Below are 57041 nucleotides of genomic sequence, written 5' to 3'. Positions count from 1 at the left end.
TACTGATGCGCCTGCCCCCGGGGGAGAATTATCAAATCCCCTGATTTTATACGCCATGTACGCCCATTAACGGTCAGTTTACCGGCCCCCTCCAGACAATAAATAATCAGATTATCGTCATGTTCCTGCCGTTGCATCCGATGGCCGGCTGCCTCCTGATAATAACCGGCACCCAGCGGATACAGCTGGGAAGTGAGCGGATGGTCACTAAGCATGCGGATGATCTTGTGCGGCAGTACAAAGCGGATACTTGCCGTATCAAGTGGCCAGTTTGAAGGCGTACTCATGACTTACTCCGGCAGTTGGGATAAGGTTAGACTAAGATATAAGGGTAAATACCTATTTGTTAGCAATATAATCCATTAAGTCAGCAACTTTATCAATCCTTGCAACTGCTGAGCTGTGCTTTAATCGAATCAATACCTTGCCTGGCAGTGTGAGTGAAACAGGCAAAAACATGAATCAGTAACACGTATCAAAGGTGATCAGAATGACTCAGCAAGTTCCACTGCTTATTAATGGCGAGTTAGTTTCAAGCCGTGCCAGTGAATGGATTCCGGTAACCAATCCGGCGACTCAGGAAGTGCTGGCACAGGTGCCATGCGCGACCTCAGAAGAAGTTGAACAGGCAATTGCTGCAGCCCGTAATGCCTTTGCCATCTGGAAAGAAACTCCGGTCGGGGAACGTGCCCGGCTGATGCTGCGGTATCAGGCGTTACTGAAAGACAATCATGATGAAATTGCGACCCTGCTGGCACAGGAAACCGGTAAAACCTTTGAAGATGCCAAAGGGGATGTCTGGCGTGGCATTGAAGTGGTTGAACATGCCTGCAACATCGCGTCACTGAGCATGGGTGAAACCGTTGAGAACGTTGCCCGCAAAATTGATTGCTACAGCATTACCCAGCCGCTGGGCGTGTGCGTGGGGATTACCCCGTTTAACTTCCCGGCCATGATTCCTCTGTGGATGTTCCCGATGGCCATTGCCTGCGGTAACACCTTCGTACTGAAACCGTCCGAGCAGGATCCGCTGACGCCGATGCGTCTTGCTGAACTGTTTAAGGAAGCCGGCGCGCCGGACGGCCTGTTACAGGTTGTTCACGGTACCAAGGACGTGGTGAACCAGTTACTGACCCATAAAGATACCCCGGCGATTTCTTTTGTCGGCTCGGTGGCGGTGGGTGAACACATTTACCGTACCGGCACCGATCATATGAAACGTGTACAGGCGTTCGCCGGTGCTAAAAACCACATGGTGGTGATGCCGGATGCCCAGAAACAACAGGTGATTAACAACATTGCCGGTGCGTCAGTCGGGGCGGCGGGGCAGCGCTGTATGGCGATTTCTGTGGCCGTGTTTGTTGGCGAAGCCCGTGAATGGATTCCGGAAGTACGCGACGCGCTCGCGAAGGTGCGTCCCGGTGCCTGGAATGATCCGGAAGCCGGCTATGGTCCGCAGATCAATCCGCAGGCTAAAGCCCGTATTCTCGACTTTATCCGCCAGGGTAAAGAAGCCGGAGCAGACTGTATTCTTGACGGTTCCGAATGCGTGGTTGAAGGCTACCCGGACGGTAACTGGGTTGGCCCAACCATGTTCCGCAACGTCACCACGGATATGTCCATTTATACGGAAGAGATCTTTGGCCCGGTCCTGATTGCACTGGAAGTGGATACTCTGGATGAAGCCATTGAACTGATCAATAACAATCCTTACGGCAACGGTACGTCCATGTTTACAGCGTCCGGTGCGGCGGCCCGTAAATATCAGCATGAGATCAAGGTCGGTCAGGTTGGCATCAACGTGCCGGTACCGGTGCCACTGCCAATGTTCTCATTCACCGGCTGGCGTAAGTCGTTCTACGGCGACCAGCATGCTTACGGCAAGCAGGCGGTGCGTTTTTATACCGAAACCAAGACGGTGACTGCCCGTTGGTTCGAAGACGATATTGATACTGGCGTGAATACCAGTATTAACCTGCGCTGATGTATTCGGCCGGCGTTGCCTGACAGGTGAGCCGGCCGTTTTCAGTGATGCAGTTACAACGTGTTAGAGATTGAGGGGCAGGCAATGGATTTTGAATTAAACGAAGATCAGCTGGCATTCAGTGACATGGCCAGCACCTTTGCAGAGAATGAATTGCAACCCCATGCCGGCGAATGGGATCAGCAGCAGATCTTTCCCGTGGATGTATTACGGGCAGCCGGTGAGCTGGGGTTCTGTGGCCTTTACAGCCATGAAGATGTGGGCGGGCTGGGATTGTCCCGGCTGGATGCCAGTATTATCTTTGAGCAACTGGCCATGGGCTGCACCTCAACCACGGCTTACCTCACCATTCATAACATGGTGGCCTGGATGATTAGTGAGTTCGGCAATGAAGATACCCGCCAGCAATGGTGCCCGGACCTTACCTCCGGCCAGAAGCTGGGGTCTTATTGCCTGACCGAACCGAATGCCGGATCGGATGCCGCCCATCTGAAAACCACCGCCCGGCAGGAGGGCAGTGATTATATTCTTAACGGCAGTAAAATTTTTATCTCCGGTGCCGGCAGCAGCGATTGTCTGGTGGTGATGGCCCGGACCGGTGGCGAAGGTGCAGCCGGTATATCCGCCTTTGTGGTGGATGCCCGGGCAGAAGGCATTGAGTACGGCCGCAAAGAAGACAAGATGGGCTGGAACAGCCAGCCAACCCGTATGATCAGTTTCAGTGATGTGCGTGTTTCTGCCACGGCGATGCTGGGTAAACCCGGCGACGGCTTTAAGATTGCCATGCGCGGGCTGGACGGTGGCCGGGTGAACATTGCCACCTGCTCAGTCGGCACGGCTCAGCAGGCACTGAATCAGGCCCGGGATTACATGCACGAGCGCAAACAGTTCAGCCAGCCGCTGGCGAACTTTCAGGCACTGCAGTTCAAACTGGCGGAGGCCAGCACCGAACTGGTTGCGGCCCGGCAAATGGTGCGTATGGCCGCTGCCCGGCTGGATGCGGATCACCCGGACAAAACCACTTATTGTGCCATGGCAAAACGTTTTGCCACCGATGTCGGCTTTCGGGCGGCGGATGAAGCCCTGCAGATCTTCGGCGGTAACGGCTATATCAAAGAATACCCGCTGGAACGTTACGTCAGAGATAACCGGGTGCACCGGATTCTTGAAGGTACCAACGAAATTATGAATGTGATTATTGCCCGCCGGCTGTTACTTGAAGACGCCGCAGCAATTGTTTAACAGATATCCATAAGGCAGAAGGAAGATCATGATGACCGATGCTCTGATGCTGGAAAAGCGTGGCAACATTGCCGTGCTGACCATGAATAATCCACCGGCGAATACCTGGACGGCTGAGAGCCTGAAGGGGCTGAAAAAACTGGTGGAGGATCTCAATCAGGATAAGCAGATTTACAGCCTGGTGATTACCGGGCAGGGGGAAAAGTTCTTTTCTGCCGGCGCAGATCTGAAACTGTTTGCCGAAGGGGACCGCAGCGTTGCCCGTGATATGGCCCGCTATTTCGGTGAAGCCTTTGAAACCCTGAGCCGTTTCCGTGGTGTATCCATTGCGGCAATTAACGGTTTCGCCATGGGCGGTGGCTTAGAGGTTGCGCTGGCCTGCGATATTCGGATTGCAGAAGCGCAGGCACAAATGGCGCTGCCGGAAGCCAAGGTAGGCTTGCTGCCCTGCGCCGGCGGCACCCAGAACCTGACCATGCTGGTCGGTGAAGGCTGGACCAAACGGATGATTCTGTGCGGAGAACGGCTGAAGGCAGATAAAGCGCTGCAGATTGGTCTGGTAGAAGACGTGGTTGAACAGGGGCAGGCCCTGGAAGCGGCACTGGCAATGGCTGAAAAGGTTGCGGACCAGAGCCCCACTGCGATTGCAGCCTGTAAGCAACTGATTCAGAACAACCGGTCCCAGCACTGGGATCAGGGTTACATTCTTGAACGCGAACTCTTTGTCGACCTGTTCTTTACGGAAGATCAGAGCGAAGGGGTGAATGCCTTTCTGGATAAGCGTAAACCTGTGTGGCAGAACAAGTAGGAGTACCGGATGAGTTGTGTGCTGTTTAACGAACTGACCACGGCGTCTGGTCATAAAGTTGGCCGGATGACCCTGAATGCAGAACGTTCTCTGAATGCGCTGACCCTGGACATGATCGAACTGATGCTGGCGCAGTTACAGCGCTGGCAACAGGATGATGCTGTGGTCTGTGTGTTTCTGGACGGCGCCGGTGAAAAAGCCTTCTGTGCCGGCGGTGATGTGGTCAACCTGTACAAGGCGATGACCGGTGACGGCGATGAGTTTTTCCCGGAACGCTTCTTTACCCAGGAATACCGGCTGGATTATCTGTTACATACCTACAGCAAGCCGCTGATTTGCTGGGGCCATGGCATTGTGATGGGCGGTGGTATGGGGCTGATGAGCGGCTGCAGTCACCGGGTGGTTACCGAGCGCAGCCGGCTGGCGATGCCGGAAGTTACCATAGGTTTGTATCCGGATGTGGGCGGAAGTTGGTTTCTTAACCGTATGCCGGGCCGAACCGGTTTATTTCTTGGCCTGACCGGTAATTCAATGAATGCTGCAGATGCCCTGTTTCTGGGGCTGGCAGACCGCTTTATTGCAAGTGAATGCAGACAACAGGTTCTGAATGATCTGTGTGAGGCCGACTGGCAGGGGAATGCGCAGACGGTAGTAGCCTCTGTTCTGCGTCAGCTGGAGCAGAATTCCCTGAATGACTGGCAGGCAGACTCGCCGGTACGGGAGCATTTTGAAGTCATTAATCAGTTGATGGATCAGGACTCAGTGATCGATATGGTCACTGCGCTGCAAACGCTGGACACCGACGATAAATGGTTACAGCGTGCCCGGCAGGCTATCAGCCACGGCAGCCCTCTGGCAATTCATCTGATTGCCCGTCAGTTGCAGCGCTGCCGGCATTTATCCCTGAAAGAAGTATTTCAGCAGGAACTGGCGCTGTCGGTACAGTGCTGTCGTCACCGGGAATTCCCGGAAGGTGTCAGGGCATTGCTGGTGGATAAAGACGGTGCACCACAGTGGACATTCAATACCCTGGCAGACGTTGATCCAGCGATTGTGGACGAGTTTTTCACCAGCCCCTGGGAAGTGAATCCGTTAGCGCACCTGGGTACAGAATAATAATGACAGTTTTGCCTGTTCAGACAGGCTAAGAAGAGGACAGAAAGATGGCAACAATCGGATTTATTGGTTTAGGGAATATGGGCGGCCCGATGGCGGCTAACCTGGCGAAGGCCGGCCATCAGGTTAAAGTATTTGATCTTTCAGACGCCGCATTAAAGGCGGCTGCTGATCACGGTTGTAACATCATGGGCAGTGCTGCTGATGCCGCCCGTGACAGTGAGTTTGTTATTTCCATGCTGCCAGCAGGACAACATGTGGAAGCGGTGTATCTGAACGGTGACACGCCGTTGTTTGATGTAATTTCCGCTTCAGCGCTGATTATCGACTCGTCTACCATTGATGCGGCAACGGCCAAAAAAGTTGCGGCTGTCGCTGCCGAACGGGGCCTGAGTTTTATTGATGCGCCGGTTTCCGGCGGTGTGGGCGGTGCCGTGGCTGGCACACTGGCATTCATGGTCGGCGGAGACGATGCACAGTTTGCCCGGGCGAAACCTGTGCTGGAATGCATGGGTAAGAACATCTTCCATGCCGGTGATCATGGCGCAGGGCAAATCGCCAAAGCCTGTAACAACATGTTACTGGCGGTGCTGATGACCGGTACCTGTGAAGCCCTGAATATGGGCATGAAGAACGGCCTTGATCCGGCGGTGCTGTCGGAAATCATGAAGCAGAGTTCTGGCGGTAACTGGGCACTGAACGTGTATAACCCGGTGCCGGGGGTGATGGAAAACGTGCCCTCATCCAACGACTATCAGGGCGGTTTCCAGGTGGATCTGATGTACAAGGATCTGGGGCTGGCCATGGGACTGAGCCAGCAGAGTGAATCGCCGATTCCGATGGGCTCGCAGGCCCGGGCATTATTCAGCCTGCATAAGTCCAAGGGCAATGGCGGGCTGGACTTCTCCAGCGTGCTTAAGCTTTATCAGGACCAGTAATTCCTGAGTGCTACAACCTGTTTTGTTCGCCGGCACTGCCGGTGGACTGGCTACCAATAAAAATAACAAAGCCCTTTATTCCGGTCTGACCTGACCGATGGTGTGCTATGGGCTTCATGGAGTGAGAAATGGCGAATCAGCAAAGCGATTATGCGGTGCAGTATCAGGCAGCTCAGCAAAACCCGGAAGCTTACTGGGCGGAGCAGGCGGGCAACATCAACTGGTTCAGCCCGCCCCAGACAACCCTTGAAGCCCTGCCTAACGGCAGCCACCGCTGGTATCCGGACGGTGAACTGAATTCCTGCTATCTGGCGCTGGATCAGCATCTGGCGACACGGGGCGATCAGGTCGCCCTGTATTATGATTCTCCCGCCAGTGGCGTAAAACAGGCCATCAGCTTCCGGGAATTACACGAACAGGTGGCCCGTTTTGCCGGTACTCTGAAAGGTCTGGGAGTGACCAAAGGCGATACCGTGGTTATCTATATGCCAATGATCCCGGAAGCGGCAGTTGCCATGCTGGCCTGTGCCAGAATTGGCGCGGTGCATTCAGTGGTCTTCGGCGGTTTTGCCCCGAATGAGCTGGCCATCCGCATTGATGATGCCCGGCCGAAACTGATCCTCACCGCGTCCTGCGGTATCGAGTTTGAAAAGCTGATTGCCTATAAACCGCTGGTGGATAAGGCGGTTGATCTGGCGACCCACAAACCCCTGCATACGCTGGTATGTCAGCGACCGATGCTGCAGGCGGACATGGACCCGGCACGGGATCTGGATTGGTATGACTGCCAGCAGGGTGCTGAACCGGCTGACTGTGTGCCGGTGCAGGGCAAAGATCCGCTGTATATTCTTTACACCTCCGGCACCACCGGCGCACCGAAAGGTATCGTGCGGGATAACGGTGGCCATGCGGTTGCGCTGAACTATGCACTGCATAATGTTTACGGCATGCAGGCCGGTGATGTCTGGTGGGGTGCTTCAGACATTGGCTGGGTAGTCGGCCACTCCTTCATTGTTTACGGCCCGCTGATGGGCGGTTGCAGTGCCATTTTCTATGAAGGCAAACCGATCCGTACCCCGGATGCCGGCGCATTCTGGCGGGTAATCAGCGAGTACGGTGTGAATGCCATGTTCTGCGCACCGACAGCCTTCCGGGCGATCCGTAAAGAAGACTCTGACGGCACCCTGAGTAAACAGTATGACCTGAGTAGCCTGAAACGTTTATTCGTGGCCGGTGAAAAGCTGGACTCATCTACCTACCACTGGCTGGATGATTTACTTGGCGTGCCGGTCATCGACCACTGGTGGCAGACCGAAACCGGCTGGCCGATGACCTCGCCGATGATGGGCTGGGATAACCCTTCAGCTTCCCGCTTAGGCTCCACCAACAAACCGATTCCCGGTTATGACATTCAGGTGGTGGACGGTGCCGGCCAGCCGGTAGAAGCCAATGAAACCGGCAATATTGTGGTGAGCCTGCCAATGCCGCCGGGCGTTGCCTGGGATATCTGGAACCAGCCGCAGCGTTTCACTGATTCCTATCTCACTGCTTTCCCTGGCTTCTATCACACCGGTGACGGCGGCTTTAAAGATGATGAGGGCTACGTGTACATCACCGGCCGTACGGATGATGTGATCAACGTATCCGGTCACCGGCTATCCACCGGGGAGATGGAAGAAGTGGTATCGGCCCATCCGGCAGTGGCTGAATGTGCCGTGATCGGCATGCAAGATTCACTGAAAGGCCAGTTGCCGGTGGGGCTGGTGGTCCTGAAAGGGGATGTGGATATTGATCCTGACGTACTGGAAGCCGAACTGGTCCAAATGGTACGTGAGCAGGTGGGGGCACTGGCCTGCTTCCGCAAAGCGGTGGTGGTACAGCGGTTACCGAAGACCCGTTCCGGCAAAATCCTGCGGGCCATCTTGCGTAAGATCGCTGCCAATCAGGATTACAAAATGCCCTCTACCATTGATGATGAAAGCATCCTTGGGGAAATTACCGACATCATGCACCGCTCAGGCATGATCTGAACAAACCTGTTTTCAAATGACACTGACAAAGAAGAGACGAATGCCATGCAAATAAAAGACAAAGTGTTTGTGATTACCGGCGGGGGGCGCGGTCTGGGGCTGGCAATGGCTCGCCATCTGGCCGGGCAGGGCGGCATTCTTGCACTGATTGATCTGGACGCACAGGTACTGGATGCTGCGGTAACTGAGTGCCAGAGTCTGGGCGGAACTGCCCACGGTTTTGTCTGCAACATTACCGATGAAGCAGCGGTTGAAGCGACCTTTGCACAGATTAAAGAGAGCTGCGGTGGCGTACACGGGCTAGTGAATAATGCCGGCCTGATGCGCGACGGCATGCTGATCAAAGTGAAAGACGGCGAATTACAGGCCAAAATGGGGCTGGATCAGTTCCGCTCCGTCTTTGATGTGAATGTCACCGGCACCTTCCTCTGTACCCGTGAAGCGGCCGCCATTATGGCACTGCAGGGGGAGGGCGGTGTGATCGTCAATATTTCTTCTGTATCCCGTGCCGGTAACATGGGCCAGACCAACTACTCCGCCACCAAGGCCTCGGTGGCAACCATGGTGGTTACCTGGGCCGGTGAACTGGCCAGACACGGTATCCGGGTGGGCGGCATTGCCCCGGGTGTGATCGCCACGGATATGACCGCGCAAATGAAACCTGAAGCCGTAGAGCGAATGGTGAAAGCCGTTCCTCTGCGTCGCTTAGGGGAAGTGGAAGAAATGGCCCACACCCTGCAATACATCATCGAAAACGACTTCTTTACCGGCCGGATCATCGAAATGGATGGCGGGTTGAGGATTTAACCTCTGCTGTTTCATTCTCTCTGAGGGAGTTATCGTGCAAAACGATAGCTCCCGGACTATTCTTTCTTTGTCCTCAGTTACATTGCTAATCTGTGCGTACAGGCAGTGATCAAAACATGCGTGCTTTTTTGAAGACAATGGCGCTGATGTTAAAAAGTTATTTATATTCAATGTCTTACTTTTTCTGGTTTTTTCGCTTTGGCAGAAAAATGCGTACCCCCATTATTAAAATGCTAACTGGCGGGAGTGAAAAAATGAGCAAGCTAGCAATCACATTTTTCTGGTTACTCCTGTTTGCAAACTCGCCGGTAATAGCAGAATTACGATATCCGTACTATGCCAATGAAGAGCGGGCTTCATTAATTATTAACCAGTACACAAAAATTGAAATTGGCAGTACTGCAAAAGAAGTTCTCAGCGTATTACCTCAACCGGATGAAATTCGTGATTTGTATGAACCCAAAATGTATAAGCCTGATATTATTGGCTCAACATATTGGTACATCATACAAAGAAAGGCAGAGTCAGGTTCTGTTATCGAAAAAGACGAAAAGCTTGTAAGGGTTTCATTCGATCTCAAAGGCAGAGTTACAAAAGTAGATAAATGGGGCTTTTAAAAGCGGCTGACAAGACACAACATGTCGAACCTTCGGTGCCGGATCTTAAAACCCTTTCGCGGTTTTCCGGTTCATGTGCGCAGCGTTACAAACAGGGAAAGTATGAGTTTCGAGGACAGACCTTATTTAAAGGAAGTACAGCTTAAACGCGATGACGTCGGCGATTTTGATGTATATCCCTTTTGTATTCCCGCAGTAAAAGAACTCGATGTTTTAGAATTTCACCCGGATGTTACTTTTTTTGTGGGGGAAAATGGAACAGGCAAGTCCACTCTTATTGAGGCAATCGCTGTTTCGCAGGGTTTCAATGCTGAGGGGGGCACTAAACAATCGACATTCTCCACAAGCAGAACCCACTCGGAGTTATATCAATTCTTAAAAACCGTTAAAAGTTTTAAAAAGCCGGGAGATGGCTACTTTCTCAGGGCTGAGAGTTTTTATAATTTAGCCACTTTAATGGATGAGGTTGGTTATCTTAGTGGGTATGGCGGAAAGTCTTTGCATGAGCAGTCCCACGGAGAGTCTTTCATGGCGACATTAATCAATAAGCTCAGAGGAAATGGCCTGTACATAATGGATGAACCTGAGGCTGCTCTTTCACCGGCCCGGCAGATGGCAGCAATATCTGCCATTCACCAGTTGGTTCAGGAAAACTCACAATTCATTATCGCCACTCACTCTCCGATACTGCTTGCTTATCCCAGGGCTAAGATATACCAGTTCTCAGAGTCCGGAATATATGAAGTGTCTTATGAAGATACTGAACACTTTGAAATCACACGGGATTTCCTCAATCGCCATGAAGAAATGATGAAAATTCTGATGGAGGATTAGTAAGTGTGTAATAAAGCAAAGCAGCAGGGGTTTTCGGTCCGTGCCTCGCTAACGCCCGTCCCTGTTTGCGGTGTTAAAACACGGCAGAGGGGCGGATCTTTCCTTTTGCATATTTTGGTAAACTGGCAAAAAACAAGACTTGACCCCGTTAATTATTATTTTGATCCTAAGCCGTATTGATAGTGGGCCGCTGCTTTGGCTCATAGACGAGTTTAGACATGAATAAAATTGAGTTTGTAAGTTTCAGCCAGACGACCCCGGATGATCTGCTGCCCATTGTTAATGAGCCTGCCCTGAGAACGCATCTGGTTGACCATCCGTTATTTGATTCTGTCAGTATCAGAGAATGGATGAACGAAAAGATCAGTACAGATGCTTTACCGGGTTGCCAGGTTCGGGCAGTGCTTATAGATGGAGTACTTGCTGGCTGGTGTGGGATTCAGCCGGATGATGACGGTTTTGAAATTGCGATTGTTATTTCCAAAGCATTTTGGGGATCCGGTATAGCAATATTCACTTCTATGATGGGCTGGGCCAAAGCGTTAGGGCATCAGGAAGTGATGTTCCATCTTCTTGAAACCCGCCCTGAATACAGAGTGTTGAAAAGAAAAGCCAATAAAGTCCAAAAAACCGAGCTTTTGGGCCGAAGCTTCACGACTTATTTTCTATCGGTAGATAAGTGGTTTGCAGAGTGACTGAACGTAGCCATGGGGTCAGTTTTTTTGCTCATTAAATAAGCAAAAGGAAGGTCCTGTTCTGTTTTACTGCGTATTCGCAGGTTAACTACCTTCCCTTGAGTCGGTATTTGGTACTTCTTCAGATTCTGGGCTTGTTTGGCCTATTTCTGGGCATACAGTGCCTGTGGCTACCCACATCTGATATTGCGGAAACATTTTACACAGGAGCTCAACTTCCTCTGCTCTTGCACGGCCTCCTGTTTTACGAATAGTTGTCCAACGGCTGTATTTAGTCCCTGTTTTTTGTGCAAGGTCTTCCGTACTTAAATCTATGTAATTCAGTAGTTTACGTATTCTGTCGTCTATGTTCATGATTTTTCTAGAAATTATATCTAGATATAATTTGCATATAAGCTAGAATGCTTCTATCCAAACTTCACTTCTAGATGAATAGTTTGCTGATAGTTCTTCAAAATTCAAAGTACAACTCTATAGGCAACAGCATGGATGCACAAACGCCGAGACGGTTTATTCAACCTAAACAAGGTACTTACAGGGAGGTAGTTCAGTTATGGACCCGTTATTTTCATCGCAGCAACCTGCTTCAGAGCTGACTCATAAACAATTAATGGCGCTATCTGCCTTTATTGGTGGGTTGGCTATGCTCAGTTTTAGCCTGAACAGAAGGGGAGCGCATACTGTGTTTCACAGCACGGGGAATACTGTGTACTTACAGATTCTGAAACCGGTACAAGAAGATGAACCGCCGCTGGATATGGCGGGAGACCTTGCAAAGCAGGATGGAATCCGCCGAAGGGAAGGGGATAGTTATCAGAGTGCAGTGTATTTCGAAGGGGAGTTAAACATTACGGCAACTTACACACAGGCACAGGCGATGTTACATGGCTGGAATGAGTATTTGCTTGATGTTGAACGTAGCCTCAAAGCATATCGCTGCCGATAGATAAGAACCTCATGTCAGGGCAGAACAAGATAGTATTCTGCTCTGGCCGCTTGGTTTTTTATTCGTGCGCATCATGTGTAAAAGCACAGTTAAGGCCTGGCCTGACACTGATTGTACCCCGATTTCCCGAACAGCTGGTTAAACCAGAAGGCCCATACAATACGTTCTTCTCATGCGCGAACTCCCCCGGGTGAACATGTACATAGCTGATGATCAGTTCCTCACATGAATAGCGTTGTCCGGTTGCGGATATTTTAAACAACACCTTTCCCTGCAGTTAAATGTCGTTGTTGATCACCCGGCACTTTGCCAACTGTGGCTACAGCTACGCGCTGTTGTGTGACCGGTCGCCACTGGTGCAATTTGCAGCAACGGTTCAATCCAGCTCTGTAAGGCCGGTGAAGGGCATTTAAGTGTTTTTGCAGAGCATTTGCAGGCTGATCAATTTATGTACATATTTTTTAATTTCATACAATAGCCATTACTTTCCTTTAGCTATAGTCCCGGCACCGAAGATGAATATCTAAGTGACTGAGGGATTACGTTAGACATGTATCTATACAAAGAGGTTGAATCTGTTGTGAGAGGATATTGCCGTTCCTTTCCGATAGAGCTAAAAGAAGCGAAAGGTTCAATTGTTAAGGATTCAGGTGGCGTTGAATATCTGGATTTTCTAATGGGCTGCGGCAGCTTAAATTATGGCCATAACGATCCTGATTTAAAACAACAGCTTTTAGAATATATAGGTTCGGATGGTGTCGCCATGAGTCTGGACTTTTATTCAACCGCGAAGACGGACTTCTTGTTTGCATTCAATCAACTGATACTGAAACCGAGAAACCTGCAATATAAGGTTCAGTTCACCGGGCCGACAGGTGCAAATGCAATTGAAGCGGCGGTTAAACTGGCTAAAAAAGTCACTGGTCGCAGTGACGTAATTACTTTCACTAACGGATTTCATGGCTGTAGCCTCGGTGCGTTATCGCTAACCGGTAACAAATTTAACCGTGGTTCTCAGCATAACCAACTCCCCAGCGTGCTACGGCTCCCTTACGATAACTATAATGCGGCTGATGCAGCCATATTTCTGGACTATGTTCGCACGGCGGTGGGGGACCCCTCCAGCGGCATTGATGCTCCGGCGGCAATCGTCGTGGAATGTATACAGGGCGAAGGGGGACTAAACGTTGCTTCAGCTGACTGGCTTAAAAAAATACGCCATTTAGCAGATGCACTCGGATGCCTGCTGATTGTTGATGACATTCAGGCAGGATGTGGCCGTTCCGGCGACTTTTTCAGTTTTGAATTTGCCGACATCCGGCCTGATATCGTCACACTGGCAAAATCGATCTCAGGTTTTGGCCTGCCTATGTCACTGGTGCTGATCAATCCTGTTTACGACAGCTGGTCTCCTGCCGAACATAACGGCACATTCAGAGGCAATAATCACGCATTTGTAACCGCAACCGCAGCATTAAAAAAGTACTGGTCTGATGCGTCAGTTTTACAGCGGTTCCGTACCAATGCCCTCTATTTAGAAAATAAAGTACAAACGCTTTGCGATACCTACACCCTGGGCTTTAAAGGTAAAGGGATGATGCTGGGGATCGATTTGTATAACTCAGAAGATGCTCATCAGGTTCAGAAGTATTGTTTTGAAAATAAACTCATTGTTGAACGCTGCGGCCCTTTTGATGAAGTACTTAAATTTTTACCGGCACTTAACGTCAGCAGGGAAGAAATTGATCAGGCTATTAATACTGTTCAGCGCTCGGTTGAGCATATGCTGGCAAAAAAATATCAGCGTGTTGGTAATAACTCAGTTTTACAGGAAGTGGTTGCATAAATGAAAAATACATATGATTTAATCGGTATCGGTTTTGGACCGGCAAATATTTCTTTAGCCGCATTTTTGGAAGAAGAACAACCGGATGTGAAAGCGTTATTTCTTGAAAAGAGAAATAATTTTGTCTGGCAGGAAGAAATGTTGTTTGAAAACGCTCTGGATATTCATTCCAATATTCAGAATATTCCACACCGGGATTTGGCAACTCCGAGAAGCCCTCGCAGCAGATATACATTTATGAATTACCTGCATGAGCAGGGCAGGCTGTTTCAACACCTGAATATGGACCTGATGATGCCAATGCGGCCTGAATACGCAAAGTATATTAAGTGGTGCGCAGATGAATTATCTGCACAGACACAAACAGGGGTTAACATTGATAGCATTGAATATGTAGAAGGTGCTGATATCTTTAAAGTTTCCTCTTCAAACGGTGAAGAGTGGCACACCAGAAATGTTGTCCTTGGGCATGGCCGGGAACCAAGTATACCTGAGGTGTTTCGTCCCCACCTGGGGGAGAATGTTTTTCATTTCACCCGTTATAAAAGCTCTGTTAAAAGTCTTTATAACAAAGGTGCCAGAAAAATTGCGATTGTCGGCAGCAGTCAGACAGCTGCTGAGCTTCTTCTGCATACAACAAAAGAGTATGAAGATTTAGAGGTTCATATAATCATGCGCCGGTTTGCCTTTCCGCTGAAGGATACCAGCCCTTTTATGAGTGAAATTTATTTCCCAGAATTTACTGACCTGTATTACCGGGCTGACAGCGATCTGAAAAAACGTATTGATCAGGATGTTTACCGAACCAATTATGGCGCTGCAGATATGGATGTCATTGAGGAGGTTTACCGACAAATTTATCATGATCAGCTGCGTGGCTGTAACAGAATCAAAATGCACCGGTTAAGCGATATAACACAGGTGAGTGTGGACGGGGCAAATGTCATCATTGATATTGACAATAACATGGAAGGTTCATCTTACTCTGAAGTGTTTGACGGCGTAGTGATTGCGACCGGCTTTGTTAACTATGGCAGTGCTGCCGGAGAAATTAACATTCCGCCACTGCTTTCCAACGTAATTCAGTTGTTGGAGATAAAAGACAACAGTGTGTCCATTACCGGTGCCTACGAACTGGAAACAGTGAAAAGTTCAGCTTGTCGTATCTTCCTGAACGGCCTCAGTGAAAGCAGTCACGGAATGGGGGATGCCGGATCACTTAGTCTTGCGTCATTACGTTCAGCTACCATTGCAACAAAAATACTGGAAAAGACTGTGCCGGAAGAGGAACTAAGCTGTGCAGTATGAGCTGGTAGCACTGATCGCAATGCTAACGTCGGTGATCGGTACGCCGGGGCCAAATAACATCGTGTTGTTTGCTTCCGGCCTGGGCCGGGGATACCGCAGAACCCTTCCTTTATTGCTGGCGATTAATGCCGGGGTAACCGGCATTGTGTTCGCGGCATATCTGGGGGCGTCATACCTCAGTAAATGGATACCCGTCATCGAAGAATATCTGGTTTGGGTTGCCTTCACTTTTCTGATCTATATGGCTTACTCCATGTGGCCGAAGAATGAAACTGTCGCAACAGAAAAGCGGGATGAAGTGACTCTGCCGGCGTTGAATATGTTCTTCTTTCAGGTCTTTAATCCCAAAATATGGGTGATAGCACTGGGCGTAATTTCCACGTTTCATGCAACGGTTGATTTACTGACGATTTGTATTGTTACCCTGATTGTGGGCATCGTGCTGAATAGCCTGTGGGTGATTATGGGCGGGATCGCAAACAGTATCAGTGATACCTCTGAGCGCAATATATCGAAAACAGGTTCGTTGCTGATGTTGCTGACAGCGGTTTACTTTTTCGTTTACTGATTCAGTATTTAAGAGTAGCTAAGACCGTTTTTATAGATACCCGGGGACACACCGAATACTTTTTTAAAATTTCTGCTCATATGACTCAGGTCGAAAAAGCCGCATTTTAAAGACGCTTCGGTGATGTTCTCGTTCTGATCGAGCAGCTTCTTTACCTGATTTATCTTGGTAATAATCATGTACTGATGAGGTGTGATATTAAACTCTGATTTAAAGTTACGTATTATCTGATGTTTTTTCATCCCGGTCAGTTGGCATAGATCATCCAGTGAAATATTCTGCGCAAAATCATCATGTAAAAACTGCCGTACCTGCGCGTTCTTATAAGAATCAAAATTATATTTGCCCGACCTGTTTTTATTACTGCCGTATCTGGAATACAGGCTCTGTAATGTTTCCAGCAATAGTGTTTCTCTGGATAGGGTAAAGCAGGTGTTTTCAAATGACTGGTGTAGCTGTATCAGCGCTTTATATATGTATTTGTCTGAAATGATGGGGTGTTCAATAAAGGGCTGCCCTTTATAATGAATACTGTCGAGCGTGTCTGCCAGAAAATCCATGTCGAAATAGAACATCCGGTAGCTCCAGCCCTGTTCATCACAGGTGAATCCGGTATGAACCTCAGAGGGATTCAGTGCAATAACTTCTCCCTTGCCGGTGGTCAGTTTATTTCCACAATAATCTATACCTTCCGTCCCTTCGAGAATGATGCCGATCGCCAGTTCATCGTGCCAGTGTTTAGTGTACTGAAACTGTTTAAAAGAGGCTTTAAATAAAGAAATATCTTTGAAATCATGAGGCTTCCATGCTTTTGATATGCATTCCATCGCGTTTCACCTGATTAATTTTTATCGCTAATGTTAATTATATTATTGTGGCGGACAGTCCGTTTTCTCTTTATACAGCGAATTTATGACCATGGAGTACAGAACTATACTGATCCTGCATGAGAATGAAAATACTTTATCTTTTTGACGCCAATAGCCAGTGAAGAAAAGACTGGGTAATTCTTTGCTGACCGTGAATACGGTTCTGAGTGTCGCCAAACCCGAAAAAAAGACTGTTCCGGAAGGTATGGAGTCACTCATTTTATGGCATCACCGGAATCAGCGCTGGGCCTCATTCCCCTGGGCCTGATAACTGTTGTCATCCTTACCGCAAATAACGATGTTGCCTATCTGTTACGCAGCGCTGGTATAACCGCCCTTAACGGGTAGTCCAGAGAATCAGGGTAAACCCCAGATGTCTGCTTTTGGCTGCGGTTGGAGCGTACTGACAAAACAGTTGCAGGGTCTGATTCCAGCCAACTCTGTTACTGCCTACTTAGGCGCCAGCCCCAGATCATCCAGCCGCATCAGAATTTCTGTTTTACGGGTTTTGGCCACATCCAGCCAGTGCTGGTTTTCCCGTGCACCTATAATGGCGTAAATCGAATTCATGCCCATGCCTTTCATCGGTTTGATTCTGGCGTAGAGCTCGTAAGGGTCGGTGGCCATGAATTCTTCAACCGTATGAATATCCACCTCTGCCAGTATTTCTTCACTGCGGGGGCCGAAGCCATTCAGGTCGCGGAGCCGTTTGAGCGCTTTAGGGTAGGGGGAGTCCATGGGTGTTATCAGTGCCTTAAACGTTATTTTGTAGCGGCCATTATAGCGCTGCTGCTCAGATAGAAGCCGCCACTTAAGTAGTTTATTTTACGTTGTGCTTGTTTGTTAGCTAACAGGGCTTTTGCGCTGGTTGCAAGCAGTGCGTAGCCGGTTAATACCAGCGCGGCAGAGGCAAGTGCTGTCAGTATCAGTACGGAATATTGTAACAAGTGATTCCCGGAAGGATCGAAAAACTGACTGAGAAACGCCATGTAAAATACAATTGATTTCGGATTTAGCAATGCAGTGAAGAAACCGGATACAAAACTGTTTTTTACGGCTGTATCAGAAGCTGCTGCGGCCGTTACTTCAGTCTGTCTTGCCTGTTTTATCTGGCTAATACCAAGATATGCCAGGTAGATAACCCCAGCCCATTTCACCGCCATAAATAACATCGCTGAAGTTTCAAGAATAGCACTGACACCCAACAGGGATAAGATAATCAGAATCGCGCTGCCAACTGTGCCACCGGCAATGCACATGAACGCCGCGCTCAGGCTTCTGGTCAGGGCAACCCCTGTGGTGAGTAAAACACTGGGGCCAGGAATCAGTGAAAGAAGGGTGCAGGCAAGTGCATAGGCGAGCCATGTATCAGGTTGCATTATGAGGTCGTCCCTGGTTTGTCGGTGTGTTGTAAGCCCTGACGTTGAAGGATTCGGCAGAACTGTTTTCAAGATACCATTAAGCCGGATGGATGCAGAACAAAAGTTACCGGTGTTTGGGAGTGTTTATCAGGAAAGGCAGGCTTTGCCTGCAGGGTGCTATTGTAATGCGCATGTCTGTGCGCATAATGTTTACTTATAAGTAACTTTTAAGTCACTCTTAAAGTAGCCAAAGGGAAAGCCTATGCAGCCTTTATATGACGAGTTAGCGCGGAAGAAAGCGACTAATCTGAGCATTAACAGTGATTTGCTGGAAAAGTCCCGGGCGTTAAATATTAACTTATCAGCCACGCTGGAAAAGGCATTACGTGAGCAGTTGGCGCTGGCTGAGGCTGATTGCTGGCGGGATGAAAACCAAAAGGCGATTCAGGTATATAATGCTGTCGTTGACGAACACGGATGTTTCGGAGATGAATTCAGGGAGTTTTGATGGCGCAGTTCGATGTTTACCTTAATCCGTCTGAACAGAGCAGGAAGCGTTTTCCGTTTCTGGTGGATGTGCAAAGTAATGTCCTTAATGATCTGAATACCCGAATCGTGATTCCTATGGGGTATAGCGAGCATTTCAGCGAGAAGCCGCTTAACAGGTTAACCCCGGAAATCACTTACGAAGGTATTTCATATCTGTTGCTAACGCCTCAGTTATCATCAGTGTCAGAAAAAATTCTCCGGCAACCGTTGGGAACACTTGAGCATTTGCGGCTGGAGATACTGGCTGCGGTTGATTTTGCCATATCAGGGATTTAGCGGAGGTCAGGCTGTGAATTGTCTTTTTGAAACAGAGCGCCTGACGGTGAGCGAATTTGTTGCTGCTGACACTGAAGCAGGTGAAAGGGCTTTTTTAAATCAGGTCATCAGTGTACTTACCCCGGCGGTTGCAGAGAATCTGCCGGATTATTTTCACGGGATAAACACTTCGCAAACGGCAGGTGAATGGCTTGAAAGAATGCTGGCCGAAAGCCGGTTGTTTACCGTTGCGCATCAACAATCTCCTGATTTGGCAGGGTTTATATTTGTGTACGGTTCAGACGCCTCCAATGTGCATCTTGGCTATCTTCTTAAAGAGTCGGAATGGGGCAAAGGGCTGGCCAGTGAAATGCTCACCGGGTTTATCGACTATGCCGGGGAGGAAACTGCCTGGGAAGTACTCATTGCCGGAGTTGATCCGGCGAATGTGGCATCTGCAGGCTTGCTCAAAAAGCTAAATTTCATTCGTCAGCCAGTGGCGGACGAAGGTTCGCATTTTTATCACTATCTTTTTAACCGGTAACTGGCAGATGCAAAAACACCCCGTAGGTGCGGGGCGTTTGGTTCAGGTTTATTGATTGCTCAGATTGCCAGAGCCTGGAAGTAACCTATATCTGGCGGGGCCTTCAGGAAGGCCTGTAACTGAGCCAGTACACCGTTGTTCTTGATGAATTCAAGATAGGCCTGATGGCTTTCAACCGAGTGCCATTCTTCGTCCAGCAGTATTTCTGTATGTTCAGCGTTTATCAGCACTTTAACCTGAAGGTTACCCTGAAATTCCCGTACGCCCGGCAGGTTTGCTGCAAGAAACGTCTCCAGTTCCGGGTATTTTTCAGGTTTGATGGCGCAGTTAAGCGTGACTCTGACAGTCATGGTTTTCTCCTGTTGATTTAAGTTATAAGCACTTTAACCAGACAGATGAAAGGGAACTGCTTAAGATCTGCCAAAATTATCCTTTTTCGGTCAGGTGAGTATTTAATTTGTGGCTTTGTGTTGTTTAGGCGTCGTTCCGTACTGGCGCTTGAATGCCCGGATAAAGTTAGACACATTGTCATAGCCGACGTTCAGGGCGGTGTCTGTCACTGACATTTCCTGTTGTTCCAGTAAATCTTTTGCGCAGCTGAGACGTTTTTCCTGCAACCATTGTTTCGGTGGCATGTTATAGATTTGCTTAAAGTCACGGTTGAAGCTGGACAGGCTTCTGCCGGACAGGCTGGCAAGATCACTGACACTTAAGCGGATGATGTCCTGCTGGCTGAGCAGGCGCGTCAGATTACGCTTTGGAGGGGCGGTACTGACGGCTGACAGGCTGGTGAACAGAGTGGCCTTATCATGGTTGTCGGTCAGCAGATATAACAGTTCGTGGAGTTTGGCACTGAGGTAACCCGGTTCGCCGATATGGCTGTGAAGTGAGGTGAAAAAAGCTTCTAAATGGGGATTGTCGGCTAATACACACAGGGCCGGTTGGGTACTGCTTTCACTGTTACGGTACTGTGTCTGACTCAGGAAACTGTGGATGATACGGTCATCAAAGAACACCAGATAAGCTTTCAGGGATTCGGTCTGTCTGACGAAATCGGAATGCAGGTTCAAACCCTGAGGAATAAATACCGCATCGCCTGCCAGCAGTTCGGTGGTTTTGTTATCACTGCCGGTGATGACTTCGCGGCCATTTTCAATGTAGATAAGGCAGGGAGTGTTGGTATAAAACTCAATGTCGGTCAGATCCTGCTGCAGGGATTTATGCAGGATGGCTGAGTTCTGATGGTGGCTGATTACCCGGATATCCTGCATATCAAACAGGGCCTGAGGAATCACCAGAATATTCGTCTGAGTATGCTGAAAGATGGTTGCCATACGTCCTGTCCCTGCCGGTAAATACTATCTCAGCGATGTTATTCTCACGTAAAATAAAACGCCCCGGCAGACCGGGGCGTTCAGGGTTTGATCGCGGTTTACTCTATCAGCTTTCAGCGATGAACGTTAACTGCCGAGCAGCAGTTTGTCATCGTCCAGTGCTTCATCACCGCCACGGGCTTTGGCGAACAGTTCAAGCAGGTCGCTGACTTCATAATTGCCGCGGTCTTCACCGGAAAGGTCAAAGACAATTTTGCCTTCATGCAGCATCAGGGTACGGCTGCCGAAATCCAGTGCCTGTCGCATAGAGTGGGTGACCATCATAACCGTGAGCTGCTTTTCTGCGATGATCTGCGCGCTGATGTCCATAATCAGTGCTGCGGTCTTCGGATCAAGGGCAGCAGTGTGCTCGTCCAGTAACAGAATGCTGCTTGGCTGAAGCGCAGACATCAGCAGGCTGACAGACTGTCGCTGTCCGCCTGACAGCAGCCCCATTTCTGAATCGAGACGGTTCTCCAGCCCCAGGTTCAGGCGGCTTAACTGCTCGCGGAAGATCTGCCGCAGTTTGTCATTCAGGGCGAATGACAGCTTGCCCCGTGAGCCGCGGCCATAAGCCAGGGCCATGTTCTCTTCAACCGTCATGGTGGCGCAGGTGCCTGCCAGCGGGTCCTGAAATACCCGGGCAACTTCTTTGGTACGCCCGGTTGCCGGGATTTTAGTAACGTCTTTATCGCCGAACAGAATCTTGCCACCGCTGGCGGGAATGTCGCCGGCCACGGCGTTCAGCAGGGTGGATTTACCCGCCCCGTTGGAGCCGATAACCGTGACGAATTCTCCCTGAGGGATTTCAAGATTAACCCCCCGCAGGGCTTTCTTCTCGGTGGGCAGGCCAGCGTTAAAGGTTACCCGGAGTTGTTCACAGCGGATCATGCGTCACCTCCATTGGCTTTAATTGCGGCCTGTTTGGCTTTCCATTCTTTACGCAGCTGTGGCAGTACCAGCGCCAGACCCACCAACAGGGCGGTGATCAGGTTCAGGTCCGAGGCGTTAAAGCCCAGGAAGTCAGCATTCAGCGCGAAGCCAATGGCGAGCCGGTAGAGAATAGAGCCAACAATGCAGCTGCAGATGATAATCAGCATTTTACGGCTGCTGAGCAGGGTTTCACCGACGATTACCGCCGCCAGACCTACAACGATGGTGCCGATACCCATGGTTGAATCAGCAAAACCGTTGGTTTGGGCAAACAGGGCACCGGCCAGAGCCACCAGACCGTTCGACAGAGCGAGGCCTGCGTAGACCTTTTCCTTCACTACAATGCCGTTGGCCTGTGCCATCCGTTTGTTCGCCCCCACAGCCCGCATTGCGAGGCCGTACTGGGTTTTCAGGAACAGCGCCAGCAGAATGCCCACGGCAATGACACAGAAGCCCACGAAAAGCGGCTTCATGTACATATTTGGCAGGCCAAGGCCTTCAAACGGGGTCAGTACTGTCGGGTCGGTGATCAGCGCCAGATTAGGCTTACCCATCACCCGCAGGTTGATGGTGTACAGCGCCGTCATGGTCAGGATACTGGCCAGCAGGTGCAGAATGTTAAACCGCAGGTTAAGCCAGGCGGTCACAACACCGGCTGCCGCACCGGCCAGACAGCCGGCCAGCGTAGACAGGTAAGGGTTGATACCAGAAACGATCAGGGCAGCGGTGACCGCTGCGCCCAGGGTAAAACTGCCGTCTACCGTCAGGTCCGGGAAGTCCAGCACCCGGAACGTCAGATACACGCCCATGGCGACCAGCCCGAATATCAGGCCGATCTCCAGGGTACCCATGAATGAAAATAAAGACATTGTAGGGGCTGTTTCCTTACTCGATCACTTGGGTCGCACGTTCGGTAACGCTGGCAGGGATTTCGATACCCATGCGCGCTGCCATTTTCGGGTTGATTGCCAGGTTAGTCCCTTCAGCAAACTTAACCGGGATGTCGCCGGCTTTTTCGCCGTTCAGAACACGCAGAACCAGTTCACCGGTCTGTTTACCCAGATCGTAATAGTTGAAACCCAGCGCAGCGATTGCACCGCGGGCAACGGAGTCAGTATCGGCAGCGAATACCGGGATCTGGCCGTCGATACCGGTTTTAACAACCGCTTCCAGTGCCGAAATAATGGTGTTATCGATCGGGCAGTAAATTGCATCGGCTTTACCGATCAGCTTTTGGCTGGCCAGGGCCACATCTGATGATTTAGGGGCCGGGGCTTCAATGATTTTGATGCCTTTTTCTTTGGCAATAACCTTCAGTGCTTCAACGCTGGAAACGGCGTTTGGCTCACCCGGGTTGTATGGCACACCCAGAGTTTTCAGGCCCGGCATGATTTCCTGCAGCAGTTCCAGTTGCTGTGCCAGTGGCAGCATGTCAGACAGACCGGTGACGTTGCCGCCCGGCTGTTCAACATTGCTGACGAGCTTGGCGCCCAGTGGGTCAGTTACAACTGAAAAGATAACCGGGATATTTTCGCTGGCAGACACCGCTGCCTGAGCAGAAGGGGTGGCAATGGCAACGATCAGATCAGGTTCTGAACCGATCATTTTACGGGCGATCTGAGCGGCAGTTGCCGGGCTGCCCTGTGCGCTTTCAAAGGTAAACTTAAGGTTTTCTTCGTTATAGCCGTTTTCCATCAGGCTGTCTTTAATGCCTGCGCGAACTGAATCCAGTGCCGGGTGTTCAACAATAGCGGTGGTCGCAATGTAGGTCTGATCAGCTGCCTGTGCAGCAGTGCAGAATACGCCGGCTGCCAAAGCAGCAGCCTTGGCAAATGTGGTGAATTTCATGGTGTTAACTCCAAATTTAACGGGGTCGCGGCTTATATTAAAGCATTGTAAAGAAGTGTCTGGCGGGGCTGATAAAAGCCGTAGTCGCGCAGAAAGTGCCTACCTTAACCGGATTGCTATTCAAAGTAAAAATGCATGCCTTTGAGGGGGCTATATTAGTGTCTTCTTATCTGTTAGTGGCTTATCGCATTTGCTTCAAATGTGCCGCAAATACTTGATTTATCATACAGATCTGGTGCTTGTTCATTTTCAGTTAATGTTTGGTTGGTTAAACATTATATATAATATATCAATCACCCAGGAGGAGCCTTTCCCCGGTTGCTGCGAATGCTGACTGCAGATCTTTCGTGAGTGCGCCAATCTGAGAAATACCTGATCTATAACAATAAAAATGACCCCGCGCAGAGGATGTATTCATGAGGAATAATCAGCCAGTCCATGATCTCGAAGTATTGTGCAAAGAAGGTACCCCCCTGGTATCCACCACCGATAAGAAAGGCCGGATTGTGTTTGTTAACGACGCCTTTGTGGATATTTCAGGTTTCACCCGTGATGAATTAATTGGCCAGCCTCATAACATGGTGCGCCATCCGGATGTGCCTCCGGCAGTATTTGCGGATATGTGGAGCAAACTGAAACAGGATAAACCCTGGATCGGCATTGTTAAAAACCGCTGTAAAGATGGTGGTTACTACTGGGTAAATGCTTACGTTACCCCGATCAAGGAAGCCGGTGAAACGATCGGCTATCAGTCTGTCCGTACCAAACCTAATGATCAGCATAAAAGGATGGCAACGGCGACCTATGCCCGTGTGGCTAGGGGGGGCCGGCAGCTGAGCCTGCGGAATCTGTCACTCAGCGCCCGTCTTGGGACCTATGGCCTGATACTTCCCTGGCTGGGGCTGGGAGGGGCCTACCTGAGCGGTTTCAGCCTGCCGGGTGTGATTGTCGCAGGTGCGCTGACAAGTGCACTGGCTATTGGTCTGAACTGGTCTTCACTGGGCCGCCTGCGTGCGCTGGAGAGCCGTTCCAGAGCGATAATCGACAGCCCGGTGCTACAGGAAATGTATGTGGGATCGGTGAACGAAATCAGTCAGATCAGCCTTTCGGAAGCGGTTCAGGAAGCCAGAATCCGCTCCGCCAGTGAGCGGGTCGGGTATTCCGCTCAGCGGGTACATGCCCACAGTACCGATTCGCTGGAAATCGCCGAACAGGTCAGTGAAGCAATGGAACGGCAGGTTGGCGAAGTGGAACGCGTTGCGGTGCATATCGAGGAGCTTTCCCAGGCGATTGAAGAAGTGGCCGCCAATGCCACCCGGACATCCGATGAAACCAGCCTGACCAATCAGGTTGTGGAGCAGGGCAAAGACGTCGTTGATACCACGGTGAGTTCGATCATGGAATTGGCTACCCGGGTTGAGCAGGCGGTCGTTCAGGTTGAATCGTTACGTTCATCTGCACTGGACATCGCAGAAGCAACCAGTGTGATTACGGACATTGCCGATCAGACAAATCTGCTGGCACTGAATGCGGCAATTGAAGCTGCCCGGGCCGGTGATCAGGGCCGGGGCTTTGCGGTGGTTGCGGATGAGGTACGGACCCTTGCGCAGCGGACGCAGGATACCACGCGTACCATTGATGCCGTGATCGAGCGATTGGCAAAAGAGTCGCAGCAGGTGGCAAGTTCCATGGAAGTGGGTCAGACCCAGGCACAAAATTGTGTTGGCCATGCGAATCAGGCTGGAGAAGCGCTGGAGAGTATTCTGCAGTCCGTGCATAAGATCGCAGATATGAGCAGTATGATTGCCGCTGCATCGGTTGAACAAAGTGCTGCCGCCACTGAACTGAGTGAAAACCTCACAGGGATAAAAGATTCATCGCTGGGGGCGCAGGATGCCGCCGGCAGGGCTTATGAATCCAGTCAGGCGTTATCTGCAACCGCCAAGGAAGTTGTACAGAGCGTTAACGTCTGAGCGTTCGCATACCGTTGCAGAATACAGGCCCGCCATTGTGCGGGCCTGTTTGTATTGGGTATCGCCGGTATTTGATGATTCCGTTTTATTCAAATCAAAAAACTATAAATTTCAATAGTATATTAGCGCTGGCTAAATTTTGTACAAGCTGATCTGGGTCAGCTTTTCGCTCTTTTAGCTGTTTAATTTTTCGTCACTTCGGGGTTACATATTTGGCGCGCAAACATGTATTTAAAATATATGTTGGTGTGAAAAATAAGGTTCCGGAGCGAAAAGACATAGAGCAGTGCAGGGGAAGTACGCATGAGGAATAACCAGCCCATTATTGATCAGGAAGTGTTGTGTGAGGAAGGTACCCCGCTGGTATCAACAACGGATAAAAAAGGCCGCATCACCTTTGTGAATGATGCCTTTGTGGATATCTGCGGTTATGAACGGGAAGAGCTGATTGGCCAGCCACACAATTTAATCCGCCATCCGGATGTGCCGTCGGCGGTGTTTGCGGATATGTGGAGCAAACTGCAGGCCGGCAAGCCCTGGATGGGGATTGTGAAGAACCGCTGTAAAGATGGCAGCTATTACTGGGTGAACGCCTATGTAACGCCAATTGTTGAGGCGGGTGAATGTATCGGTTATCAGTCGGTTCGCAGTAAACCCACTGAACAGCACAAGCGCATGGCTGAAGAGACCTATAGCCGGGTTGCCAGAGGCCGGCGCCGGCTGTCAATGGCAGACCTTTCTATGACGGCCCGGCTGAACCTTATGGGCGTGCTGTTACCCTGGCTGGCGCTGCTGATTGCCTGGCAGGGAGGCTGGAGCAGTATTGCACTGATCGGTGGCGGTGCGCTGGCCAGCGGGCTTGCACTGTTGCTCAACTGGCAGGTGATGAAACGTATTAAAGACCTTAAGTGCCGGGCGGAAGGGGTCATAAACAGTCCGGTTCTGCAGGAAATGTATATAGGTTCGGTGAATGAAATCAGTCAGATTGAACTGGCGGATAAACTGCATCAGGCCCGGATCCGTTCCGCCGGTGAGCGGGTAGGCTATTCAGCCATGCGGGTGCATTCCCACAGTAATGACTCGCTGGAAATTGCTGAACACGTCAGTGAGGTGATGCTTCGGCAGGCGGAGGAAATCGACCGGGTTGCGGTACATATTGAAGAATTGTCCCAGGCGATTGAAGAGGTTGCGGCCAATGCAACCCGGACATCCGATGAAACCGCACAGACGAACCGGATTGTTGAGCAGGGTAAAACCGTGGTGGATGATACTGTGGCATCCATTATGGATCTGGCCGCCCGGGTTGAGCAGGCCGTGACACAGGTGGAGTCTTTGCGTGCCTCGGCGCTGGCGATCGCGGATGCAACCGGAGAGATCACCGCCATTGCTGATCAGACTAACCTGCTGGCACTGAATGCGGCGATTGAAGCAGCCCGCGCCGGTGATCAGGGACGGGGCTTTGCGGTGGTGGCGGATGAAGTCAGAACGCTTGCTCAGCGAACCCAGGAAACCACCCGCACAATTGACGGGGTCATTGACCGTCTGGCAGCTGAATCCCGTCAGGTGGCAGCTTCCATGGCTGAGGGGCAGAGCCAGGCACAAAACTGTGTTGAGCATGCTGCGGTGGCCGGTGAGTCGCTCGAGCAGATTCTGCAGTCAGTGAACAATATCGCGGACATGAGTGGAATGATTGCTGCAGCCGCGGTTGAGCAGAGCGCCGCGGCGACGGAGCTGACCGAAAATCTGAACGGTATCCGTGACTCTTCTCAGGGAGCGCAGGATGCCGCCGGGCGGGCGTTCTCATCCAGCCAGGCGCTGGCTGCAACTGCCCGGGAAGTGGTGCAGTGTGTCAACGTTTAACCTTACAGGTCCTGCAGGTTCTGTTGCTGGCTGAAGGCGAGCCAGCCGGCTTCAATAACCTGCAGCTCTTCTCTTAACCAGTGCTCAAAGCGGATGATTTTCTCGCGCTGAAAATGCGCTGGCGGGGCGACCAGAAAGAAGCTGTAGGCGGATTTTACCGCTATGGCGGCGGGGCATACCAACTGGCCCCGCTGCAGTAATTCATACACCAGGCTGAACCGCATCATCGCCAGGCCCTGTGCACTGAGCAGGGCTTCAACCAGCATGTTGGCATCTGAAACGTAGAGTTTGGATTTACTTCTTTCCATGGAAAACCCTAATGCCTCTTCGACTTCCGCACTGATGAATTGCACATCCGGTGCCTGATCAATCAGCATGGGCATGCTGCTCAGCTGAGGCCTGACAGGTTTGTTCGGGTCGAGCAGCGACGGGTGGCAGACCGGCAGTAAATAGTCTTCCAGTAATAAGCGTGATTCCAGACCGGGGTAGTCGCCGGTGCCAAAGCGGATGGCCAGATCCAGCGCCTTATCGTCAAAGCTCGCCAGCCCCAGGCTGGGCGTCAGGCGGATGTTGATATCCTCAGCGTGTTGCTGGAAAAAGCCCAGCCGCGGCACCAGCCAGCGGGCCGCAAAAGAGGGCAGTGCGCTAAGAGTAAGCTGATCCGGATAGGGGTCCTTACTGAGCTCCAGTATGCCTGTTTCGATATGCCGGAAGGCTTTGCTGATGTGGCTGAGCAACGCCTGGCCTTCAGCAGTCAGGCTGACTTCCCGGGTTTTACGCTGAAACAGGCGTACTTCAAGGTGTTCTTCCAGGCTGCGGATTTGCTGGCTGATGGCTGCCTGAGTGACATGCAGCTGCTCAGCGGCAGCCTTAAAACTGCTGCATTCTCCGGCGTGGCGAAATGCCTGCAGCGCTTTGAGGGGCGGTAATCGGTTCACCTGAGAAACATCCTGATTGTTATATGATTAAGTTTTTCTTAAGTATATGTAAAAACTAATCGTTTGTCGCTGCCGTCTGTGCAGGCAAGAATACTCCCATACAAAAACATAAATACAGGGCGAAATCACTGGTCATAACCTGTATGAGGAGTGCTGATAATGAGCGTATACAATCCATGCTATAAGACAGAAAAACTTAATTTGAATGCGGATTGCCTGAAGCAGGTTGTCAGCAACCGGGAAGCGCAGCAGGATTGCGTTCAGACATTCACAAAGCGGATTACCCTGCAGCTTAAGCACTGGTTACATAACTGGCGCAGCCGCCGGCAACTGGCCGGGCTGGATGCGGTAATGCTGAAAGATCTCGGTCTGAGCCGGGCGGATGCGCTGGCAGAAGCGGATAAGCCATTCTGGCGCTGAGAATGTCATCCGGGGCCGCTCCGGCTTCCTACAATTGCGCAATACCCTGGCGGATTTCCGGCAGGGTATTTTGTTATTCAGGGGGACGTTTTCCGATCGCTTTGCAGCCCATTAAAAAATATCTCTGAAATACGCCCCAGCAGACAGCTCGCGGGGCGGTGACGTTTCTGGTGCAGAGTCGTCCTGTATCTGGTCTATATGCGACCTGAGTCAGGTTTCTTATTGAAATTGGCTGTACTCTGTCTTATAAGAAGTTCTCGATTTTATGAGCTTTCTTTTATTAGCCTTATTTCGGGCGATTGCTTATTACCTTTTAAGGTGATTGCTTATTAAAAGGCGCTATGTAAAATAAGTAGATTCCCTAATGTGTCGATGGCTCAATCGGGGTAATTGTTTTTTTAGCGGTCACTAACCAAAATTTAAGATAGGGACGGTGTACGAATGAAAGTACTGGTAACTGTCAAGCGGGTTATCGATTACAACGTAAAGGTACGTGTAAAGTCTGATAACACTGATGTTGATCTAACCAATGTAAAAATGGCGATGAATCCTTTCTGTGAAATCGCTGTAGAAGAAGCGGTTCGCCTGAAAGAAGCGGGTGTTGCCAGTGAAGTTGTTGTTGTGTCTCTGGGCCCACAGGCTGCACAGGAGCAAATCCGTACCGCTCTGGCGCTGGGTGCTGACCGTGGCATTCTGGTTCAGACTGATGAAGTTCTGGAATCTTTGAACGTTGCTAAGCTGCTGACTAAGGTAATCGAACAGGAACAGCCTGGTCTGGTTATCATGGGTAAGCAGGCGATCGACAGCGATAACAACCAGACTGGTCAGATGCTGGGTGCACTGACAGGTATGGCACAGGGTACTTTCGCGTCTGAAGTTAAGATCGAAGGTGATAAAGCGCTGGTTACCCGTGAAGTTGATGGCGGTCTGCAGACCGTTGAGCTGGCAATGCCTGCTCTGGTTACAACCGACCTGCGTCTGAACGAACCACGTTACGCGTCTCTGCCGAACATCATGAAGGCGAAGAAGAAGCCGATGGATACAACTACGCCGGAAGAGCTGGGTGTAACTATCAAGGCGCACTCTGAAGTACTGCGTGTCGATACCCCTGAAGAACGTCAGGCTGGTATCAAGGTGGCGAGCGTTGACGAGCTGGTAGACAAACTGAAGAACGAAGCGAAGGTGATCTGATATGGCTACCTTAATCATTGCAGAACACGATAACTCCACGCTGAAAGCATCTACCCTGCACGCGGTAACTGCTGCTCAGCAAGTGGGTGGTGACATTGACGTACTGGTAGCCGGTAGCGGCTGTCAGGGTGCAGCTGATGAAGCTGCGAAAGTAGCAGGCGTTTCTAAAGTACTGGTTGCTGATAACGCTGCTTACGCGAATCAGCTGGCTGAAAACGTTGCTAAGCTGGTTGCTGAACTGGGTGCCGGTTACTCGCACATCGTGGCGACTTCTACTCCGGAAGCCAAGAACATTCTGCCACGCGCTGCTGCGCTGCTGGACGTAGGTCAGATCTCTGACATCCTGCGTGTCGACAGCGCCGATACTTTCGGCCGTCCGATCTATGCGGGTAACGCGATCGCGACTGTTAAGTCTCTGGATGCTATCAAGGTAATCACTGTTCGTGGTACTGCTTTCGAAGCAGCCGCTGCTGAAGGTGGTAGCGCAGCAGTTGAAGCGGTTTCTGCTGCTCACGATGCCGGTGTATCTTCTTTCGTCAGCGACGCAGTTGCTCAGAGCGACCGTCCTGAACTGACCTCTGCTAAAATCATCGTTTCCGGTGGTCGCGGTATGGGTAACGGCGAAAACTTTGCAATGCTGGATGCTGTTGCTGACAAGCTGGGTGCAGCGGTTGGTGCATCCCGTGCTGCGGTTGATGCCGGTTTCGTACCAAACGATATGCAGGTTGGTCAGACGGGTAAAATCGTTGCTCCGGACCTGTACGTTGCGGTTGGTATCTCCGGTGCGATCCAGCACCTGGCAGGTATGAAGGACTCCAAGATCATTGTTGCTATCAACAAAGATGACGAAGCGCCTATCTTCCAGGTTGCCGATTACGGCCTGGTAGCAGACCTGTTCGAAGCTGTTCCTGAACTGGACAGCAAGCTGTAATTACAGCTGAACTGAAAAAAAGCCGCCCGGGAGACCGCGCGGCTTTTTTGTTGCCTGCATTTCCGGCTGTTGTCAGCGGGCTGCTAACGGCCAGAAATGCGGTACTGAAAAACACCTTATTTCCCTGATATCAGTCACTTGTGTACATCCGAAAATGACGCAGTCAGGCAAGAAGCGGGTCTTGCTATTGCACGCTAGAGGTTCCTTAAAATGGCAAAATCAGGTATCTTTAGCCGCTGTTTTAAAGTTTCGTACGTTTTAGGGGCATCCCACGGGAAAGTGGGGCCCGCCCGGCGTGCACTTACCAAAGTGGATAGCTAATGATTATCAAACCAAAGATTCGCGGTTTTATTTGTACCACCACTCACCCAACCGGTTGTGAGCAAAACATCCAGGAGCAGATCGATCTGACCAAGGCTAAGGGTGCGATCGGGAACGGTCCTAAGCGAGTCCTGGTTGTTGGGTCCTCCAGTGGATACGGCATGTCTTCGCGGATTGCAGCAGCATTTGGCTGTGGTGCAGCTACCATAGGTGTATTCTTTGAAAAGCCGGCTACTGAGCGTAAAACCGGTACAGCGGGCTGGTATAACGCAGCTGCTTTCGATAAAAAAGCCCATGAAGCGGGTCTGTACGCGAAGAGCCTGAACGGCGATGCGTTCTCAAACGAAGCTAAGCAAAAAACCATTGATCTGATTAAAGAAGATCTGGGTCAGATTGATATGGTGGTTTACTCACTGGCTTCGCCGGTCCGTAAAATGCCGGAAACCGGTGAAGTTATCCGTTCCTGCCTGAAGCCGATCGGTGAGGTTTACCGTTCAACTGCAATCGATACCAACAAAGATGTGATTATCGATGCTGAAGTTGAGCCGGCCACGGATGAAGAAATCGCGAACACCGTGACGGTGATGGGCGGTGAAGACTGGGAACTGTGGATTAATCAGCTGAATGAAGCCGGTGTGCTGGCTGAAGGTTGTAAGACCGTTGCGTACAGCTACATCGGTACTGAAATTACCTGGCCGATCTACTGGGACGGCGCCCTGGGTCAGGCGAAGAAAGACGTTGACCGCGCCGCGGCTGCTCTGAATGAAACTCTGGGCAAGACCGGTGGCAGTGCCAACGTTGCGGTACTGAAGTCTGTAGTTACTCAGGCCAGCTCTGCAATTCCTGTGATGCCGCTGTACCTGTCTATGGTCTTCAAGATTATGCGTGAAGAAGGCGTGCATGAAGGCTGTATGGATCAGGTTTACCGTCTGTTTGAGACGGCGATTGCCGGTTCTGCCGGTCAGATGGATGATGAAAACCGCATGCGTATGGATGACTGGGAACTGCGTGATGACATTCAGCAGCAGTGTCAGGCGCTGTGGTCTCAGGTGACCAGCGATAACCTGTTCGACCTGACCGATTATCAGCTCTATAAAGACGAATTCCTGAAGCTGTTCGGCTTTGGCGTTGACGGTGTGGATTATGAAGCAGATGTCAGCCCGGAAGTTGAGTTTGATGTAATCGATATCTGATTGCATGAAAGCCTGTGAAAAACGCGCCCTGTGGCGCGTTTTTTTGTGTCTGTTTGCCGGCGTTTTTCAGGCTGATCCCCTCAACAGGAGGCGGTTCTTCAGTCAGGTCCGGCAGGGAGGGCAATAAAAAAACGCGCTGGTCAGCGCGTTTTTGTGTTTACCGGTTGGCGCTTTAGCCCTGACCGTTGCCGGATACCATCCAGATATCCAGTCCCTGAATGTCTTCAGGGTTCAGGGTACCGATGACCTGCTTGAAGCGGAACAGATTCAGCACGTAGTTGAAGCGTGCTTCAGCATAGTCGCGCTGGGCGCGGTACAGGTTCTGTTCTGCCTGCAGTACGTCTACAACGTTACGGGTACCGACATTGAAACCTTCTTCGGTAGCTTTCAGGGCGGTTTCACTGGAGCGGATGCTTTGCTGGCGGGCAGCAACGCTCAGGACGTCGGTAGACAGGTCGCGCAGCAGGCTGCGGGTATCCAGTCTGATGCCCTGATAGACGTCTTCGCGGTTCTGCAATGCTTCGTCCAGCCGGTATTCCGCTTCTCTGACACGGGAGCTGGTGCCACCGCCGGAGTAAAGTGGCAGGTTGAATGTCAGACCGATCTGGTTGGTTTCATTACGGTCATCGTTCAGGGTGTTACCCTTGTCCTGATCATGGCTGGCGGTGATAGATACCGTTGGCTTGTGGCCGCTACGGTTGACCCGGATCAGCTGACGGCTGGCTTCAACATTGCTGTCAGCAACCTGCAGGGACAGGTTGCCGTCCCGGGCCTTGCTCAGCCAGGCTTTGGCGTCGTTCGATTCAAGGTTTTCAATCGGGTATTTGGCGCTGAGTGTGTCGACGTCATTATAGCTCTGGCCAGACAGGCGTTCGATGGCTTCAAAGCTGTTATCCAGTTCACCTTCTGCCAGAATCCGGGCCACTTTAGCGTTGTCGTAAGACGCCTGTGCTTCATGGACATCCGTGACCGGAATCAGACCAACATCAAACTGGGCATTGACCTGATCAAGGCGGCGCTTAATGGCCCGTTCTTCTGCTTGGGTGGTTTCAAGGGTGTTTTTGGCCCGTAATACGTTCAGGTAGCTTTCCACGCTGCGGATGATCAGGTTCTGTTGAGCCTGATCGTATTGCAGCTGGGCTGAGTGGCTCAGGGCTTCACCACGTTTTACCCCGTGCCAGGCTGCCGAGTCGTAGATTGGCTGGCTCAGGCTGACAGTGTAACCGCTGTTATTGAAATTACGGGTCTCAGAGTCGTTACGGCTGGCATTGGCACTCAGGCTGATGGTCGGTCGCAGGCCTGCTTCCGCCTGCGGGATCGCTTCAGCACCGGCCAGCGCAGATGATGCAGATGCTTTGAGTTGCGGATCATGCTGTAAAGCTTGCTGGTAGATATCTGCCAGGCTGCCTGCCTGTACTGCAGCGGCCTGAATACAGCCTGCCAGCAGTGTCAGGCGGCAAAGATTAGTTACCATTTTCACGTTTGTTTTCCTTTCCTGTCAGCGTTTACTTGGTGGCGCTGTTAATTGTGCTATCGGTATCTTCGGCTGTTTCCTGGTAAGAAACCTGTTTGAACAGGCGCTTACCAAGATAACTGTATACCGTGGGTATTACAAATAGCGTAAGAATTGTGCCGAGGGTCATTCCTCCGACGATAACCCAGCCCAGTTGCTGGCGGCTTTCTGCACCGGCGCCGAAGGCGAAGGCCAGCGGGAATGCGCCCAGAACGGTTGCTGCAGTGGTCATCAGGATAGGGCGCAGACGCAGAGTTGCTGCTTCCAGAACCGCATCACTGACACTGGCCCCTTTTTCCTGCAGCTGATTGGCGAATTCAACAATCAGTATGCCGTGCTTGGTGACCAGGCCTATCAGGGTGATCAGGCCGATTTTACTGTAGATACTCAGTGACGCACCGGCAAAGTGCAGGGCCATCACCGCCCCGAAGATCGCCGGCGGCACAGACAGCATGATGATCAGCGGGTGCTTAAAGCTCTCGAACTGTGCCGCCAGTACCAGGAAGGTAAAGATAGCGGCCAGTGCAGCGGTGATCAGCAGGCTGTTGCTGGAGTTTTTAAACTCCCGGGACTGACCGCCGTAATCGTACAGGGTCTGGGGGCTGATTTCGGCCATCGCCTGTTCAATAAAGTCCAGTGCTTCGCCGACGCTGTAACCCGGGGCCAGAATTGCCTGGAAGGTAACCGACTTCATTTTATCGAAGTGGTTAAGCTCCTTCGGTGCAACGCTTTCCTGTACATCTACCAGGTTCGACAGCTGGATCATTTCGTCATTCTGGTTACGCAGGTACAGGTTGCTCAGGTCCGCAGGGTTGCTGCGTTCGTCAGGCTGTACCTGAACGATGACGTCGTACTGTTCGCCGCCTTTTTTGAAGCGGGTTACCTGGCGGCTGGCAATATAGGTTTCCAGCGTCCGGCCAATCAGGCTGATGTCTACACCCACTTCAGAAGCCTTGTTGCGGTCAACATCAATGGCCAGTTCAGGCTTGTTGAGCTTCAGGTCGACATCCGGCTGGATAAAGCCCGGATTCTGCAGTATCCGCCCCATCAGCTGATCAGAAATGCCCTGCAGCTCGGCATAGTCACTGTTGGACTTAATGATGAACTCAACCGGGCGTGAGATAAAACTCTGGCCAAGGGAGGGCAGGTTCATCGCGAATGACATGGTGCCGGTGACGCCGCCAAACAGCTGAGGTGTCAGCTCTGCCGCAATGGATTGCTGGCTGCGTTGCCGTTCTTCCCAGGGCTTCAGGGAGATGAAAGCCATGGAGTTTGTTTCGGTCGGGAAGCCGACGATGCTGAAGTTGTGGCGGCCTTCCGGGATCGCGCTCAGCATGCCCTCTACCTGACGGGCGTACCTGTCGACGAAGCCAACTGATGCGCCGTCCGGGGCGATGGACATGGCGAGAATGTCGCCGCGGTCTTCGGTGGGAGCCAGTTCCTGCGGCAGTTGGGTATAGAAATACCAGCTGCCAAAAACGCTGCCCGCCATGATGGCCAGTGCCAGCACACGGGAGCGCAGGACGAACTTCAGGGTGGTGGCATAGCCGTTATTCAGGGCAACAAGCCAGCCTTCTACCAGGTTGAACAGGGCGCTGTGGCGTTTTTCATGCTTTAACAGGCGTGAAGCCATCATAGGTGACAGGGTCAGGGCGATGAAGGTTGAAACCACCACGGCTCCCGCCAGTGTCAGCGAGAATTCAGTGAAGAGTTTGCCGGTTCTGCCGGGGGTGAAAGCAACCGGGGCAAATACAGCCACCAGTGTCAGGGTGGTGGCAATCACGGCAAAGCCGATCTCACGGCTGCCTTTGAAGGCTGCCTGGATAGGGGTCATACCGTTTTCTACATGCCGGTAAATGTTCTCCAGCATAACGATGGCATCATCCACCACCAGGCCGATTGCCAGTACCATCGCCAGCAGGGTCAGGGTGTTCACACTGAAGCCCATGAAATACATCATGGCAAACACACCGATCAGTGACAGTGGAATGGTGATGACCGGGATCAGGGTGGCACGCAGATTACGCAGGAAAAAGAATATTACCAGTACGACCAGGCCGCTGGCCTGCAGAATGGTGCTGAAGACTGAATCAATCGACTTGGCAATGAAGATCGATGAATCATAGGCGATCTTAACCTTGATGCCTTCCGGCAGGTTGGACTGGATCTGCGGCAGACGTTCTTTAATGCCGTTGGACACGTCCAGCGGGTTCGCCGTGGATTGCTTAACGACACCCAGTGCGATGGCGGTTTCGCCATTAAAACGTGACAGGTTACGGTCATCTTCAGGGGCAATGTTTACCGTGGCAACGTCGCGAATACGGACCGGGTAACCTTCATCGTTACGGATAATGATGTCGTTGAACTGTTCGACGGTATTCAGGTCCGTACGGGACAATACGCTGAATTCACGTTGTGAACTTTCGATCCGGCCGGCCGGAATTTCGACGTTCTGTTTGTTCAGGGCGTCTTCAATGTCCTGAGGAATGACTTTATAGGCCGCCATACGGGCCGGGTCCAGCCAGATCCGCATGGAATAGCGGCGGTCACCGAACAGCAACACGTTCGCCACGCCGGACACAGTTTGCAGCGGATCTTTCACCAGCCGGTCGGTCAGGTCGGACATGAGCATCGGATCGTGGCGGTCTGACGACAGCGCCAGCCAGATAATCGGCTGCGCATCCGCTTCAGATTTACTGGTAACCGGCTCATCAACGTCGTCGGGCAGATCGCCACGTACCCGGCCAACCCGGTCGCGGACATCGCTCGCCGCATCATCCGGGTCGCGGTCCAGTTTGAAGGTCACTGTGATCTGGCTGGTCTCGGAGCGGCTGATAGAGCTGATGAAATCAACCCCTTCGATGCCGGACAGTGAGTCCTCAATGATCTGGGTAACCTGACTTTCAATGATGGATGCGCTGGCGCCGGGGTATTTGGTTTCCACGGTCACCACCGGTACATCAATTTTGGGATATTCCCGTACGGTTAACCGGTCATAGGCAATGGCGCCGATCAGCAGGATCAGCAGACTCATTACACTGGCCAGTACCGGACGCTGGATACTGATATCAGAGAGGATCATTACTCAGACTCCCCGGCAGCAGGCTGGCTGCCATCCACGAAAATCGGGGTGACCGGCATGCCGGGGAACAGTTTTAACTGACCGGCGGTCACCACGACGTCATCGGCGTTCAGGCCGTTGGCAATGTGCACTTCAGCGCCGCGACGCTGGCCAATTTCAACCTTGACCATCTCGATGCTGTTATCGACCACTTTATAGACGAAGAACTTGTTATTCTTCGGGATGATGGCTTCTTCCGGCACCATGACGGCAGCATCCAGGCTGTCCAGCAGAATCTGTACTTTGGCAAACAGACCCGGCCGCAGTTTCAGTTCCGGATTGGGTACCCGGGCGCGAACCAGTACGTTATGGCTGCGGTCGTTGATGCTTGGGGAAATGGCATAGATTTCACCGCTGAAAGACTCGCCGCGCAGGGCATCGCTGTTCAGTTCGATAGTCTGGCCAGGTCTCAGCCGGGCAAAGAACTTTTCCGGTACCCGGAATTCAACTTTCATGGTGTGGTTATCCACCAGCTCTACCAGGTCATCGCCGGCATTAACATAATCCCCGGGGCTTACCTGACGCAGGCCAATGCTGCCAGGATATGGGGCAGTGATGGTCATTTTGGATAAGCGGGTTTCGGCCAGCGCCTGCTGAGCCTGATCAACCCGTAGCTGGGCCAGTGCGGAGTCGCGGTCCTGCTGAGAGCCGACCCGTTTTTTTGACAGGCTGTCCGCCCGTTTAAACGCGATCTGGCTCAGGGCGACCCGGGCTTTCGCCTGCTGCAGTTCAGCGGCATAGATGGCGGTGTCCAGTTTAATCAGTGGCTGCCCCTGTTTAACATTGCTGCCTTCTTCGAACAGCACCTCACGGATAACACCGCTCTGTTCAGGGCGCAGAATAACGGCTTCGTTGGCGGTCAGGTTGCCTACCACTTCGATGGTGTCATCCAGCTGGGTGGTGGTGGCATGCACGACTTCAGCCGGTAGCCCCTGAGGAGCCTCTTCGGCGGCCAGACTGATACCCGGTGTCAGTATCAGGCTGGTCGCGCAGGCCAGCAGGTAATGTTTTATCGGCTTCATGCGTTGTTCTCCTGGCTTTCGCCGTCGGGGGCTTTAAAAAGGGTAAAAAGTGTATCTACAGTTTCCTGCAGGGGTTGGGTTGAACCGCTGACCTTGGTTCTGAGCAGGGCGCCCTGCCAACTGTCCCAGAACAGTTTTGCCATCGCTTCAACCGGCATATCTGTTCGTACATCACCTTCCTGCTGTGCAACGATAAGGTCTTCCGTGATGTAGCCAATGACTTCATCAGATGAGGCCTCAATAACCTTGCGGAAGGACTCGCTGAGATTACCCACTTCGCCCATCAGGTTGGTGAGCAGGCAGCCGCACAGGTTGGGGTCCTGTCCGTAACCATCCACAAAGGTGTCTGTCATGACACGGATCTGCTGCAGTCGGCGGCCTTCGGTGGTGGCAAAGTGATGCTGCCATTTGGCATTTTCCAGCGCGTGATGGTAGTTCAGCACTTCAACGGCAAACTGTTCCTTACTTTCGAAGTAATTGTAAAAAGACCCTTTAGGCACCTGGCAGGCATCAAGGATCTCTTTTATACCGGTACCGTGATAACCGCGCCGGTTAAACAGTTCCATGCCTTTTTGCAGGATGGTTTCCCGGTTATGTTCATTGCGTTTTGGTCGGTTCATGATCTGCGTCTTAACTTTTTCTTAACCCGGACTGTGTTGTAATAATAAGTTTTTTATTATTAATTAGACCGGTCGTCTTAAAACTGTGCGTCGATTCTATATCAGGCGTTTCACCTTGCCAAGTTTAGCGGTGATTTGAATCTTTAATCATTCAGATAAAATATTTTAATCAAACGGCGATTTCACCGTGAGCTGAGTTTTGTAACGATTTGTTAAGCGCTCAGGCTGGAGTCGCAGATCTGTCGGTACATTGCTGACAGAATCCCCCGTGTTATGGCTGTCTGCGCCATCTCAGCAGGCTATGGGTCAGCAGGGTGAAAATCACCACCGAGCCGCCCTGTAGGGTGGATGTGGGCGGTACTTCATTCAGGATCAGCCAGACCCATAATGGCCCCAGTGCAGTTTCCAGTAACATCATCATGCTGACTTCTGCGGCGGGAATCCGCATAGGGCCAAGGGTAATAAGGATGAAGGCGGCGGGCAGGACAACCACGCAGAGGGCAATAATCCACAGCCAGTCCCGGGGTGCCAGGATAAACGGGTTGGCAAAACCGGCGGCAATCACGGCCATGATGATACCGGCGAGGATGAGGGCCGGGGTCATGTCCCGGGAGCGGGCATGCCGGTCGTTCACGAATTTAGCCGAAATGCCAAGGCAGCAGAGCACTGCAAATACATCGCCGAGCATTTTGCCGCTGTGCCAGCCGTCTCTCAGTACCCAGATAATGCCCCCCATACAGATGAAGATGGCAATCCAGGTAATGGGCGGGGATCTCTCTTTTAGGAAAATATGTGCCAGTACGGCAGAAACCATAGGGGTTGCGCTGATAATGACCAGTACATTCGCCACTGAAGTGATTTTAATGGCGGTGACAAATGAAAAACTGCTGATGGCAAAGAGGATGGCAGAGCGTAACATGGCCGCATCCAGCTGCAGTATTCTGTTTGCTGGCCGGTAAGTTTTACACCAGATGTATACCACCAGACTCAGCAGGCTGCCACGCCAGAAAATCAGCCCGAAGGAGTGGGCGTCAATCAGCCGGATCAGCAGGGCGTCAAAGCTGAGAATGGTTACCCCCAGTGCGGTCAGCAGTGCGCCTTTGAGGTATTCATTATGCATACGGGCGGGTTACCGGATAATGCGGATTGGGGGCTGACTGATAAAGGGGTGGCACGGTGATTTCACTTCCCTGTCTGAGTGTCGTTATCCGGAAATACGTTAAAGGCTGTTTTATATCATCTTTATCAGGCTTAAGTCCTGTACGGAGATGAAGAGTATCCCCGTGATGCCGGCAAGTTGCAGTATAATGAAGCAAAAACAGGAGGGTCTATGTTCACCGCTGAAACAACCGCACTGATTGTCATTGATGTACAGGGTAAGCTGGCCCGCAGTATGTATAACGCCGAAGCCATGTTGCAAGGCATCACTTCTGCTGTCCGGGGGGCACAGATCCTGGGCATTCCAGTGTTACATATTGAACAGTACCCGCAGGGGTTGGGGCACACGGTGCCGGAAGTCGCCGGGCTGCTCCCGGATCAGGTGGCGATGACAAAAACCACGTTTGACTGCTGTGGTAATCCGCAGATCGTTGAGGCTATCCGGGCGATGGCGCGGCCTAACCTGCTGGTCTGTGGTCTTGAAGCACATATCTGTGTGTATCAGTCGGTCCGCAGCCTGCTGTCACATGGCTATCAGGTAGAGCTTATTGCCGATGCTGTATCGTCCCGTACTGCGGAAAACCGCACGCTGGGGCTGGAACGGATGCTGGCGGCCGGTGCCCGGGCAACGTCAGTGGAAATGTGTTTGTTTGATCTGGTGCAGGATGCTGCCAGCCCGTCTTTCAGACAGCTGCTACCCTTATTTAAGTAGCAGGCTTTCAGCCGTTATCGTTGACGGCTCAGGTGATAAAGCTGCCAAGTAGCGACAGACGCTGTTAGTATGCTGCGACGAAAGTTTTACGTGTTCTGTGCCTTCGCCATCGGGGCGGTTGCAGATTCAGACAATGTTTAAATGGAGTTAAAAATGTTTGATTTAGGTATTACTCAGGGCGGTGTAACAGCAATTGTGCTGGTTATGCTGACCCTGCTGATCATTTTCATGGGGGCTAAAGTTGTTCCGCAGGGCTATGGCTGGACGGTAGAGCGTTTTGGACGTTATACCCGCACCCTGCCGCCGGGCCTTCACATCATTATCCCGTTCATTGATACCATCGGTCACCGTCAGAATATGATGGAACAGGTGCTGGATGTGCCACCACAGGAAGTTATCAGCTCAGATAACGCGATGGTCACCACCGATGCGGTCTGTTTTTTTCAGGTGCTGGATGCTGCCAAATCAAGCTACGAAGTGAATGACCTGTACCGGGCGATGCAGAACCTGGTAATGACCAATATCCGGGCGGTCGTCGGGTCTATGGAGCTGGACCAGATGCTGTCTAACCGGGATTCAATTAACGGCACACTGTTGTCGAAGGTGGACGAAGCCACTGATCCCTGGGGCGTGAAAGTGACCCGGGTTGAAATCCGTGATATTTCTCCGCCGGCAGATCTGGTGGAAGCGATGGCCAACCAGATGAAAGCTGAGCGGGAAAAGCGCGCAGCCATTCTGAATGCTGAAGGTGAACGTCAGGCGGCAATTGCGGTGGCGGAAGGTGAAAAGCAGGCAGCAATTTTACGCGCAGAAGGTAATAAAGAAGCCGCTTTTCGTGAAGCGGAAGCCCGTGAGCGTGAAGCAGAGGCAGAAGCCCGTGCGACGCAGATGGTGTCTGAAGCGATTTCCCAGGGTAACCCTCAGGCGCTGAATTACTTTGTTGCGCAAAAATACGTTGAGGCTCTGCAGGGTGTTGCGTCAGCTGAAAACAGCAAGGTCATTATGATGCCGCTGGAAGCCAGCAATGTGATTGGCTCGGTTGCCGGTATCAGTGAGTTGCTGAACGCTACTAAGATTAAAGGATAAGGGCCGGGTAATGTCTGAGTTTTTTACTGAGCTGAGTCCCTGGCACTGGTTAATTCTGGGCATGGTATTGCTGGGGTTTGAGGTGCTTGGCAGCGCTGGCTTTCTGCTGGGGATTGCGCTGGGTGCGCTGTTGCAGGCGGTTATTTTATTTGTTGTTCCGGATATGGCCTGGCACGTGCAACTGCTGATATTTGCACTGGCCTCGGTGATTTTTACCTTGCTGTACTGGCGTGTATTCCGCCGTTTCAACGACCGCAGTGATCAGCCGCTGCTGAATGACCGCGCTGCTCAACTGATTGGCCGTCAGTTAGTGCTGGCCGGTCCGATAGAGAACGGGCTGGGTAAAATACAGATCGGCGACACGCTGTGGCGGGCTCAGGCGGACGCAAATATCCCGGCGGGCAGCAAAATTGAGATTATTGACAGTCAGGGCATGGTGCTGATTGTCAGACAGGTTGACTGACCGCACGGAATGGTTTGAAAAGAACGCCGGTTTCCTTATCAGGAACCGGCGTTTTTTTATGGGTGGATTGTCTGAGTGCGGTGAACGTTTGTTTGAAAGGGCTGTCCCAACGTGTCTGCCTGAATGTTCGTCGCCGGATGACGGATGCATACGGGGCGGCTATGCTTTTGTGTGTGGCCGACATCTGACAGGCAGTTCTGTTAACACATAATTAGAAAGAGGCGCGTTATGATGAGAGGGTTATGTCTCCTGCTCTCGGTGTTCATACTTGGAGGATGTATTGCTACCCGGCAGTTTCAGGAGGAAACCAATCAGTTAGCCGCACAGGCTGCTGAACAGTGCAGTAATACCCAGACGCGCATGGATGAGCAATTTGCTGCACAGAATAAAGTGCTGAAAGCGTTGCAGCGTGAAACTCAGGCGCTGCAACAGGATGCCAAAGACCGTCAGGCGATGATTGTTGCTGCCAGTGCAGAACAGTCCTGCGGCCAGCTGCGAAAATCGCTGAATAATAAGACAGTCGTAGGGGCGGTTGAGTGGTCTCAGATAGACTACGGCAGCCATCAGAGCGTTGCCAAGGCCCGCATGGATACCGGTGCCACCACCTCCTCAATCAGTGCCCGGAATATTTCAGAATTTGAGCGCAACGGTGAGCGTTGGGTACGGTTTACCCTGGCGGATGATGAAGAGGTGTCCCTTAAGCTGGTCCGTTACGCGAATATCCGTCAGGCATCTTCTCAGAAAGATAAGCGCTGGGTGGTGAAGCTGGGCATCAAGCTGGGCAATATTACGCAGATCGCCGAATTTACCCTGAAAGACCGCAGCCACCTTAATTACGATGTGCTGGTTGGGCGCAATCTGCTCAAGGATCTGATGGTGGTGGATGTTGCCCGACGCTATGTGCTGGGGAAAAAGCCTGAGCTTGCCGTTAATATTCCCCCGGCGAATTAGGAGATAGTATGCAGCAGAAAATTCCCTTTTATCTGTTGGTCATATTATTGATCTGTCTGGGCATGGGCAGTGCTGTATACCGCCATATTAATCTTGAAATACCCTGGCTGCCCGGTGAAACCCGGGAAGTCTGGAGTGTTGAGGCCCGGGTGGAATTTACCGCACTGGATGAGCCGGTCATTGCGCAAATGGCCATTCCTGAAACTCAGCAGGGTTTTACCCTGCTTGAACAAAGCACCGCTTCTCCAGGATTTGGCCTGAGTTACCTCACAGAAGAAGACATTCCGGCGGTGCGCTGGTCTACTCAGGAGGCCGTGGGTAAACAGGTTTTGTACTACCGGGCACAGTTTTTACTGGATGAGCAGCAACAGCGACCCTGGCCGGATGCGCCGGACGTGCTGGCGGCGCCTATTCTGTCTGAAACCACCGCTCTGGTAGCTGAGCGGCTGATTGAACAGGCGCGGCAGCAGGCGGCGGATCAGATTACCATGGCGGCCCAGTTACTGAATCTACTGCAGTCTGACGATCAGCAGGTGCAGTTATTATTGCAGGAACGTTCGGTTGAAGAAGCGGCGATGTTGCTGATGCAACTGGCGGCGATTCCGGCCCGTCAGGTGACGGCATTACGGCTCAAAAACAGTCGTCGTAATCAGGACAGCCGGGCCTATCTGATGGTGTATGACACGGTTCATGAAGTGGAAACGGAAAGTCAGCGGGTGGCGTTCTTTAATCTGGCGACCGGAAAGGAAGGGCGTCCACAGCGGTTGCTTATCTGGGAGCTGGGGGATCGGCCGCTGATTGATCTGGAAGGCGGGCGCAATACCCGTATCAGCTTCTCGATGCAGCGGGATGTTGCGCCGGTGCAGCAGGCGCTGGAGCAGAAGTATTCAGATGTCAGTGCAATGCAGATTTCCCTGCACAGCCTGCCACTGGAAGAGCAGAAGCTGTTTCGCGGCTTACTGCTGATTCCGGTAGGCGTCATGATGGTAATGCTGATGCGGGTGCTGGTCGGCCTGCGTACCTCAGGTACGTTTATGCCTGTACTGATTGCGCTGGCGCTTATGCAGACGGCGCTGGGAGCCGGCCTTGCAGGGTTTGTTCTGCTGGTGGTTTCAGGGCTGATGGTCCGCAGTTATCTTTCCCGGCTGAATCTGTTGCTGGTGGCAAGGATCAGTGCGGTGATCATTATCGTTATACTGCTCACGGCCACATTCTCTGTCATCGCCTATAACCTGCGCATTGTGGAAGGGCTGAATATCATTTTCTTCCCGATGATTATCATTGCCTGGACGATTGAGCGGATGTCCTTGCTGTGGGAAGAAGAAGGCGGCGGTGAAGTGATGAAGCAGGGCGGTGGTTCCCTGCTGGTGGCGTTGCTAGCGTATCTTGTGATGTCTAATCAGTATGTGCAGCACCTGACGTTCAATTTCCCGGGGCTGCAGCTTGTGTTGCTGGCAATGGTGTTGCTGCTGGGCAGTTATACCGGTTACCGGCTGGTTGAGCTGTTCAGATTCAGCGCCCTGCACGGACGTAACAAAGGCGCTTCAGAGTGAGCTGGTTTATATCCCCCCGGCGTCTGCGGGAACAGGGCGTGCTGGGTATGAATCAGCGAAATATTGAATACATCTCCGGCTATAATGACCGGCGGCTGTTTCCCCTGGTGGATGACAAATTAAAGACCAAGCAGCTGGCGATAGCTGAAGGTTTGGCTGTCCCGCCACTGGTGGGGGTCATCGAATACCAGCATCAGGTAAGTACCATCGGTGAGCTGCTGAAGACCCAGGATGCGTTTTGCATTAAACCGTCCAAGGGCAGTGGCGGCAAAGGTATTCTGGTGATTCATGATCATGATAATCAGGAATATTTTAAGCCGAACAACCAGTCATTATCTCTGGCGGATATCAAGCGGCACACCTCGAATATTCTGGCGGGGCTGTTCTCGCTGGGCGGTCAGCCGGACAAGGCTATTATCGAGTATCTGATTCATTTTGATGAGTCGTTTGCCAATTACAGTTACGAAGGGGTGCCGGATATCCGGATCATTGTCTTCAGGGGCTTTCCTGTCATGGCGATGATGCGGTTGTCGACAGCGGCTTCCGACGGAAAGGCGAATCTGCATCAGGGGGCAGTGGGAGTCGGTATCGACATTGTAACGGGCAAGGCCAGTTATGCGATTCAGCATGACCGGCCTGTGGCGAAGCACCCTGACACCGGCATGCTGTTATCTGATATCTGTATTGAGGGCTGGCCTGATTTGCTGAGCATGGCGGCCCGTTGTTACGAAATGTCCGGGCTTGGCTATCTTGGCGTGGATATTGTGCTTGACGAGCGTCAGGGGCCAATGCTGCTGGAGCTGAATGCCCGTCCGGGACTGGCGATTCAGATTGCCAATAACAATGGCTTACTGAAGCGCTTTGACGCCATTTCTGCGCTGGAAGATACCCATATGTCGCCTGAGCAGAGGGTGGCATTTGTACAGCGTTCGTTCGCTGTACCGCCTTTATAAATTAAAAAAGGGCTGGACGCCGGGCAGGAATAGCATAACAATGCCCGGCTTTATTCTGGCCCTGGTGCCAGCCTCCGATAATCTCATAGTGGTTGCTCAAAACAGCGCGCATGTCAGCAAACAGGAAAGGTGTAGTGTCCAGATCCCAGACCGGCAAACAGGTAAAATCCGGATTGCATCCGCGCAACAAACACCGTTTCGGATATGATTTTGACGCGTTGCAAAAGGTGCTGCCGGAACTGGCGGGCTTTGTGACCGATATCCGTGGCAGGCAAAGTGTTGATTTTTCAGATCCTCAGGCGGTTCGCTGTCTCAATCAGGCATTGCTTAAATTTCACTACGGCATCGCATTCTGGGAGTTGCCGGAGGGGTATTTATGCCCGCCGGTTCCCGGCCGGGTTGACTACGTGCATCATCTGGCGGATCTGCTGGCAGAAACCGCCGGTGTTCAGCAGCCGCCAAAAGGCAGAACGTTGCGGGGGCTGGATATTGGTGCCGGGGCTAATGGTATTTATCCGTTGCTGGCGAGCCGTGAATATGGCTGGAAGATGCTTGGCAGTGATATTGATCCGCTGTCTGTTCAGGCTGCGAGCCTGGTGGCGCAGTCAAATCCTGCTGTAAAAACCCTGATTGAATACCGTTTACAGCCCCGTGCTGAGAGTATTTTCAACGGTCTGGTTGCGCCGGGTGAACAGTTTGACTTTACGATGTGTAATCCGCCGTTTCACGGGTCAGCTGAAGAGGCGCAGGCAGGCTCCCGGCGTAAGGTTACCAATCTGTCCCGGTCAAAATCTTCGGTGACCGGAAAGGGTTCGGCTGACGCTGCAGCGGTGCCGCTGAACTTTGGCGGGCAGCACAATGAATTGTGGTGTAAAGGCGGCGAGGCTGAGTTTATCGGTCGTATGATCCGGGAGAGTAGAGACATTGCCGGGCAATGCCTGTGGTTTACCAGCCTGGTGTCGAAACAGGATACCCTCCGGCGTCTGAAGCAATCGCTTAAAAAAGCGGGTGCTGCTCAGGTGCGGGTTGTTGAAATGGCGCAGGGGCAAAAAATCAGCCGCTTTATCGCCTGGACGTTTATGACGCCGGATCAGCAAAGTGCCTGGACGGCAAGCTGGCGCTGAGCCGTCAAACTGTTTTTGCAGCCTGCTCAGGCTGGCCGTAAGCTTTCGATGAGTAAGTCGTTGGCAATTGTTCCCAGGGTTTTTATGGCCGGCTCCATTCTTGGGTCCTGACTGTTACGGCAATTAATCCGCATGTGATTTTTATATTTGTGAGTGGCTGAAAACAGCGGTCCCGGAGCAATGTTTATTCCCTGCAGGCCAGCACGCCGGTTCAGTTCAACAGCGTCAATGGCATCCGGCAGTTCGATCCACAGCAGATAACCTCCCTGAGGGTAACTGATACGTGTGTTCTGGGGCATATGCCGGGTGAGAAGGCTGATGACTGTATCCCTGTCACGCTGATAGTTCTGGCGCATTTTACGCAGGTGTTTCTCATAGTATCCCTGTGCGACAAACTCCGCCACTGCCAGTTGATTCAGGGTGGCAGTGCTCATACTTGAGACATACTTCATCATCATGACTTTATCAAAGTAACGGCCGGGGCAGACCCAGCCAATGCGCAGGCCTGCCGCCAGGGTTTTAGAAAACGATGAGCAGAGAATAACCCGGCCATCGGTATCATAAGATTTGATACTGCGGGGGCGGGGCAGTTTATAGCTGAGGTCGCCGTAGATATCATCTTCAATCAGTGGAATATCAAATTTTGCCAGTAACTCCAGCAGGGCAGGCTTATGTTCATCCGGCATACTGTAACCCAGGGGGTTATTGTTGGTCGGGGTCAGTAAACAGGCTTTAACGGGCCATTGATGTAATGCTGTTTCCAGAGCAGCCAGGCTGATGCCCGTTTCCGGATGAGTGGGGATTTCCAGCGCTTTTACACCGCTCATTTCTATGGCTTGCAGGGATCCGAAAAAATTGGGTGAGTCTACGACGACGATGTCTCCCGGTTCAGTCACTGCTCTGAGGCTGCTGGCCAATGCTTCCTGGCAACCGCTGGTCACTATGATGTCTTCCGGGGTGACGCTGCAACCGGAGTCGATCATCATCCGGGCTATCTGGCGGCGCAATTCGGCTGCACCACGTACATGGTCATAATTAAACAACCGCTTTGTCGTGGTTTTGCTTAGCTCAGCCGTCAGTTTGAGAAGAGGATTCAGGCTCGGTGCTTCGCAGTCAGGTACGGCAATACTGAGTTGAAAAACATTCTCTTCTCCGTAGTCATCCATGATATGCAGCAGGTTATGCCACTCCGGTAGGCTCATGGGCCTGAAGGTTGGTTGGCTGGTTTGTGGCAGAGGCGGTGGGCTGATCTGCTGTGTCACAAAATAACCTGACTTGGGTCTGGCCTCGGCCTTCCCGTTTTCTACCAGCAGGGCATAGGCTTCCTGAACGGTTGAAATACTGACGCCGTGTTCCTGACTGGTGGCTCGGATTGACGGCAGTTTACTGCCTCCGGGATAGTATCCCTGATCTATACGCTGCTGCAGGTTATCTGCAAGTTGCTCATACAGTTTCATTGTGTGACTCCGGTACAGACGTTACAGCATGACAATTGTGTGCTGGTTAACCGGTACAGATCAGTGTTTGTATATCTGTACCGGTTTTTATTTTATGTATTTGAATCTGTAATGGTATCAGATATCTCCTTAAGCTGTATTCAGTTTAAATAAGGAGAGTGTTATGACGCCGTTAGTGAACCCATTAAAAGGACGTGCAGGCCGCAGCCGACCGCTGCTGGTCGCCATAAGTGCCAGAATTGGCCGCCTACTGATACTGACGCGGGGGGCTTCAGCGGCCTGTATTTTTAATTATCGCAGCCGTCTTCAGCTAAAGATGCTGGATGATGATGCCCTGAAAGATATTGGTATCAGCCGGGCTGATGCGCTGTCTGAAGCACATAAGCCCTGCTGGAAAAACAGTCGGGGATAACGGGATGCATGCTGTGTATGGCTGAGAATATTTCAGGTCAGCGATAAATATCTGAATTGTAAAACCCATAATGGGATATCGTGTGCTGCTGAACTGTGATCAGGCGAGGGAAGCAGTTGCACCCGCCTAGCAAGTAATTGTAAGGTCTTAGGTATACTGTTCAGGGATAAGAGGCGATTAAATGCACAAATCGAATGTTCTTCAGTCACGTATTGATGCGCTATTGAATGTACTCTCTGAGGATGTTCTGGTACTGAGTCAGGCCGGAACTGTTATCTTTTCTTCTCATAGCAACTCTTCGTTACCCTGGGGGGGCGATGATGCGTTGCTGGGAAAAAATCTTGCGGACATCTTTCCGGATAGCATTACCGAATCCTTGCAGGGCATGATTGATCAGGCCCTCAGTCATAATAAGGTGCTGACACAAGAGATTCTCCTGGATCCTGCTCATATTCCTTATCTGAAGGATCAGGGCATGAAAACTGCTTGCTGGGTAGAAGCGCGGTTGGCTCCGTCTGCTGGCGATGAGCCGAGTGTGGTATGCCGGATCGAAGATGTTTCCCAGCGGAAAAAGTCAGAACGGGAACGTTCCCGGGTACACCGTGACCTGCTGACCGGCATGTATAACCAGCAGGCGCTGATGCCGGTACTGGCCCAGTCGATGGCACAGGCTCAGCGTTATGACTGGATCTGCAGTCTGATGATCATCAGTGTGGACAACCTGCAGGACATAAACGATAAGTATGGCTGGGATGCCGGCGATGAAATCCTGAAAGCCATGGCGGTTTCACTGAATCAGATGAAGCGTACCGCAGACTTCCTGGCCCGGGTGGGGGAAGATGACTTCGCTATTCTGTTGCCGGAAACCAACGAAGCGCAGGGGGTTCTCGCCGCAGACCGGGTAAAGAAGATGGCTGCAGAGCTGGCGCAGGATGCTGAAGTATCCAGTGTGCCCTTTACCCTGAGTGTCGGGGTGGCGACCCTGAATGATGAGGACGACAACGCCGAAATTATGTATGCCCGTGCTGACAGTTATCTGCGCGAAGCGAAAGCGCTGGGTGACAGCATTATTGGCGATCTTGAGTCATGATCAGGCGGGTTTAGAAGCATTAAAAAAGGCGCCTGGTGGCGCCTTTTTTGTGTCTGCTCAGATGTGTGGCCTGAAAAAAATCAGCCGGTAATGCCCGGGTAATCTTGCAGCGCACTGATCAGTGCTGTCATTTCTTCATCAGTGCCGATGGAGATGCGCAGGTAGTTTTCGATGCCCGGCTTTTTGAAGTGCCGCACCAGCAGGTTTTTACTGCGCAGATAAGTCATCAGGTCAGCACCGGCAATTTGTTGGTGGCTGGCAAACACAAAGTTACTGGCCGACGGAATCACGTTGAAGTTCAGCGCTTCCAGCTGTTCAGTGGTCCATTCGCGGCTGCTGATGATCTTTTGCGTGGTTTCCCGGAAGTATGTTTCGTCTTCAATCGAGGCAACCGCACCGGCAATAGCCAGGCTATCCAGCGGATAAGAGTTGAAAGAATTCTTAACCCGTTCCAGGCCGTCAATCAGATCTTCATGGCCCAGCGCATAACCTACCCGAAGCCCCGCCATGCTGCGGGATTTCGAAAAGGTCTGAATAACCAGTACATTGTCGTATTTACGAACCAGTTCAACCGCGGATTCACCGCCAAAGTCGATGTAAGCTTCATCAACAATGACCAGAGATTCGGTGTTCACCTTTAACAGCGCTTCGATCTGTTCCAGAGGCAGTACCCGGCCGGTTGGAGCATTCGGGTTGGCAAAAATAATACCGCCGTTTGGCTGCTCATATGCCTTCAGGTCAATGTTGAAGTCCTGATCCAGCGGTAGCTGGGTATAGGCAATGTCATACAGGTTGCAGTAAACATCGTAAAAACTGTAGGTGGTTTCCGGCAGCAGGATCGGGTGTTCCTGACGGAAAAATGCCATAAACGCCAGTGCCAGAACTTCATCGGAACCGTTACCGACAAATACATTTTTATACTCCAGGCTGAAGTAATCTTTCAGGGCATTTTTCAGCAGCGTGGCTTCAGGGTCACAGTAAAGTTTGAGCCGCTCTTTAGGGTAATCATTCAGAGCAGCGATAGCATGGGGCGATGGCGGATACGGGTTCTCGTTGGTGTTGAGTTTGATCAAACCGCTTTGCTTTGGCTGCTCACCGGGGACATAAGGGGTGAGCGAATTGATTGCCGGGCTCCAGTACTTACTCATCTTGATTCACTATTCAGAAGGTTGATTACGCCTGATCACGCATAACTTGCGTGAATAAACAGGCCGGCTAGGATAGCAAAGAATGCAGACAGCTTACAGAGGCCGTCAAACCGGGCACAAAGAATGTGTAAAAGTGGGTTGGAAATCAGTGATTAAAGGTCGTTGGGGGAAAGGGGAGCAGCTTCTTCCGAGAGAGGGGAAGCTCTGGGAAGAAACTACTTTTACTGCATAAAGGGGTCTTGCAAGAACGTTGATGTACAGAGTTAGAGAAGGGAGTTTTCAATAAGTTCAGTGCGAATTCGATTTTTTTGCATTTTTTCGCAAAAAAAATGTACTCGCTGCATGTCATATTTCATGCAGTTTTTAACAATGTCTGGCAAATATTTGAAAATGCACTGTATTCTTTCTCTGTATAACAGACATCGTGTGACTAAAAAAATTTCAGATTTTTTTAAAAACTTTCTGAAATCTTCAGTTTTTCAGTCTATTCCGATGAATTTGTGGGTCTGCAGGCTCAGTTTCCACTGCGGATGTGCCATGCAGTATTCGACTGCTGCTTTGGTATTGGCAGTCTGCAATGCATCGTCCAGTGGCTGCAGGTAATAATTGTCGAATTCAAGATCCCGGAAGCGTTCCGGCATGGCCTGGGCCTGCGGATAGACCAGCTTCAGTTCATGGCCATAAGTCTGGACAATTTCAGATGCACCTTTCGGGCTGACGCAGATCCAGTCAACGCCTTCGGGAACAGGTAAGGTGCCGTTGGTTTCCAGCGCGATTTCCAGACCTTCTGCCCTGAAAGCGTCAATCAGTGCTTCGTCCAGCTGCAGCAATGGCTCGCCGCCGGTGCAGACAACATAGGGAATGCCTTCATTATTCAGTGGCCAGAAGCTGCGCACTTTCCTGGCCAGTTCTTGTGGGCTGCGGAATTTACCGCCGTTCTGACCGTCAGTGCCCACAAAGTCAGTATCACAGAAGTCGCAGATTGCTTTAGCACGGTCCTGCTCCCGGCCGGACCACAGGTTGCAGCCGGTAAACCGGCAGAATACCGCCGGACGGCCCGCCTGAGCACCTTCGCCCTGCAGGGTGTAAAACATCTCTTTGACACTGTAAACGGAACGCATAACTAATCTCTCTGAATGGCAGCCGGCAAGTCTACACCGGGGTGATTTTTGTGCAATGGTTTTTGCAGAATCCGCAACGGATTCAGGGTCGCGATTAATCCCCAAACTGGGCAAAGCTTTCTGGATAAATTTTAACCACGGGCTAGTTTTGAGTGATCTGGTAAAGGATTTTGGTCGGAGGAGGTTATCCGACCGACTGGTGATGACACCACTGGCTGATGTTTGCAGGAGCTACTCGGTGCACCAGACCAGACTTTTGCCTGGCTGCCGCAGGACGCGTCAGCCAGCTGATCAGTTGTCTTAATATGGAGTGTTGTATGACTATCAAGAACAAACTTATTCTGTTGCTGGCGATTGTGCTGATGTCGGTGGCTGCGTTGTTTGGTTTGCTGATGTATTCCCTGAATACCCTGAATGACCTGCGGGAAAATGAATCCCTGGTGGGTAAGCTCAAACAGGAGCAACTGGCAATGGGGTTGTATGAGCAGGCGTTTGTGACGACTCTTCAGCCCGGTGCCGAAGTGAACTTTGTGCAAGCGAAAACGCGTTTTAATGAGCACCTTGTTACGGCGATCGGTCAGCTGGACGGGGATACCCAGAGCCCATTACAAAGTCTGAACGGCTATTTTATGGAATATGATGCCAGCTTCATTGAGGTGGCGAATCTGTTAAAAACCATTGGTCTGAATGAAAAAGAAGGTTTGAGGGGCGGTTTGCGCGGCGCGGTTCATGCGGCTGAAAAAAACGTGCAGGCTATTAACAGTGATGCGTTATATGTGCGTATTTTACAACTGCGCCGTAACGAGAAAGATTTCATTATCCGGTCTGATGAAAAATATCTGACCAAGTTTACCGGCAATTTTGATAAAGCGGTTGCTGTTGTCCGGCAGGTCGATTTCAGTCAGTCACAGCGACAAACAACCCTTGATTTGCTGAGCGACTATAAGCGTCAGTTTGTGGCGCTGGTAGAGGCCCGTAAGACACTTGGCTTACGGTCTGATACCGGTTTGCGGGGCGTCATGTTAGAGCAGGCGGGGAAAACCCAGGCAATTCTTGATGAGATTAATGTCACGCTGCAGGCTCATGTGGCGGCTGAGGTTTCCCGGGTGCAGATGCTGGCGATCGCCATTGTCATTGCCGTGGCGCTGATTGTGGGCACAGCCGTTGTGCTTATATCCCGCAGTATTCTGGTGCCGATATCCCGGCTGGCGAGCTGTATGCAGAAGGTCAGTGCCGGTAAAAATATGACCTTACGTTATGAGGGTAGCAGCCGTGATGAGTTAGGCAAAATGGGCTGCGACTTTAATGCCATGATGACAATTTTCCAGACGCTGATCGGTGATGTGGTGAAAGCCATCGGCCATTTACAGTCATCTTCTGAACAGTTGGCCAGGAGTGCCAATTCTGCTGCTGTGGATCTTCAGAATCAGCAGGATGAGGTGGTGCAGATTGCCAGTGCCGTTCATGAGATGGAGGCGGCAATGGCGGAGATAGCCGGGAATACTGAGAACACCTCAGCAACTGCCCGGAATTCTTTGCATCAGGCAGAGCAGAGTAAAACCAGTAACGCCGAGCTGATTGGCAGTATAAGAAGCCTGGCGGATCAGGCCAGTGATACAGACACTGAAGTGAAGACGTTGCAGAAAGAAAGCGAAGAAATAGGTTCGGTGCTGGGGGTCATTAAATCAATTGCCGAGCAAACCAACCTGCTGGCGCTGAATGCATCTATTGAAGCTGCGCGCGCCGGTGAGCAGGGCCGGGGTTTTGCTGTGGTTGCTGATGAGGTGCGCTCGCTGGCCGAACGGACGCAGAGCTCTGCCAGTGAAATCGAAGGGATGATTTCCCAGTTACAGACCCGCACGAACCGTGCCACTGAACTGATGTCTGTGAGTCTCAGTCGCAGCCAGCAAAGTGCAGAGCATGCAGAGGCCAGCATTGATATGCTTGATACGATTACACAGGATGCCGAAACCATTGTGGATATGACCGCGCAGGTGGCAGCGGCGACTGAAGAGCAGGCGAATGTGGCCGGTGAGATCAACCAGAATGTCGATAAAATTCGCCTGATTATTGATGATGCCAGCGCCCAGACGCAACTGAATGTAACAGCCAGCGACGAGGTGGCTGCTCAGGCTCAGCAGCTGAAGCTGGCGGTGGGGCAGTTTGTTACCTGAGGGCGCCGTTTGGCCGACCTGTACAGCCGTCTTCCGGCGGCTGTTTTTTTCCCTTCTGAAGACCTTATTTTATTAAATTGCGACATTTAACCGGCGCTGATTGACAACCTTTGAGCGGTGCAGGTATTGTGCGGTTTCGTTACTGAGTTGCGTGGTAAAACACGTGGAATAAAGGGATGTAAATGCCTTTTTTCGGGAAGTTGGTGCGTTAACGCTGTTGTGCTGCTGTTGTAATTGCCAAATTATGCAGCCATCAGTTCAGACAATCCCAACACTGCCCCCGCAACGGTAAACCGATAAAACTGTTTCATAACGCCACTGCGAGCTGATGGTTCCCCCGGGAATCATATTATGTGGGAAGGCGAAACAGGGGACGAAAGTCCGTCGGTGAGTCCGGAGACCGGCTTGGTAGCTTGTTATAACTAGGTGTTGCGGAGGGCTTCACCGAGGTACAGTTTTTGTATCTTCCCACAAAAAACTGCACTGACTCCTCCCAACTCTGGCTGTATTTTTATTCAGACGGAGCAAATCAAACGTGTTCAATTTTAAGCAGTTATCTGCCGCTTTAGTTTTAGGTTCTTCCCTGGTTGCCGGCACAGCGCAGGCTCACTTTCAGCTGGTCTATACTCCTGAATCGCTGCGGGATAAAGGCGGTGAAGTCACTCTGAAAATGCCATTTACCCATCCGGCTGCCAGCGGTCACGTCATGAAAATGGGTGAACCGCAGGAATTCTTCATGGTTCGCAAGGGTAAGAAGACAGATTTGATGGACAAGCTGGAGTCGATTGAGTGGACCAGTGCAGTGGATACCGGCCCGGCATACGAAGCGACTGTTAAGCTTCGCGGTCTGGGTGACAATGTATTTGTCATGACGCCGGAACCTTATATGGAAGCGGAAGAAGATATCTACATTCAGCAGATTACCAAGAACATCATTAACGTTGGCAGCCTGCCAACGGACTGGAACGAAGAGCTGGGTCTGAAGGCCGAGATCGTGCCGCTGACTAAGCCATACGCGATTTATGAAGGCGGCACCTTTACCGGTGTGGTTAAAGGCGATGGCGAGCCGGTTCCGTTTGCTGAAATCGAAGTTGAATACATGAACTACGAGCCGGAAATGGACAATAACCGTTTCGCGGCTGAAGCGGAAATTACGCCGCCGGCAGACGCCTTTGTCACCATGACGATCTTTGCGGATGCCAACGGTACCTTTACCTTCGGTATTCCAAAAGCCGGTCACTGGGGCTTTGCTGCGCTGGGTGTAGGCCCGGATACTGAATACAAGGGTAAAGAGCTGTCTCAGGATGCGGTTATCTGGGTTCAGGCGCACGAATTTAACTAAACACTGCAACCGGCGGCCCTTCACAGGGACGCCGGTTTAACAGTTTCAGGAACAGCTATGCATATAGTAGATGGCGCGCTTTCCGAACCGGTTCTGGCCGGTGGTGCATTACTGGCGCTGGCCGGTGTCGCCTACGGTCTGAAGAAGATGGATTATGAGCACCTGCCACAAGTCGGTGTTTTGTCCGCTGCATTTTTTATCGCTTCTTACATTCACCTGCCAATCGGTTTTTCCAGTGTTCACCTTATCCTTAACGGCCTGATAGGTCTGGCATTAGGCTGGGCAGCATTTCCTGCGTTGCTGGTTGCGCTGATTTTACAGGCGGTTTTCTTTGGTTTCGGCGGTTTTCTGGTATTGGGGGTAAATACCTTCAATATAGCGCTGCCGGCGGTGATGGTGTATTTCCTTTGCAGGCATGGGATTGCCTCGTCTTCTCCCAGGGTTGCGGCTATCTGGGGAGCAATAGGCGGTGCCGGTGCGGTGGCTGTGACCACTGTGATGGTTGCCGGATCTCTGGCGTTATCCGGAGAAGCATTCTGGCTGGCGGCCAAGGCAACCCTGATCGCACACATTCCGGTAATGCTGGTGGAAGGTTTTGTCACCGCGGCTGCAGTGTTGCTGATCCGCAAGGTTAAGCCTGAGTTCCTGCATCTCGCGGAGGATTGGGATAATGCGTAAATTTTTTGTCTTGCTGGTGATGCTGTTTGCATTGCCGGCCAGTGCTCACAACGTAGTGGGCGGTGTTTATGCCATCGGCAGCACCATTGAAGGTGAAGCCGGTTTTTCAAACGGCGATATGGCGTCGGCCGGCACTAAAGTGACGGTCACTGATCCGGCGGGTAATGTACTGCTGGAAACTGAAACCGATGAAGAGGGTTTCTTTACCTTTGAAGCGGCCGCCCGGGTTGATCACCTGTTCCGGATGGAAATGGGCAGTGGCCACGTGCTGGAAATGATCCTGCCTGCTGATGAGTTACCCGCCTCTCTGGTCGGTGGTGCAGTGGCTTCGGCAAAGCCGGCGGCAAAAGCGTCAGGCGGTACGGCGGTACAGTATGATGACGCGGCCATGCAGGGCATGATCGAAAAAGCAGTTGCCAAGCAGGTTAAGCCGTTACGCAAAGAGCTGCGGGCCTTCCAGGAGAAAGCCGGTTTGCAGGATGTTCTTGGCGGTATTGGCTATATCTTTGGCCTGTGTGGCATTGGTATGTGGTGGCGTCAGCGTAAACAGGCTCAGGCTGCTAAAACAGCCTGATCTGAAACGGCAAGGAGACAGATTTGCCTCAGAATCTGGAACACAGTGGTACGTCCTGGAAAGGGCAGCAGCTTAAGCATCATCGCTCGGTGATCGATATTCTCGATCCCCGGGTGCGGGTCGCGGTCGCGATGCTGTTCGCTTTTGCCGTTGTACTGTCTCATAACTTTGCAGTGCTGATTTTTGGCCTGTTGCTGGCACTGTTAGTCGCAGGGCTGGCGAAGCTGAACTTTAAACGCACCCTGCGGCGGGTGATTGCCATGGATATGTTTATGATATTTCTGGTGATCATGCTGCCGTTTACCACGCCGGGGCGGGAAATGTTCAGCGTGTTCGGTTTTGCAGCCAGCATTGAAGGTTTACTGCATGCCTGCAAAATTGCGCTGAAGGCCAACGCGGTTGTACTGGCTCTGCTGGGGCTGGTAGGTACGATGGGGGCGACGACCCTCGGGCATGCGATGGCGCATCTTA

55 protein-coding genes and 1 riboswitch (2 of these 56 only partly in view) are annotated in these 57041 nt (G+C 51.6%); of the genes, 37 read left to right on the top strand and 18 right to left on the bottom strand.

Features of this window, described 5'->3' with window-relative positions; translation table 11 throughout:
* Positions 1–287, bottom strand: partial view of an AraC family transcriptional regulator gene (locus PCI15_RS15210; protein WP_271270789.1) — the 5' end (the start) only. It extends 637 nt beyond the left edge of the window; the window shows 287 of its 924 coding nt (coding positions 1–287); its start codon is at positions 285–287; the stop codon falls past the left edge of the window.
* Positions 288–490: 203 nt separating this feature from the next.
* On the opposite strand from PCI15_RS15210, the gene PCI15_RS15205 reads away from it, so the two are divergent.
* The 14 genes from PCI15_RS15205 to PCI15_RS15140 all read left to right on the top strand — a co-directional run bounded on the left by PCI15_RS15205 (position 491) and on the right by PCI15_RS15140 (position 15739).
* A complete protein-coding gene (locus tag PCI15_RS15205; protein ID WP_271270788.1) occupies positions 491–1984 on the top strand; it encodes a CoA-acylating methylmalonate-semialdehyde dehydrogenase in 1494 nt (497 codons plus the stop codon).
* Between the two features lie 84 nt (positions 1985–2068).
* Positions 2069–3226, top strand: a complete 1158-nt coding sequence (locus PCI15_RS15200) for an acyl-CoA dehydrogenase family protein (RefSeq protein WP_271270787.1) — start codon at positions 2069–2071, stop codon at positions 3224–3226.
* Between the two features lie 31 nt (positions 3227–3257).
* Positions 3258–4034, top strand: a complete 777-nt coding sequence (locus PCI15_RS15195) for an enoyl-CoA hydratase (RefSeq protein ID WP_271274629.1) — start codon at positions 3258–3260, stop codon at positions 4032–4034.
* 9 nt (positions 4035–4043) lie between these two features.
* Positions 4044–5150 (top strand): enoyl-CoA hydratase/isomerase family protein, encoded by a 1107-nt coding sequence (locus PCI15_RS15190; protein WP_271270786.1) that lies wholly within the window; start codon positions 4044–4046, stop codon positions 5148–5150.
* Positions 5151–5197: 47 nt separating this feature from the next.
* Positions 5198–6088, top strand: coding sequence for a 3-hydroxyisobutyrate dehydrogenase (gene mmsB / locus PCI15_RS15185; RefSeq protein WP_271270785.1), 891 nt, complete (start codon positions 5198–5200; stop codon positions 6086–6088).
* A gap of 128 nt (positions 6089–6216) precedes the next feature.
* Complete coding sequence (locus PCI15_RS15180; protein ID WP_271270784.1) at positions 6217–8118, top strand: propionyl-CoA synthetase; 1902 nt, start codon at positions 6217–6219, stop codon at positions 8116–8118.
* Positions 8119–8163: 45 nt separating this feature from the next.
* Complete coding sequence (locus PCI15_RS15175) at positions 8164–8925, top strand: SDR family oxidoreductase (RefSeq protein WP_271270783.1); 762 nt, start codon at positions 8164–8166, stop codon at positions 8923–8925.
* Between the two features lie 116 nt (positions 8926–9041).
* Complete coding sequence (locus tag PCI15_RS15170) at positions 9042–9542, top strand: hypothetical protein (RefSeq protein ID WP_271270782.1); 501 nt, start codon at positions 9042–9044, stop codon at positions 9540–9542.
* A gap of 102 nt (positions 9543–9644) precedes the next feature.
* Positions 9645–10376: an AAA family ATPase gene (locus PCI15_RS15165; protein ID WP_271270781.1), complete on the top strand. Its 732-nt coding sequence runs from the start codon at positions 9645–9647 to the stop codon at positions 10374–10376.
* Positions 10377–10594: 218 nt separating this feature from the next.
* Positions 10595–11071 (top strand): GNAT family N-acetyltransferase, encoded by a 477-nt coding sequence (locus PCI15_RS15160; protein WP_271270780.1) that lies wholly within the window; start codon positions 10595–10597, stop codon positions 11069–11071.
* 553 nt (positions 11072–11624) lie between these two features.
* On the top strand, positions 11625–12017 hold the full coding sequence (locus PCI15_RS15155) for a hypothetical protein (RefSeq protein WP_271270779.1): 393 nt from the start codon (positions 11625–11627) through the stop codon (positions 12015–12017).
* Between the two features lie 550 nt (positions 12018–12567).
* Positions 12568–13863 carry a diaminobutyrate--2-oxoglutarate transaminase gene (gene ectB, locus PCI15_RS15150; protein ID WP_271270778.1) on the top strand — a complete coding sequence of 432 codons (1296 nt, stop codon included), beginning with the start codon at positions 12568–12570 and terminating at the stop codon, positions 13861–13863.
* A complete protein-coding gene (locus PCI15_RS15145) occupies positions 13864–15171 on the top strand; it encodes a SidA/IucD/PvdA family monooxygenase (RefSeq protein ID WP_271270777.1) in 1308 nt (435 codons plus the stop codon).
* Positions 15161–15739 (top strand): LysE family translocator, encoded by a 579-nt coding sequence (locus tag PCI15_RS15140; RefSeq protein ID WP_271270776.1) that lies wholly within the window; start codon positions 15161–15163, stop codon positions 15737–15739. Before PCI15_RS15145 ends, PCI15_RS15140 begins: the two co-directional genes overlap by 11 nt.
* Before the next feature lie 8 nt (positions 15740–15747).
* On the opposite strand, the gene PCI15_RS15135 is transcribed toward PCI15_RS15140, so the two are convergent.
* The 3 genes from PCI15_RS15135 to PCI15_RS15125 all read right to left on the bottom strand — a co-directional run bounded on the left by PCI15_RS15135 (position 15748) and on the right by PCI15_RS15125 (position 17987).
* Positions 15748–16566, bottom strand: coding sequence for an AraC family transcriptional regulator (locus PCI15_RS15135; protein ID WP_271270775.1), 819 nt, complete (start codon positions 16564–16566; stop codon positions 15748–15750).
* A 492-nt stretch (positions 16567–17058) separates the two neighbouring features.
* A complete protein-coding gene (locus PCI15_RS15130; RefSeq protein WP_271270774.1) occupies positions 17059–17346 on the bottom strand; it encodes a TfoX/Sxy family DNA transformation protein in 288 nt (95 codons plus the stop codon).
* Positions 17347–17369: 23 nt separating this feature from the next.
* Positions 17370–17987 carry a LysE family translocator gene (locus PCI15_RS15125; protein WP_271270773.1) on the bottom strand — a complete coding sequence of 206 codons (618 nt, stop codon included), beginning with the start codon at positions 17985–17987 and terminating at the stop codon, positions 17370–17372.
* 244 nt (positions 17988–18231) lie between these two features.
* Between PCI15_RS15125 and PCI15_RS15120 the strand changes: the two genes are divergently transcribed.
* Genes PCI15_RS15120 through PCI15_RS15110 form a run of 3 tightly spaced genes read left to right on the top strand, consistent with a single transcriptional unit; the run spans position 18232 to position 19317 of the window.
* Positions 18232–18477 (top strand): type II toxin-antitoxin system CcdA family antitoxin, encoded by a 246-nt coding sequence (locus PCI15_RS15120; protein ID WP_271270772.1) that lies wholly within the window; start codon positions 18232–18234, stop codon positions 18475–18477.
* Positions 18477–18794, top strand: coding sequence for a CcdB family protein (locus PCI15_RS15115; RefSeq protein ID WP_271270771.1), 318 nt, complete (start codon positions 18477–18479; stop codon positions 18792–18794). Before PCI15_RS15120 ends, PCI15_RS15115 begins: the two co-directional genes overlap by 1 nt.
* The gene (locus tag PCI15_RS15110; protein ID WP_271270770.1) at positions 18736–19317 is read left to right on the top strand and encodes a GNAT family N-acetyltransferase; all 582 of its coding nucleotides are present in this window, start codon (positions 18736–18738) and stop codon (positions 19315–19317) included. Before PCI15_RS15115 ends, PCI15_RS15110 begins: the two co-directional genes overlap by 59 nt.
* Before the next feature lie 59 nt (positions 19318–19376).
* Here the strand turns inward: PCI15_RS15110 and PCI15_RS15105 are convergent, their stop codons facing one another.
* From PCI15_RS15105 to PCI15_RS15085, 5 genes are all read right to left on the bottom strand, one after another.
* The gene (locus tag PCI15_RS15105; RefSeq protein WP_271270769.1) at positions 19377–19667 is read right to left on the bottom strand and encodes a putative quinol monooxygenase; all 291 of its coding nucleotides are present in this window, start codon (positions 19665–19667) and stop codon (positions 19377–19379) included.
* A gap of 102 nt (positions 19668–19769) precedes the next feature.
* A complete protein-coding gene (locus PCI15_RS15100; RefSeq protein ID WP_271270768.1) occupies positions 19770–20651 on the bottom strand; it encodes an AraC family transcriptional regulator in 882 nt (293 codons plus the stop codon).
* Between the two features lie 126 nt (positions 20652–20777).
* The gene (locus PCI15_RS15095; protein WP_271270767.1) at positions 20778–21581 is read right to left on the bottom strand and encodes an ABC transporter ATP-binding protein; all 804 of its coding nucleotides are present in this window, start codon (positions 21579–21581) and stop codon (positions 20778–20780) included.
* On the bottom strand, positions 21578–22492 hold the full coding sequence (locus PCI15_RS15090) for an ABC transporter permease (protein ID WP_271270766.1): 915 nt from the start codon (positions 22490–22492) through the stop codon (positions 21578–21580). The genes PCI15_RS15095 and PCI15_RS15090 overlap by 4 nt, the downstream gene beginning before the upstream one ends.
* Positions 22493–22508: 16 nt before the next feature.
* On the bottom strand, positions 22509–23471 hold the full coding sequence (locus PCI15_RS15085) for an ABC transporter substrate-binding protein (protein WP_271270765.1): 963 nt from the start codon (positions 23469–23471) through the stop codon (positions 22509–22511).
* A gap of 416 nt (positions 23472–23887) precedes the next feature.
* Between PCI15_RS15085 and PCI15_RS15080 the strand changes: the two genes are divergently transcribed.
* Together PCI15_RS15080 and PCI15_RS15075 are read left to right on the top strand one after the other, a co-directional pair.
* Positions 23888–25444, top strand: a complete 1557-nt coding sequence (locus tag PCI15_RS15080) for a methyl-accepting chemotaxis protein (RefSeq protein ID WP_271270764.1) — start codon at positions 23888–23890, stop codon at positions 25442–25444.
* A gap of 303 nt (positions 25445–25747) precedes the next feature.
* Positions 25748–27304: a methyl-accepting chemotaxis protein gene (locus tag PCI15_RS15075; protein WP_271270763.1), complete on the top strand. Its 1557-nt coding sequence runs from the start codon at positions 25748–25750 to the stop codon at positions 27302–27304.
* A gap of 2 nt (positions 27305–27306) precedes the next feature.
* Here PCI15_RS15075 and PCI15_RS15070 read toward each other — a convergent pair whose 3' ends face one another.
* Positions 27307–28242 (bottom strand): LysR substrate-binding domain-containing protein, encoded by a 936-nt coding sequence (locus PCI15_RS15070; protein WP_271270762.1) that lies wholly within the window; start codon positions 28240–28242, stop codon positions 27307–27309.
* A gap of 159 nt (positions 28243–28401) precedes the next feature.
* Between PCI15_RS15070 and PCI15_RS15065 the strand changes: the two genes are divergently transcribed.
* From PCI15_RS15065 to fabV, 4 genes are all read left to right on the top strand, one after another.
* A complete protein-coding gene (locus PCI15_RS15065) occupies positions 28402–28662 on the top strand; it encodes a DUF1127 domain-containing protein (RefSeq protein ID WP_271270761.1) in 261 nt (86 codons plus the stop codon).
* A 441-nt stretch (positions 28663–29103) separates the two neighbouring features.
* Positions 29104–29853, top strand: a complete 750-nt coding sequence (locus tag PCI15_RS15060; RefSeq protein ID WP_205656880.1) for an electron transfer flavoprotein subunit beta/FixA family protein — start codon at positions 29104–29106, stop codon at positions 29851–29853.
* Between the two features lies 1 nt (position 29854).
* Positions 29855–30784, top strand: a complete 930-nt coding sequence (locus PCI15_RS15055) for an FAD-binding protein (protein WP_271270760.1) — start codon at positions 29855–29857, stop codon at positions 30782–30784.
* Between the two features lie 320 nt (positions 30785–31104).
* Entirely contained in the window at positions 31105–32298 is a 1194-nt protein-coding gene (gene fabV / locus PCI15_RS15050) for an enoyl-ACP reductase FabV (protein WP_271270759.1), read from the top strand.
* 172 nt (positions 32299–32470) lie between these two features.
* Here the strand turns inward: fabV and PCI15_RS15045 are convergent, their stop codons facing one another.
* The 5 genes from PCI15_RS15045 to PCI15_RS15025 all read right to left on the bottom strand — a co-directional run bounded on the left by PCI15_RS15045 (position 32471) and on the right by PCI15_RS15025 (position 39694).
* Positions 32471–33772: a TolC family outer membrane protein gene (locus PCI15_RS15045; protein WP_271274628.1), complete on the bottom strand. Its 1302-nt coding sequence runs from the start codon at positions 33770–33772 to the stop codon at positions 32471–32473.
* 31 nt (positions 33773–33803) lie between these two features.
* Complete coding sequence (locus PCI15_RS15040) at positions 33804–36893, bottom strand: efflux RND transporter permease subunit (protein ID WP_271270758.1); 3090 nt, start codon at positions 36891–36893, stop codon at positions 33804–33806.
* On the bottom strand, positions 36893–37954 hold the full coding sequence (locus PCI15_RS15035) for an efflux RND transporter periplasmic adaptor subunit (protein ID WP_271270757.1): 1062 nt from the start codon (positions 37952–37954) through the stop codon (positions 36893–36895). Before PCI15_RS15035 ends, PCI15_RS15040 begins: the two co-directional genes overlap by 1 nt.
* Entirely contained in the window at positions 37951–38574 is a 624-nt protein-coding gene (locus PCI15_RS15030; RefSeq protein WP_271270756.1) for a TetR/AcrR family transcriptional regulator, read from the bottom strand. The genes PCI15_RS15035 and PCI15_RS15030 overlap by 4 nt, the downstream gene beginning before the upstream one ends.
* Positions 38575–38845: 271 nt before the next feature.
* The gene (locus tag PCI15_RS15025) at positions 38846–39694 is read right to left on the bottom strand and encodes a DMT family transporter (protein WP_271270755.1); all 849 of its coding nucleotides are present in this window, start codon (positions 39692–39694) and stop codon (positions 38846–38848) included.
* Positions 39695–39904: 210 nt separating this feature from the next.
* Here PCI15_RS15025 and PCI15_RS15020 point away from each other — a divergent pair, with 210 nt between their 5' ends.
* The 7 genes from PCI15_RS15020 (at position 39905) to rlmF (ending at position 46574) form a co-directional block, all read left to right on the top strand.
* Entirely contained in the window at positions 39905–40444 is a 540-nt protein-coding gene (locus PCI15_RS15020; protein WP_271270754.1) for a hydrolase, read from the top strand.
* 153 nt (positions 40445–40597) lie between these two features.
* On the top strand, positions 40598–41530 hold the full coding sequence (locus PCI15_RS15015) for an SPFH domain-containing protein (protein ID WP_271270753.1): 933 nt from the start codon (positions 40598–40600) through the stop codon (positions 41528–41530).
* Between the two features lie 10 nt (positions 41531–41540).
* Positions 41541–41993, top strand: coding sequence for an NfeD family protein (locus tag PCI15_RS15010; protein ID WP_271270752.1), 453 nt, complete (start codon positions 41541–41543; stop codon positions 41991–41993).
* Positions 41994–42221: 228 nt separating this feature from the next.
* Positions 42222–42944, top strand: a complete 723-nt coding sequence (locus PCI15_RS15005) for an ATP-dependent zinc protease family protein (protein ID WP_271270751.1) — start codon at positions 42222–42224, stop codon at positions 42942–42944.
* 8 nt (positions 42945–42952) lie between these two features.
* On the top strand, positions 42953–44497 hold the full coding sequence (locus PCI15_RS15000) for an inactive transglutaminase family protein (protein WP_271270750.1): 1545 nt from the start codon (positions 42953–42955) through the stop codon (positions 44495–44497).
* The gene (locus PCI15_RS14995; RefSeq protein WP_271270749.1) at positions 44494–45450 is read left to right on the top strand and encodes an alpha-L-glutamate ligase-like protein; all 957 of its coding nucleotides are present in this window, start codon (positions 44494–44496) and stop codon (positions 45448–45450) included. Before PCI15_RS15000 ends, PCI15_RS14995 begins: the two co-directional genes overlap by 4 nt.
* Positions 45451–45584: 134 nt before the next feature.
* Positions 45585–46574 (top strand): 23S rRNA (adenine(1618)-N(6))-methyltransferase RlmF, encoded by a 990-nt coding sequence (gene rlmF, locus PCI15_RS14990; RefSeq protein ID WP_271270748.1) that lies wholly within the window; start codon positions 45585–45587, stop codon positions 46572–46574.
* A gap of 26 nt (positions 46575–46600) precedes the next feature.
* Here the strand turns inward: rlmF and PCI15_RS14985 are convergent, their stop codons facing one another.
* On the bottom strand, positions 46601–48031 hold the full coding sequence (locus PCI15_RS14985) for an aminotransferase-like domain-containing protein (protein WP_271270747.1): 1431 nt from the start codon (positions 48029–48031) through the stop codon (positions 46601–46603).
* A gap of 163 nt (positions 48032–48194) precedes the next feature.
* Here PCI15_RS14985 and PCI15_RS14980 point away from each other — a divergent pair, with 163 nt between their 5' ends.
* Both PCI15_RS14980 and PCI15_RS14975 read left to right on the top strand, forming a co-directional pair.
* Positions 48195–48443, top strand: coding sequence for a DUF1127 domain-containing protein (locus PCI15_RS14980; RefSeq protein WP_271270746.1), 249 nt, complete (start codon positions 48195–48197; stop codon positions 48441–48443).
* A gap of 181 nt (positions 48444–48624) precedes the next feature.
* On the top strand, positions 48625–49533 hold the full coding sequence (locus tag PCI15_RS14975) for a sensor domain-containing diguanylate cyclase (RefSeq protein WP_271270745.1): 909 nt from the start codon (positions 48625–48627) through the stop codon (positions 49531–49533).
* Positions 49534–49613: 80 nt separating this feature from the next.
* On the opposite strand, the gene hisC is transcribed toward PCI15_RS14975, so the two are convergent.
* A complete protein-coding gene (gene hisC, locus PCI15_RS14970; RefSeq protein WP_271270744.1) occupies positions 49614–50681 on the bottom strand; it encodes a histidinol-phosphate transaminase in 1068 nt (355 codons plus the stop codon).
* Positions 50682–51160: 479 nt separating this feature from the next.
* Complete coding sequence (gene queE, locus PCI15_RS14965; RefSeq protein WP_271270743.1) at positions 51161–51802, bottom strand: 7-carboxy-7-deazaguanine synthase; 642 nt, start codon at positions 51800–51802, stop codon at positions 51161–51163.
* Positions 51803–52119: 317 nt separating this feature from the next.
* On the opposite strand from queE, the gene PCI15_RS14960 reads away from it, so the two are divergent.
* The 5 genes from PCI15_RS14960 to cbiQ form a co-directional block, all read left to right on the top strand.
* Complete coding sequence (locus tag PCI15_RS14960; protein WP_271270742.1) at positions 52120–53976, top strand: methyl-accepting chemotaxis protein; 1857 nt, start codon at positions 52120–52122, stop codon at positions 53974–53976.
* A 127-nt stretch (positions 53977–54103) separates the two neighbouring features.
* Positions 54104–54399: riboswitch (cobalamin riboswitch) on the top strand.
* Between the two features lie 112 nt (positions 54400–54511).
* A complete protein-coding gene (locus PCI15_RS14955) occupies positions 54512–55318 on the top strand; it encodes a DUF4198 domain-containing protein (RefSeq protein ID WP_271270741.1) in 807 nt (268 codons plus the stop codon).
* 57 nt (positions 55319–55375) lie between these two features.
* Positions 55376–55996 (top strand): cobalt transporter CbiM, encoded by a 621-nt coding sequence (gene cbiM, locus PCI15_RS14950; protein ID WP_271270740.1) that lies wholly within the window; start codon positions 55376–55378, stop codon positions 55994–55996.
* A complete protein-coding gene (locus tag PCI15_RS14945) occupies positions 55989–56570 on the top strand; it encodes a NikL family nickel/cobalt ECF transporter subunit (RefSeq protein WP_271270739.1) in 582 nt (193 codons plus the stop codon). The genes cbiM and PCI15_RS14945 overlap by 8 nt, the downstream gene beginning before the upstream one ends.
* Before the next feature lie 23 nt (positions 56571–56593).
* Positions 56594–57041: the 5' portion of a cobalt ECF transporter T component CbiQ gene (gene cbiQ, locus PCI15_RS14940; RefSeq protein WP_271270738.1), read on the top strand. 335 nt of this gene lie beyond the right edge of the window; 448 of the gene's 783 nt are visible here — the first part of the coding sequence; its start codon is at positions 56594–56596; its stop codon lies beyond the right edge, outside the window.

Source organism: Aliamphritea hakodatensis, from assembly GCF_024347195.1.
GTDB lineage: Bacteria > Pseudomonadota > Gammaproteobacteria > Pseudomonadales > Balneatricaceae > Amphritea > Amphritea hakodatensis.
The sequence above is the reverse complement of the archived record's forward strand: the minus strand, read 5'-3'. Positions and strand labels throughout refer to the sequence as shown.

Excerpts from the sequence above, each read along its gene's own strand:
- mmsB (WP_271270785.1), top strand. The coding sequence starts at position 5,198 with ATGGCAACAATCGGATTTATTGGTTTAGGGAATATGGGCGGCCCGATG.
- PCI15_RS15055 (WP_271270760.1), top strand. The coding sequence starts at position 29,855 with ATGGCTACCTTAATCATTGCAGAACACGATAACTCCACGCTGAAAGCA.
- PCI15_RS15130 (WP_271270774.1), bottom strand. The coding sequence starts at position 17,346 with ATGGACTCCCCCTACCCTAAAGCGCTCAAACGGCTCCGCGACCTGAAT.
- queE (WP_271270743.1), bottom strand. The coding sequence starts at position 51,802 with ATGCGTTCCGTTTACAGTGTCAAAGAGATGTTTTACACCCTGCAGGGC.
- PCI15_RS15125 (WP_271270773.1), bottom strand. The coding sequence starts at position 17,987 with ATGCAACCTGATACATGGCTCGCCTATGCACTTGCCTGCACCCTTCTT.
- PCI15_RS15095 (WP_271270767.1), bottom strand. The coding sequence starts at position 21,581 with ATGATCCGCTGTGAACAACTCCGGGTAACCTTTAACGCTGGCCTGCCC.
- PCI15_RS15145 (WP_271270777.1), top strand. The coding sequence starts at position 13,864 with ATGAAAAATACATATGATTTAATCGGTATCGGTTTTGGACCGGCAAAT.
- PCI15_RS15080 (WP_271270764.1), top strand. The coding sequence starts at position 23,888 with ATGAGGAATAATCAGCCAGTCCATGATCTCGAAGTATTGTGCAAAGAA.
- PCI15_RS15120 (WP_271270772.1), top strand. The coding sequence starts at position 18,232 with ATGCAGCCTTTATATGACGAGTTAGCGCGGAAGAAAGCGACTAATCTG.
- PCI15_RS14975 (WP_271270745.1), top strand. The coding sequence starts at position 48,625 with ATGCACAAATCGAATGTTCTTCAGTCACGTATTGATGCGCTATTGAAT.
- PCI15_RS15060 (WP_205656880.1), top strand. The coding sequence starts at position 29,104 with ATGAAAGTACTGGTAACTGTCAAGCGGGTTATCGATTACAACGTAAAG.
- PCI15_RS15155 (WP_271270779.1), top strand. The coding sequence starts at position 11,625 with ATGGACCCGTTATTTTCATCGCAGCAACCTGCTTCAGAGCTGACTCAT.
- PCI15_RS15105 (WP_271270769.1), bottom strand. The coding sequence starts at position 19,667 with ATGACTGTCAGAGTCACGCTTAACTGCGCCATCAAACCTGAAAAATAC.
- fabV (WP_271270759.1), top strand. The coding sequence starts at position 31,105 with ATGATTATCAAACCAAAGATTCGCGGTTTTATTTGTACCACCACTCAC.
- PCI15_RS15040 (WP_271270758.1), bottom strand. The coding sequence starts at position 36,893 with ATGATCCTCTCTGATATCAGTATCCAGCGTCCGGTACTGGCCAGTGTA.
- PCI15_RS15100 (WP_271270768.1), bottom strand. The coding sequence starts at position 20,651 with ATGGCAACCATCTTTCAGCATACTCAGACGAATATTCTGGTGATTCCT.
- PCI15_RS15195 (WP_271274629.1), top strand. The coding sequence starts at position 3,258 with ATGACCGATGCTCTGATGCTGGAAAAGCGTGGCAACATTGCCGTGCTG.
- PCI15_RS15035 (WP_271270757.1), bottom strand. The coding sequence starts at position 37,954 with ATGAAGCCGATAAAACATTACCTGCTGGCCTGCGCGACCAGCCTGATA.
- PCI15_RS15005 (WP_271270751.1), top strand. The coding sequence starts at position 42,222 with ATGATGAGAGGGTTATGTCTCCTGCTCTCGGTGTTCATACTTGGAGGA.
- PCI15_RS15075 (WP_271270763.1), top strand. The coding sequence starts at position 25,748 with ATGAGGAATAACCAGCCCATTATTGATCAGGAAGTGTTGTGTGAGGAA.
- hisC (WP_271270744.1), bottom strand. The coding sequence starts at position 50,681 with ATGAGTAAGTACTGGAGCCCGGCAATCAATTCGCTCACCCCTTATGTC.
- PCI15_RS15160 (WP_271270780.1), top strand. The coding sequence starts at position 10,595 with ATGAATAAAATTGAGTTTGTAAGTTTCAGCCAGACGACCCCGGATGAT.
- PCI15_RS14945 (WP_271270739.1), top strand. The coding sequence starts at position 55,989 with ATGCGTAAATTTTTTGTCTTGCTGGTGATGCTGTTTGCATTGCCGGCC.
- PCI15_RS15200 (WP_271270787.1), top strand. The coding sequence starts at position 2,069 with ATGGATTTTGAATTAAACGAAGATCAGCTGGCATTCAGTGACATGGCC.
- PCI15_RS15065 (WP_271270761.1), top strand. The coding sequence starts at position 28,402 with ATGAGCGTATACAATCCATGCTATAAGACAGAAAAACTTAATTTGAAT.
- PCI15_RS15115 (WP_271270771.1), top strand. The coding sequence starts at position 18,477 with ATGGCGCAGTTCGATGTTTACCTTAATCCGTCTGAACAGAGCAGGAAG.
- PCI15_RS15020 (WP_271270754.1), top strand. The coding sequence starts at position 39,905 with ATGTTCACCGCTGAAACAACCGCACTGATTGTCATTGATGTACAGGGT.
- PCI15_RS15045 (WP_271274628.1), bottom strand. The coding sequence starts at position 33,772 with ATGGTAACTAATCTTTGCCGCCTGACACTGCTGGCAGGCTGTATTCAG.
- PCI15_RS15205 (WP_271270788.1), top strand. The coding sequence starts at position 491 with ATGACTCAGCAAGTTCCACTGCTTATTAATGGCGAGTTAGTTTCAAGC.
- PCI15_RS14980 (WP_271270746.1), top strand. The coding sequence starts at position 48,195 with ATGACGCCGTTAGTGAACCCATTAAAAGGACGTGCAGGCCGCAGCCGA.
- PCI15_RS15180 (WP_271270784.1), top strand. The coding sequence starts at position 6,217 with ATGGCGAATCAGCAAAGCGATTATGCGGTGCAGTATCAGGCAGCTCAG.
- PCI15_RS15135 (WP_271270775.1), bottom strand. The coding sequence starts at position 16,566 with ATGGAATGCATATCAAAAGCATGGAAGCCTCATGATTTCAAAGATATT.
- PCI15_RS15090 (WP_271270766.1), bottom strand. The coding sequence starts at position 22,492 with ATGTCTTTATTTTCATTCATGGGTACCCTGGAGATCGGCCTGATATTC.
- PCI15_RS15030 (WP_271270756.1), bottom strand. The coding sequence starts at position 38,574 with ATGAACCGACCAAAACGCAATGAACATAACCGGGAAACCATCCTGCAA.
- PCI15_RS15085 (WP_271270765.1), bottom strand. The coding sequence starts at position 23,471 with ATGAAATTCACCACATTTGCCAAGGCTGCTGCTTTGGCAGCCGGCGTA.
- PCI15_RS15190 (WP_271270786.1), top strand. The coding sequence starts at position 4,044 with ATGAGTTGTGTGCTGTTTAACGAACTGACCACGGCGTCTGGTCATAAA.
- PCI15_RS15170 (WP_271270782.1), top strand. The coding sequence starts at position 9,042 with ATGCGTGCTTTTTTGAAGACAATGGCGCTGATGTTAAAAAGTTATTTA.
- cbiM (WP_271270740.1), top strand. The coding sequence starts at position 55,376 with ATGCATATAGTAGATGGCGCGCTTTCCGAACCGGTTCTGGCCGGTGGT.
- PCI15_RS15025 (WP_271270755.1), bottom strand. The coding sequence starts at position 39,694 with ATGCATAATGAATACCTCAAAGGCGCACTGCTGACCGCACTGGGGGTA.
- PCI15_RS14960 (WP_271270742.1), top strand. The coding sequence starts at position 52,120 with ATGACTATCAAGAACAAACTTATTCTGTTGCTGGCGATTGTGCTGATG.
- PCI15_RS15000 (WP_271270750.1), top strand. The coding sequence starts at position 42,953 with ATGCAGCAGAAAATTCCCTTTTATCTGTTGGTCATATTATTGATCTGT.
- PCI15_RS15165 (WP_271270781.1), top strand. The coding sequence starts at position 9,645 with ATGAGTTTCGAGGACAGACCTTATTTAAAGGAAGTACAGCTTAAACGC.
- PCI15_RS15015 (WP_271270753.1), top strand. The coding sequence starts at position 40,598 with ATGTTTGATTTAGGTATTACTCAGGGCGGTGTAACAGCAATTGTGCTG.
- PCI15_RS15010 (WP_271270752.1), top strand. The coding sequence starts at position 41,541 with ATGTCTGAGTTTTTTACTGAGCTGAGTCCCTGGCACTGGTTAATTCTG.
- PCI15_RS15175 (WP_271270783.1), top strand. The coding sequence starts at position 8,164 with ATGCAAATAAAAGACAAAGTGTTTGTGATTACCGGCGGGGGGCGCGGT.
- ectB (WP_271270778.1), top strand. The coding sequence starts at position 12,568 with ATGTATCTATACAAAGAGGTTGAATCTGTTGTGAGAGGATATTGCCGT.
- PCI15_RS14985 (WP_271270747.1), bottom strand. The coding sequence starts at position 48,031 with ATGAAACTGTATGAGCAACTTGCAGATAACCTGCAGCAGCGTATAGAT.